51 protein-coding genes (2 of these 51 running past the window's edge) are annotated in these 56790 nt (G+C 71.6%); 30 read left to right on the top strand and 21 right to left on the bottom strand.

What is annotated here, in order from left to right; genetic code table 11:
- The 4 genes in view from AB0N81_RS10045 to AB0N81_RS10030 are tightly spaced (at most 5 nt apart) and all read left to right on the top strand, a layout consistent with a single transcriptional unit that may run on beyond the window.
- A protein-coding gene (locus AB0N81_RS10045) for an ABC transporter substrate-binding protein (protein WP_365357297.1) crosses the window boundary here: on the top strand, positions 1-750 show its 3' portion. Its footprint begins 264 nt before the window's first position; only the last 750 of its 1014 coding nucleotides appear in the window; its start codon lies beyond the left edge, outside the window; its stop codon occupies positions 748-750.
- Positions 751-755: 5 nt separating this feature from the next.
- On the top strand, positions 756-2084 hold the full coding sequence (locus AB0N81_RS10040) for a pyridoxal-phosphate dependent enzyme (RefSeq protein WP_365357296.1): 1329 nt from the start codon (positions 756-758) through the stop codon (positions 2082-2084).
- Positions 2081-3316 carry an ATP-grasp domain-containing protein gene (locus tag AB0N81_RS10035; RefSeq protein WP_365357295.1) on the top strand — a complete coding sequence of 412 codons (1236 nt, stop codon included), beginning with the start codon at positions 2081-2083 and terminating at the stop codon, positions 3314-3316. Before AB0N81_RS10040 ends, AB0N81_RS10035 begins: the two co-directional genes overlap by 4 nt.
- Positions 3313-4596: an MFS transporter gene (locus AB0N81_RS10030; RefSeq protein WP_365357294.1), complete on the top strand. Its 1284-nt coding sequence runs from the start codon at positions 3313-3315 to the stop codon at positions 4594-4596. Before AB0N81_RS10035 ends, AB0N81_RS10030 begins: the two co-directional genes overlap by 4 nt.
- 201 nt (positions 4597-4797) lie before the next feature.
- Here AB0N81_RS10030 and AB0N81_RS10025 read toward each other — a convergent pair whose 3' ends face one another.
- From AB0N81_RS10025 to AB0N81_RS10005, 5 genes are all read right to left on the bottom strand, one after another.
- Positions 4798-7089: an excinuclease ABC subunit UvrA gene (locus AB0N81_RS10025; protein ID WP_365357293.1), complete on the bottom strand. Its 2292-nt coding sequence runs from the start codon at positions 7087-7089 to the stop codon at positions 4798-4800.
- Between the two features lie 98 nt (positions 7090-7187).
- Positions 7188-8132, bottom strand: coding sequence for a Gfo/Idh/MocA family oxidoreductase (locus tag AB0N81_RS10020; RefSeq protein ID WP_365357292.1), 945 nt, complete (start codon positions 8130-8132; stop codon positions 7188-7190).
- Positions 8133-8230: 98 nt separating this feature from the next.
- Positions 8231-8632: a VOC family protein gene (locus AB0N81_RS10015; RefSeq protein ID WP_365357291.1), complete on the bottom strand. Its 402-nt coding sequence runs from the start codon at positions 8630-8632 to the stop codon at positions 8231-8233.
- A gap of 121 nt (positions 8633-8753) precedes the next feature.
- Positions 8754-9584, bottom strand: a complete 831-nt coding sequence (locus AB0N81_RS10010; RefSeq protein ID WP_365357290.1) for a VOC family protein — start codon at positions 9582-9584, stop codon at positions 8754-8756.
- 147 nt (positions 9585-9731) lie between these two features.
- Complete coding sequence (locus AB0N81_RS10005; RefSeq protein ID WP_365357289.1) at positions 9732-11252, bottom strand: MFS transporter; 1521 nt, start codon at positions 11250-11252, stop codon at positions 9732-9734.
- 63 nt (positions 11253-11315) lie between these two features.
- Here AB0N81_RS10005 and AB0N81_RS10000 point away from each other — a divergent pair, with 63 nt between their 5' ends.
- Positions 11316-12341: a transcriptional regulator gene (locus AB0N81_RS10000; protein ID WP_365357288.1), complete on the top strand. Its 1026-nt coding sequence runs from the start codon at positions 11316-11318 to the stop codon at positions 12339-12341.
- A gap of 918 nt (positions 12342-13259) precedes the next feature.
- Here AB0N81_RS10000 and AB0N81_RS09995 read toward each other — a convergent pair.
- Complete coding sequence (locus AB0N81_RS09995) at positions 13260-13937, bottom strand: TnsA-like heteromeric transposase endonuclease subunit (RefSeq protein WP_365357286.1); 678 nt, start codon at positions 13935-13937, stop codon at positions 13260-13262.
- 236 nt (positions 13938-14173) lie between these two features.
- On the opposite strand from AB0N81_RS09995, the gene AB0N81_RS09990 reads away from it, so the two are divergent.
- From AB0N81_RS09990 to AB0N81_RS09960, 7 genes are all read left to right on the top strand, one after another.
- Entirely contained in the window at positions 14174-15361 is a 1188-nt protein-coding gene (locus AB0N81_RS09990; RefSeq protein ID WP_365357284.1) for an acyl-CoA dehydrogenase family protein, read from the top strand.
- Between the two features lie 178 nt (positions 15362-15539).
- The gene (locus tag AB0N81_RS09985; RefSeq protein WP_365357282.1) at positions 15540-16385 is read left to right on the top strand and encodes a hypothetical protein; all 846 of its coding nucleotides are present in this window, start codon (positions 15540-15542) and stop codon (positions 16383-16385) included.
- Positions 16382-18712 carry a hypothetical protein gene (locus AB0N81_RS09980; protein ID WP_365357280.1) on the top strand — a complete coding sequence of 777 codons (2331 nt, stop codon included), beginning with the start codon at positions 16382-16384 and terminating at the stop codon, positions 18710-18712. The genes AB0N81_RS09985 and AB0N81_RS09980 overlap by 4 nt, the downstream gene beginning before the upstream one ends.
- The gene (locus AB0N81_RS09975) at positions 18709-20475 is read left to right on the top strand and encodes a hypothetical protein (protein ID WP_365357278.1); all 1767 of its coding nucleotides are present in this window, start codon (positions 18709-18711) and stop codon (positions 20473-20475) included. Before AB0N81_RS09980 ends, AB0N81_RS09975 begins: the two co-directional genes overlap by 4 nt.
- A 69-nt stretch (positions 20476-20544) precedes the next feature.
- Complete coding sequence (locus AB0N81_RS09970) at positions 20545-21225, top strand: hypothetical protein (protein ID WP_365357276.1); 681 nt, start codon at positions 20545-20547, stop codon at positions 21223-21225.
- Between the two features lie 142 nt (positions 21226-21367).
- Positions 21368-22384 (top strand): protein phosphatase 2C domain-containing protein, encoded by a 1017-nt coding sequence (locus tag AB0N81_RS09965; RefSeq protein WP_365357274.1) that lies wholly within the window; start codon positions 21368-21370, stop codon positions 22382-22384.
- Positions 22381-24060, top strand: a complete 1680-nt coding sequence (locus tag AB0N81_RS09960) for a hypothetical protein (RefSeq protein WP_365357272.1) — start codon at positions 22381-22383, stop codon at positions 24058-24060. Before AB0N81_RS09965 ends, AB0N81_RS09960 begins: the two co-directional genes overlap by 4 nt.
- 11 nt (positions 24061-24071) lie before the next feature.
- Here the strand turns inward: AB0N81_RS09960 and AB0N81_RS09955 are convergent, their stop codons facing one another.
- Complete coding sequence (locus tag AB0N81_RS09955; protein ID WP_365357270.1) at positions 24072-24770, bottom strand: Crp/Fnr family transcriptional regulator; 699 nt, start codon at positions 24768-24770, stop codon at positions 24072-24074.
- On the bottom strand, positions 24755-25243 hold the full coding sequence (locus AB0N81_RS09950) for a Pycsar system effector family protein (RefSeq protein ID WP_365357268.1): 489 nt from the start codon (positions 25241-25243) through the stop codon (positions 24755-24757). The genes AB0N81_RS09955 and AB0N81_RS09950 overlap by 16 nt, the downstream gene beginning before the upstream one ends.
- A gap of 242 nt (positions 25244-25485) precedes the next feature.
- Here AB0N81_RS09950 and AB0N81_RS09945 point away from each other — a divergent pair, with 242 nt between their 5' ends.
- The 3 genes from AB0N81_RS09945 to AB0N81_RS09935 all read left to right on the top strand — a co-directional run bounded on the left by AB0N81_RS09945 (position 25486) and on the right by AB0N81_RS09935 (position 28968).
- Positions 25486-26430, top strand: coding sequence for an oxygenase MpaB family protein (locus AB0N81_RS09945; protein WP_365357266.1), 945 nt, complete (start codon positions 25486-25488; stop codon positions 26428-26430).
- Positions 26412-28652 carry a serine/threonine-protein kinase gene (locus tag AB0N81_RS09940; RefSeq protein ID WP_365357264.1) on the top strand — a complete coding sequence of 747 codons (2241 nt, stop codon included), beginning with the start codon at positions 26412-26414 and terminating at the stop codon, positions 28650-28652. The genes AB0N81_RS09945 and AB0N81_RS09940 overlap by 19 nt, the downstream gene beginning before the upstream one ends.
- A gap of 67 nt (positions 28653-28719) precedes the next feature.
- The gene (locus AB0N81_RS09935; RefSeq protein ID WP_365357263.1) at positions 28720-28968 is read left to right on the top strand and encodes an SCO4226 family nickel-binding protein; all 249 of its coding nucleotides are present in this window, start codon (positions 28720-28722) and stop codon (positions 28966-28968) included.
- Between the two features lie 22 nt (positions 28969-28990).
- On the opposite strand, the gene AB0N81_RS09930 is transcribed toward AB0N81_RS09935, so the two are convergent.
- Genes AB0N81_RS09930 through AB0N81_RS09920 form a run of 3 tightly spaced genes read right to left on the bottom strand, consistent with a single transcriptional unit; the run spans position 28991 to position 31457 of the window.
- Positions 28991-29668 (bottom strand): response regulator transcription factor, encoded by a 678-nt coding sequence (locus AB0N81_RS09930; RefSeq protein WP_365357261.1) that lies wholly within the window; start codon positions 29666-29668, stop codon positions 28991-28993.
- The gene (locus tag AB0N81_RS09925) at positions 29665-30960 is read right to left on the bottom strand and encodes a sensor histidine kinase (RefSeq protein ID WP_365357259.1); all 1296 of its coding nucleotides are present in this window, start codon (positions 30958-30960) and stop codon (positions 29665-29667) included. Before AB0N81_RS09925 ends, AB0N81_RS09930 begins: the two co-directional genes overlap by 4 nt.
- Positions 30888-31457 carry a hypothetical protein gene (locus AB0N81_RS09920; protein WP_365357257.1) on the bottom strand — a complete coding sequence of 190 codons (570 nt, stop codon included), beginning with the start codon at positions 31455-31457 and terminating at the stop codon, positions 30888-30890. Before AB0N81_RS09920 ends, AB0N81_RS09925 begins: the two co-directional genes overlap by 73 nt.
- A 229-nt stretch (positions 31458-31686) precedes the next feature.
- On the opposite strand from AB0N81_RS09920, the gene AB0N81_RS09915 reads away from it, so the two are divergent.
- Entirely contained in the window at positions 31687-31953 is a 267-nt protein-coding gene (locus AB0N81_RS09915) for a hypothetical protein (RefSeq protein ID WP_365357255.1), read from the top strand.
- Between the two features lie 63 nt (positions 31954-32016).
- Positions 32017-33618 (top strand): NAD(P)/FAD-dependent oxidoreductase, encoded by a 1602-nt coding sequence (locus tag AB0N81_RS09910; protein WP_365357253.1) that lies wholly within the window; start codon positions 32017-32019, stop codon positions 33616-33618.
- Positions 33619-33621: 3 nt separating this feature from the next.
- On the opposite strand, the gene AB0N81_RS09905 is transcribed toward AB0N81_RS09910, so the two are convergent.
- Positions 33622-33975 carry a VOC family protein gene (locus tag AB0N81_RS09905; protein ID WP_365357252.1) on the bottom strand — a complete coding sequence of 118 codons (354 nt, stop codon included), beginning with the start codon at positions 33973-33975 and terminating at the stop codon, positions 33622-33624.
- Positions 33976-34040: 65 nt separating this feature from the next.
- The gene (locus AB0N81_RS09900) at positions 34041-34493 is read right to left on the bottom strand and encodes a VOC family protein (protein WP_365357250.1); all 453 of its coding nucleotides are present in this window, start codon (positions 34491-34493) and stop codon (positions 34041-34043) included.
- Between the two features lie 81 nt (positions 34494-34574).
- Between AB0N81_RS09900 and AB0N81_RS09895 the strand changes: the two genes are divergently transcribed.
- Genes AB0N81_RS09895 through AB0N81_RS09880 form a run of 4 tightly spaced genes read left to right on the top strand, consistent with a single transcriptional unit; the run spans position 34575 to position 39609 of the window.
- Positions 34575-35513 (top strand): MerR family transcriptional regulator, encoded by a 939-nt coding sequence (locus AB0N81_RS09895; protein ID WP_365357248.1) that lies wholly within the window; start codon positions 34575-34577, stop codon positions 35511-35513.
- Entirely contained in the window at positions 35510-36865 is a 1356-nt protein-coding gene (locus AB0N81_RS09890; protein ID WP_365357246.1) for an MFS transporter, read from the top strand. The genes AB0N81_RS09895 and AB0N81_RS09890 overlap by 4 nt, the downstream gene beginning before the upstream one ends.
- A 54-nt stretch (positions 36866-36919) precedes the next feature.
- A complete protein-coding gene (locus AB0N81_RS09885) occupies positions 36920-38047 on the top strand; it encodes a nitronate monooxygenase family protein (RefSeq protein ID WP_365357244.1) in 1128 nt (375 codons plus the stop codon).
- Positions 38044-39609: an acyl-CoA synthetase gene (locus AB0N81_RS09880; protein WP_365357242.1), complete on the top strand. Its 1566-nt coding sequence runs from the start codon at positions 38044-38046 to the stop codon at positions 39607-39609. Before AB0N81_RS09885 ends, AB0N81_RS09880 begins: the two co-directional genes overlap by 4 nt.
- An 18-nt stretch (positions 39610-39627) precedes the next feature.
- On the opposite strand, the gene AB0N81_RS09875 is transcribed toward AB0N81_RS09880, so the two are convergent.
- A complete protein-coding gene (locus tag AB0N81_RS09875) occupies positions 39628-40194 on the bottom strand; it encodes a hemerythrin domain-containing protein (protein ID WP_365357241.1) in 567 nt (188 codons plus the stop codon).
- Between the two features lie 203 nt (positions 40195-40397).
- On the opposite strand from AB0N81_RS09875, the gene AB0N81_RS09870 reads away from it, so the two are divergent.
- The gene (locus AB0N81_RS09870) at positions 40398-40616 is read left to right on the top strand and encodes a hypothetical protein (protein ID WP_365357239.1); all 219 of its coding nucleotides are present in this window, start codon (positions 40398-40400) and stop codon (positions 40614-40616) included.
- Positions 40617-40700: 84 nt separating this feature from the next.
- On the opposite strand, the gene AB0N81_RS09865 is transcribed toward AB0N81_RS09870, so the two are convergent.
- Positions 40701-43184, bottom strand: a complete 2484-nt coding sequence (locus AB0N81_RS09865; protein ID WP_365357237.1) for a penicillin acylase family protein — start codon at positions 43182-43184, stop codon at positions 40701-40703.
- Positions 43185-43302: 118 nt separating this feature from the next.
- Between AB0N81_RS09865 and AB0N81_RS09860 the strand changes: the two genes are divergently transcribed.
- Complete coding sequence (locus AB0N81_RS09860) at positions 43303-44805, top strand: acyl-CoA synthetase (protein ID WP_365357235.1); 1503 nt, start codon at positions 43303-43305, stop codon at positions 44803-44805.
- Positions 44806-44822: 17 nt separating this feature from the next.
- Here the strand turns inward: AB0N81_RS09860 and AB0N81_RS09855 are convergent, their stop codons facing one another.
- On the bottom strand, positions 44823-45173 hold the full coding sequence (locus AB0N81_RS09855) for a MarR family transcriptional regulator (protein ID WP_365357233.1): 351 nt from the start codon (positions 45171-45173) through the stop codon (positions 44823-44825).
- Between the two features lie 128 nt (positions 45174-45301).
- Here AB0N81_RS09855 and AB0N81_RS09850 point away from each other — a divergent pair, with 128 nt between their 5' ends.
- A complete protein-coding gene (locus AB0N81_RS09850) occupies positions 45302-46096 on the top strand; it encodes an ANTAR domain-containing protein (protein ID WP_365357231.1) in 795 nt (264 codons plus the stop codon).
- 47 nt (positions 46097-46143) lie between these two features.
- Here the strand turns inward: AB0N81_RS09850 and paaK are convergent, their stop codons facing one another.
- Positions 46144-47427 carry a phenylacetate--CoA ligase PaaK gene (gene paaK, locus AB0N81_RS09845; RefSeq protein ID WP_365357496.1) on the bottom strand — a complete coding sequence of 428 codons (1284 nt, stop codon included), beginning with the start codon at positions 47425-47427 and terminating at the stop codon, positions 46144-46146.
- 209 nt (positions 47428-47636) lie between these two features.
- Between paaK and AB0N81_RS09840 the strand changes: the two genes are divergently transcribed.
- Complete coding sequence (locus AB0N81_RS09840; protein WP_365357229.1) at positions 47637-48482, top strand: alpha/beta hydrolase; 846 nt, start codon at positions 47637-47639, stop codon at positions 48480-48482.
- Positions 48483-48665: 183 nt separating this feature from the next.
- Complete coding sequence (locus AB0N81_RS09835; RefSeq protein ID WP_365357228.1) at positions 48666-49181, top strand: chorismate mutase; 516 nt, start codon at positions 48666-48668, stop codon at positions 49179-49181.
- Here AB0N81_RS09835 and AB0N81_RS09830 read toward each other — a convergent pair.
- Positions 49164-49814 carry a hypothetical protein gene (locus AB0N81_RS09830; protein WP_365357226.1) on the bottom strand — a complete coding sequence of 217 codons (651 nt, stop codon included), beginning with the start codon at positions 49812-49814 and terminating at the stop codon, positions 49164-49166. The two genes, AB0N81_RS09835 and AB0N81_RS09830, sit on opposite strands and share 18 nt — an antisense overlap.
- A 136-nt stretch (positions 49815-49950) precedes the next feature.
- Here AB0N81_RS09830 and AB0N81_RS09825 point away from each other — a divergent pair, with 136 nt between their 5' ends.
- Positions 49951-51480, top strand: coding sequence for a PLP-dependent aminotransferase family protein (locus AB0N81_RS09825; RefSeq protein WP_365357225.1), 1530 nt, complete (start codon positions 49951-49953; stop codon positions 51478-51480).
- 24 nt (positions 51481-51504) lie between these two features.
- Here the strand turns inward: AB0N81_RS09825 and AB0N81_RS09820 are convergent, their stop codons facing one another.
- Entirely contained in the window at positions 51505-52560 is a 1056-nt protein-coding gene (locus AB0N81_RS09820) for a YncE family protein (RefSeq protein ID WP_365357223.1), read from the bottom strand.
- 151 nt (positions 52561-52711) lie between these two features.
- On the opposite strand from AB0N81_RS09820, the gene AB0N81_RS09815 reads away from it, so the two are divergent.
- Complete coding sequence (locus AB0N81_RS09815) at positions 52712-53614, top strand: LysR family transcriptional regulator (RefSeq protein WP_365357221.1); 903 nt, start codon at positions 52712-52714, stop codon at positions 53612-53614.
- Positions 53615-53623: 9 nt separating this feature from the next.
- On the opposite strand, the gene AB0N81_RS09810 is transcribed toward AB0N81_RS09815, so the two are convergent.
- Together AB0N81_RS09810 and AB0N81_RS09805 are read right to left on the bottom strand one after the other, a co-directional pair.
- On the bottom strand, positions 53624-54904 hold the full coding sequence (locus AB0N81_RS09810) for a SpoIIE family protein phosphatase (protein ID WP_365357219.1): 1281 nt from the start codon (positions 54902-54904) through the stop codon (positions 53624-53626).
- Positions 54904-55707 carry an alpha/beta hydrolase gene (locus tag AB0N81_RS09805; protein ID WP_365357218.1) on the bottom strand — a complete coding sequence of 268 codons (804 nt, stop codon included), beginning with the start codon at positions 55705-55707 and terminating at the stop codon, positions 54904-54906. The genes AB0N81_RS09810 and AB0N81_RS09805 overlap by 1 nt, the downstream gene beginning before the upstream one ends.
- A gap of 231 nt (positions 55708-55938) precedes the next feature.
- On the opposite strand from AB0N81_RS09805, the gene AB0N81_RS09800 reads away from it, so the two are divergent.
- Both AB0N81_RS09800 and AB0N81_RS09795 read left to right on the top strand, forming a co-directional pair.
- Positions 55939-56385: an ATP-binding protein gene (locus AB0N81_RS09800; RefSeq protein WP_365357216.1), complete on the top strand. Its 447-nt coding sequence runs from the start codon at positions 55939-55941 to the stop codon at positions 56383-56385.
- A gap of 48 nt (positions 56386-56433) precedes the next feature.
- Positions 56434-56790, top strand: partial view of a SigB/SigF/SigG family RNA polymerase sigma factor gene (locus AB0N81_RS09795; RefSeq protein ID WP_365357214.1) — the start only. The gene runs 513 nt beyond the window's last position; only the first 357 of its 870 coding nucleotides appear in the window; its start codon is at positions 56434-56436; its stop codon lies off the right edge, out of view.

The raw sequence follows: 56790 nt of genomic DNA, 5'->3' as shown, positions 1-56790 counted from the left end.
TCCATCAAGGGGTCGCCCTGGCGCGAGAAGTACTCCGAGGTCGACCGTCTCGGCACCGAGCGGATCACCCGGGAGCTCGTCGTCGACGCCGACGCCGACTGGGTGCTCGCCGGTTGGAACTCCGGATTCAGCGAGGAGCGCGGTATCACCCCGGCCCTGCTGGACAAGGTCGGTGTCGCCAGCTACCTGCACACCGAGACCTGCTGGGACTACGGCAAGAAGGGCGCCGCCGCCGACGTGTCACCGCTTCAGGCGCTCTACACGGACCTGGACAACCTGGGCCGGATCTTCGGTGTCGAGAAGCGGGCCGACAAGCTCGTCGCCGGGCTGAAGGACCGGGTCGCCGCGCTGAAGAAGACCTGGCCCGACACGGGCGACCCGGCCAAGGTGTTCGTCTACGACTCGGGCACCGACCAGCCGTTCACCGCGGGCAGGCACGCCGCGCCGGACAGCATCATCACCGCGGCCGGCGGAACCAACGTCTTCGGAGACCTCGACAAGGGGTGGACGACGGTGGGCTGGGAACCGGTCATCAAGGCCAGGCCCGAGGTCATCGTGATCGTCGACTACGCGGACCAGCCCGCGAAGAAGAAGATCGCCCACCTCAAGTCGCTGCCCGCCCTGAAGTCCGTACCGGCGGTGAAGAACAACCGCTTCCACGTGATGTCCTACGGCGACGTCGTCAGCGGCCCGCGCAACGTCACGGGCGCCGAGGACCTGGGCCGCTACCTGCGCTCGGTCGGGCGGTGACGACGATGGCGACCCCGACGCGTACAGCACCCGCCCACCCCGGCGCCGGCGCCGACACGGGCACCGACACGGGCACGGGCACGGCTACGGAAGCCGGAGCCGCTCGGCCCGACGAGCACACCACAGCACCCGCGCCGGTCCACGAGCACACCACCGAACCCGCGCCGGTCCACGACCACATCACCGACGCGATCAAGGCCCCCGACCTCCTGCGGCTCTCCGGGAACGTCGTGCTCGCCCGTTTCGAGACCCTCAAGGTCTACGCCGCCCTCGGCGCGGTCCGCACCCTGCTGGAGCGCGGGACGGTGAAACCCGGGCAGACCCTCGTCGACAGCTCCAGCGGCATCTACGCACTGGCCCTGGCCATGGCCTGCCACCGCTACGGACTGCACTGCCACATCGTGGCCTCCACCACCGTCGACGCCACGATGCGCGCCCAACTGGAGGTGCTCGGCGCCACCGTCGACCAGATGCCGCCCTCCAAAGACCTGCGACTCGACCAGGAGGGCAGGGTCCGCCGGGTCCGCGGGCTGCTGGCCGAGCGGCCCGGCATGCACTGGATGCGGCAGTACCACGACGCCGTCCACTACACCGGATACCGGGAGTTCGCCGCCCTCGTCGACCGCGCGCTGCCCGGCGTACCGCTGACCGTGGTGGGCGCCGTGGGCACGGGCTCCTCCAGCGGCGGTCTCGTCCAGGCGCTGCGCGGCCGCGGCCGCGATGTACGCCTGTTGGGCGTGCAGCCCTTCGGCAGCGTCACCTTCGGCAGCGAGGGGTTCAGCGACCCCGAGGCGATCATCGCCGGGATCGGCAGCTCGATCCCGTTCGACAACGTCCACCACGACCTCTACGACACCCTCCACTGGCTCGACTTCCGGCACGCCATGGCGGGCGCGGTCGGACTCCTGCGGGGACACGCCGTGTTCGCCGGTCTTTCCACCGGCGCCGCCCACCTCGTCGCGGACTGGGAGGCGGCCCGCGACCCCGACCGCACCCACCTGGTCATTGGCGCCGACACCGGCCACCGCTACACCGACCGCGTCTTCGCCCGCCACCGCGAGGCGCTCGACCCGCGCGCCCTGAAACCGCACGAGATCACCGACCTCGCCGATCTCGCCCCGCCCTGGTCGGCGATGGAGTGGAACCGACGGCGTTACGACGTACGCACCCCGTCAGCACCCGCCATACCCGTCCCACCTCACGCACCCGCCGTACCTGCTCAAGCACCGACCCCAGCGACCGCAGCAACCCCACCGACCGCACCGACCCCACCGACCCCACCGGGTTCATCGGGTCCGTCGGCGGCATCGGCCCAGGAGGACCGGACACCGTGACCATCGCCGCTCTGGAAGCACTCACCTTCGGCCTGGGACGCCTCGTCGAGGCGGCAGGGAACGCCGGGCACCGGCTGTGCCTGCTCACCGGTGACCGTGACGTCTACCGCCACGAACTCGCCCACCTGGACCCCGGCGCGCTCGACATCGTCGACATCGACACCACCGACACCGCGGCCTGCGCCGCCGCCCTGGCCGCCCTGCCCGACCTGCGGGGGCTCATCAACTCGACCGACACGTGGGGCGTTCCGGGCGCCGATCTCGCGGCCAAGTTCGGGCTGCCGGGACCGGACCCGAGCACCGTCCGGCTGCTCCGGGACAAGAGCCGGGTGCGCGCGCTCCTGCACGAGCGTGGCCTGAGCAGCAGCGGCGCCGTCGACGTTCCCGCGGCCGTCTCCGCGGCCGCCGAGATCCTCCGCGAGGTCGGTCTGCCCGCTGTCCTGAAGGATTCCGCCGGCACCTCGTCCCGCAATGTCTGGCCGGTACGTGACGAGCGCGGGCTCCGTGCGGCTCTGGCCGAGGCGTCCCGACGCGCCTTCAACGGGCGGCTGTTCGCCGAGCGCTTCTTCTCCGGCCCTGTCTACAGCGCGGAGACCCTCGGATGGGAGGGCGGGACGAAGCTGCTCGGCGTGCTCAGCCGCCAGATGTCGCCCGAGCCCTCCGTCCGTGAGGAGGCCGCGGCCTTCCCCGTCGCCTTCCCCCTCCCCGAACTCGCCCTGATCGAGGAGTGGGTGGGCCGCGTGCTGGCCGCAGCGGGTCACGACAACGGCTTCGCGCATGTGGAGTTCGTCCTCACCGCGGACGGCCCCGAGCTGGTGGAGATCAACAGCCGCATCGGCGGCGCGCTCGTCGGCGAGTCCCTGTGCCGCGCCCTGGACACCAACGTCTACGACGCCATGGTCGACATGGCGCTCGGCCGTCGCCCCGCACTGCTGGACGCTCCGGCCGCCGGGCACACCACGGGCCCGGCCACGGCGTTCGTGCTCGTCTACCCCGACCGCCCCGGCACGCTCACCGGCTGGACCGGCCTCGACGGCCTGTCCAACTTCCCCGGCGCACCGGAGTGGTATCCCACCGCTGTGCCCGGCCGGCCCGTGGAGCACCTGAGCGACCAGCGCGGCTGCACCGGGATCGTGCTGGCGGAGGCCGACACCGCCGAACTGGCCCTGCACCGCGCGCTCAGCGCCGCCGGGAGCATACGGCCGGTCGTCACCGCCGACGACCGGGAATGACGGGGGCGCCGTCGCGGAAGCCGCACGGGCGGCCGGGCTCCCGCCTCGCACGGTACGCCGAGCTCACCGGCCCGCAGTACTTCCTGCTGGCCGGGTCGTTCCTCATACCCTTGGGCAGCTTCGCCGTACTGCCCTTCATGTCGGTCCTGCTGCACGAGCGGCTGGGGATGGGGCTCGGCAGTGTCGGCGCGGTGCTCGCCGTCGCCTCGTTCGTGCAGTTCTCCGGCGGTGTCGTCGGCGCGGCCGTCGCGGAACGCATCGGGCTGCGGCGCACCATGCTGGTCGCCCTGATCGTCCGCACGGCGGGCTTCGCCGCCTTCCTGCCCGGGCTGAACCGCCCGGCCGCGGCGATCGCCGCGCTGTTCCTCGTCTCGTGCGGGGCCGCGCTCTACCTCCCCGCCAACAAGGCGTACCTGATCAACCGGGTGGGGGAGGACCAGCGTCCGCTGGTGCTCTCCGCGAGCAGCTCCGCCCTGAACGCCGGGATCGCACTGGGCCCGATCGCCGCGGCCCCGTTCATACTCACCTCCTCGGCGGGCCTCTTCACCGCCGTCACCGCGTTGTTCGCCGCGATCACGGCGGGCCACGCGCTCCTGCCGACGGAGGCGCACGAGGACGGGCCACGGGAGGGGGAAGGCGCCGAGCCGCACCACGCAGGCGCCGGGCCACCGCACTCGGATGCCGGGCCGCCGACGCTGCCCGCACCGCCCGCACCGTCCGCGCTGCCCTTCGTGATCACCGTGCTGAGCCTGTACGTCTTCATGTTCTTCCAGCACTACCTCGCGGTCTACGTCGTGGGTCGGACGTCGACGTTCTTCTACAGCCTCGTCCTCGCGCTGTACGCCCTGCTCCTGGTTGTCACCCAGCCGCTCCTGTCGGACTGGATCGCGGGCCTCTCCTATCCGCGCGCCCTGCGCGTCGGCTTCGCGGCGCTGGCCACGGGCATGGCCGCGCTCGCCATCGGACACCCCGCCGCCATTCTGGCCGGGTCCCTGCTCATCTGCCTCGGCGAGGTCGTCCTCTTCCTCAAGAACGACCTCGAAGCGCTGGCCAGGTCCTCCCGGTCGGCCGCCGTCGTCTTCGGCCGCCAGCGGATGGCGGCCGGAATCGGCGCGTTCGCCAGCGGCATCGCGGGAGGCGAGGGATACGCGCTGGCCGAACGCTCCGGTCACGCCAACCTCTTCTGGGTGGCGGTCGCGGCACAGTGCGTGCTGTTGCCCCCACTGCTGATCCGGGCCCTGAGCCGCCTGCGCCCGGCCGCGGTCCCCTCGCGGGGCTGAGTGTCCGGTGCGGCTGGAGCTTGCACCGCCGGGGGTCGGTGACCAGCGGGACAGAGAGTGTGTGTTCACGGGTTTGCGCAGTGGGGTCTTGCATCGTCCGTTGATGCGCGACGTCTGGTTCGGTTCGGTCAACCCTGTTCCATCCGCCCTGCTCCGCCTGACTGGGTGTGGTGACTATGCGTCAGGGCCAGGGGCGGTTTCTCAGTTCCTGGGGGAGGGGGCGAGGTCGTCGCGGAGTGCTTGGGCGGTGTGGGAGGTGGGGTGGTGCAGCAGTTGGTTGGGGGTGCCGGTGAAGACGAGTTGGCCGCCGTGGCGGCCTCCTTCCGGTCCCATGTCGATGATCCAGTCGGCTCGTTTGATGAGGTCGAGGTTGTGTTCGATGACGATGACGGTGTTGCCGTCGTCGACGAGCCGGTCGAGCAGGCGCTGAAGGATTTCGATGTCGGCCATGTGCAGGCCGGTGGTGGGTTCGTCCAGGACGTAGATGGTGCTGGTACGGCCGAGCTGGCCGGCGAGTTTGAGGCGCTGGAGTTCGCCGCCGGAGAGGGTGGAGACGGGCTGGCCGAGGGTGAGGTAGCCGAGGCCGACCTCAATCAGGGTTTCGAGGGGGCTGCGGATCTTCTTCTCGACGGGTGCGGTGAAGAAGTCCACGGCCTGCTGGGCTGTCATCGCCAGGACGTCAACGATGGTGCGGCCGTGCAGGGTATGGGCGAGGGCCTGGTCGTTGTAGCGGGTGCCCTGGCAGGTCTCGCAGGTGATGGTGACGGGGTCGGCGAAGGCCATGTCGGCGGTGATGGTGCCTTTGCCGCCGCAGGCGGGGCAGGCACCGGTGGAGTTGAAGCTGAACAGGCCGGGCCTGGCGCCGCTGGCCTGGGCGAAGGCGGTGCGGATGGCGTCCATGACCCCCACCCAGGTGACGGGCGTGGAGCGGGAGGAGGCCCCGATGCCCTGCTGGTCGATGAAGACCGCCTCGGGATGCTGGGCGCGCAGTACGTTGCTGATGAGGGTGGATTTGCCGGAGCCGGCCACGCCGGTGACGGCGGTCAGAACGCCGGTGGGGATCTCGACGCTGACGTTCTTGAGGTTGTGCAGATGCGCCTTGGCGATCTTCAGTTTGCCGCTGGGGGTGCGCACATCGGTCTTGAGCGGGACGGCGGCATCGAGGTGGCGGCCAGTGGGGGTCTTGGCGCGGCGCAGTTGAGCCGCGGTGCCCTCGAAGATGACCTGTCCGCCGTGGGTGCCGGCGCCGGGGCCCATGTCGATGATGTGGTCGGCGCGGGTGATCACGTCGCGGTCGTGCTCGACGATCAGGAGGGTGTTGCCCTGGTCGCGGAGCTGGGTGAGCAGGTCGTTGACGCGGTGGACGTCGCGGGGGTGCAGGCCGGTGGAGGGTTCGTCGAAGATGTAGGTCATGCCGGTGAGGCTGGAGCCGAGGTTGCGCACGATTTTCAGGCGTTGGGCCTCGCCGCCGGAGAGGGTGCCGGTCTCCCGGCCGAGGTGGAGGTAGCCCAGTCCGATCTGTTCGATGCGCTCCAGGGCGTGGACGGCGGTCTGGGCGAGCGGTGTGCCGAGCGGGTGGTCGACTTTGCCCAGGACGTCGATGAGGTCGGTGACTTCCATGGCCATGTGGTCGGCGATGCTGTGGCCGTTGATCTTCGTCTTCAGCGCGGCCGCGTTGAGGCGGGCGCCGTGGCAGGCGGGGCATTCGCCCTCGGTGGTGAACTCCTCCACCGCCTCGCGGGTGCGCCTGGAGAGCGTGGACAGGTCGCGGTTGAGGTAGAGGCGGTGGAAGCGGTCCAGGATGCCCTCGTCATCGACACTCTTGGCCGCTCCGTCTGCCAGGGTCTTTTGGCCGCGGCCGTGCAGGAGGATGTGCCACTCGGCCTTCGTGTACTTCTTCAGCTGCTTGCCGGTATCCAACGTCCCGGAGCGGGTGAGCAGGGACCACTGCACGCCGCCGACATTGAACAGCGGGAAACGCAGCGCCCCGCTGTCCAGGGACTGCTCCTGGTCGAAGAACCTCTCCAGGTCGGGCTGGATGGTGTAGCCCAGACCCTGGCAAGTGGGGCAGGCGCCGGTGGGGTCGTTGAAGGAATAGGCCGTCGACATGCCGGCGCTGGGCGACCCGGCGCGGGAGAACAGCAGCCGGATCAGGGAGGCGATGTCCGTGATGGTGCCCACCGTGGAGCGTGAGCCGCCGCCCAGCGGCTTCTGGTCGACCACGATCGCCGGGGAAAGGTCCTCAATGAGGTCGGCTTCGGGTTTCTCGTACTTCGGCAGCCGGTTGCGGACGAAGAAGGGGAACGTTTCGTTCAACTGCCGCTGCGACTCCACCGCGATGGTGTCGAAGACGATGGAGGATTTACCGGAGCCGGACACCCCGGTGAAGACGGTGATGACACCCTTGGGGACGCGCAGCGAAACATCCTGGAGGTTATGGACGCGGGCGCCGGTGATGACGATCTCGCCGTGCGCGGATGTCTTACGGGACATGACGGTGCTTTCTGGCTGGCTGGGGGCGTGCGGGCGGGGTGGCGCCCTGGGGCCCTGTTGCCACGCGGTCGGGACCGGGCGGCAACAGGGCTGGACGGTCAGGTGGCGGGGTTGACCTGCTGGTCGATCTGGCAGGTCAACTCCAGTGCGGCCAGGGCGCTGGCCGGGCTGATCTCGTTGTCGGCCTCACCGCGCAGCACGGCCAGCACATGGGCGATCATCGCCGTGTACTGGTCAGCGGCGGGTAGCTCCACCTCGTGGGCCCCCTCGTCGCTGTACGCGGTGAGAGTGCCGGTCGGCTTGCCGTCGTAGCCCATGGCCGAGACCCACTCAAGGACGCCGTGGGTGAAGGCGGCGGTGTAGCCGCTGCGGGCACCCCACGGCTTGGGCCGCAGTGCGGAGACCGAGCTGCGGGCGATCGCGCCGTCGAAGGCCAGGGTGGCCTCGACGGCGCCGGCGTCCGCGTCGCGTCCCACCGCGGTGACGTGGACCTGGTCCGGTGTGCCGAGGGCCCGGGTGATGAGGTCCAGGTCGCTGTGCATGGCCTCCATCGGCAGCGCCTTCAGCCCGAGCGAGGCGCCCGGCCACAAGAGAGCGACCGCGTTCCAGCAGGTCAGTTCCTCGAGTCGGCCGTAGGTACCCTCGCGTACGGCGTCGGTGAGGGCCTGGTTGGCGGGGATGAACCGTTCGAACATGTCCACGAACACGTGCCGGTCGCTCGACTCGGCGGCGGCCACGATCCTGCGGCCCTCCTCCAGGGAACCGGCCATGGGCAGTTCGGTCAGAACGTGCTTGCCGGCCTCCAGGGCGCGCAGCACCATCGGCGCATGCAGCGGGATGGGGAGACAGACATCGACCAAGTCGAAGGAGGGGTCGGTGAAGGCGGCGTCCAGGTCAGTGCCGGCGGCGAACCCGAACTGTCCGGCGGCCTGTGAGGTCTTGTCCGCGTCGCGGCCGAACATTACCACCTCGACATCGTCGCGGGCGGCGTAGACGGCGGCGTGCGCCTGGCCGAAGTTGGTTCCCAACAGGGCGATCTTCATGAGGGCTCGGTTCCTTTCAATGAGCGAGGACGGTGTGCCTTGGCCGGGCAGAGCAGTGCGCCTGTGCCTGCGGCGTGCGGCCCGGCCAACTCCTGCGGTCAGGAGGGTTGGGCCTGGCTGATGCACAGCGGCTGGCCGGAGGGGTCCAGCAGGACCGTCCAGTGGTCACCGGGCTGGAAGTCGGGCCTGGTCGCCCCGAGTTCCAGCAGCCGCTTCTCGGCGGCGGCCACATCGGGAAAGGCCAGGTCCATGTGGAAGGGCAGTTCCTGCTGGGGCCAGTCGGGCGCGGTGAAGGAGCTGGAGGTCCAGAAGATGTACATCGTGTTGCCGACGGTGACGGGGAAGGCGACCTCGTTGCCGTGCTCGTCGGGGTAGGGCTGCCCGACCTCGCCGCCCAGCGCGGCGGCGTAGAACTCGGCGAGCCGGCGGCCGTCGTCGGCCCAGATCGCGTACGAGATCACCGAGCCGCTGAGAGTGCCGGTGGAGGGGGTGGTGCTCATGGGGATGCATCCTTTCCGTGCTCCCGCGGCCGACGGGTGCCGAGGCCGCGGAGCGTGCAGTCGACGTCGGCGGACCGGGCGGCGCAGGGGGCGCCGGCCGCGGGCCGCTTCCCCGCAGGGGTCAGGCGTCGGCGGGCCGGGCGGGCGGGGAGAACAGCCCGAAGCGGTTGCCGCGCGGATCGAGGAGGCGGGAGTAGACCAGCCCGTCGGGGGTGGTCTCGGGCCCGTACTCGGCGCGGGCGCCCGCCTGCTGTGCTGCGGTGGTGGTGGCGGCGACGTCGGGGACCAGGAAGCAGGGCATCACGTAGTCGGCCCCGGCCCCCTCGGTGCTGTCGCCGCTGTGGTCCCACAGGCCGCCGGACGGCCACTCGGCTGAGGGGCCGAAGATGCTGAAGTACGGCTTGCCGCCGGCCGTCTCGTCCTTCTCGAACCGCCAGCCGAACGCCGCGGCGTAGAAGTCCGTGGTGGCCCGCGCGTCGGTGGTGCCGATCTCGAACCAGGCCATCGCACCCGGCTGCGGCGCATACGACGCCTGCTGCATGTGCTCCTCGGTCGCCGCCGCCCGCTCGGCGAGCTTCTCGGAGCCGCCGCGGGAGAACAGGGAGAAGATGTTGCCGCGCGGGTCGGCCAGCCGGGCGAAGACCGTCACTTCACCGACCGTGGTGGCCGGGACGATGACCTTCGCGCCGAGCGCGGTGAGCTTGTCGACATCGGCGTGGACGTCGGCGGACAGGACGGAGAGGTTCAGGGTCTCGCCGCCGGTGTCGCCCTGCTGGATGGCGCCCATCGGCCAGGCTGCGCCCGGGGCGAGGATACGGGTGTAGGTGCGGCCGTCGACCGAGGAGTCCGGGTCGACCTCGAAATTCCAGCCCAGCAGCGGGCCGTAGAAGCCGGTGACGGCGTCGGGATCAGTGGTGCCGATCTCGAACCAGACCACCTGGCCGGGAGACATGAAACCCATGATGAAAATGCCTTTCGCGGGTGCGGTACGGGGTCAAAAGGGAGCGGAACAGGCTGTGATGTCGAGCCTTGCCCCCTGTGGTGCGGGGTGGCCCTTGGTGCGGGCCGCTGGAGTGAGGCCGCGGTGCCGGCGGTCGTATCAGCCGACCGGGACCGGCCCGGCCGCCTGCTCCTGCTCCTGCTCCTGGGCAGCCGTGGCCGCGGCCGGGGCCTTGGTGCCGGCGGTGCGGGGCAGGGCGAACAGGACGGCGAACGCGGCGGTGAAGGCGGCGGCGACGTACCACAGGGAACCGGCGAAGGCGTGCGGCATCTGCTGCGCCTGGGCCGCGGGGCTGCCGGGTCCGAGCCGGCCGAAGAAGACGACCGAGGACAGGGCCACACCGACGGCCTGGCCGAGCTGCATGGTGGTGTTGGTCAGCCCGGAGGCGGAGCCGGCGTGCTCGTGGGGGACCTCGGAGAGGATCACGTCGGTCAGCGGAGCGATGATCATCCCCATGCCCAGGCCCATCGGGAGCAGCGGCAGCATCGTCTGCCACACGGCGATCTCCGTGCCGTAGTGGCCGGCCAGGCCGACGAACAGCACCATGCCCGCGGCGGCCAGCAGCCCGCCGGCCTGCAGCACCCGGCGTCCGAAGCGCGGCACCAGCCGCTGCATGGACAGCCCGGCGCCGGCCATCATGGCCGCCGACAGCGGCATCCCCGACAGCCCCGCCTTCAGCGGCGAAAAGCCCAGCCCCAGTTGCAGGTAGAGCGTCCAGGCCAGGAAGAACACTCCCGAGGCCAGGCCGAACAACAGCTGCACGCCCTGCCCGCCGGCGAAGCTGCGCCGCCAGAACAGCGACAGCACCACCAGTGGCGACCCGCCGCGCCGCGCCAGGCGCCGCTCCCAGGCCACGAACGCGCCAAGCACCGGTACGGAGGCGGCCATCGACCCATAGGTCCAGGTCGGCCAGCCCAGCTCCCGGCCCTGCGTCAGCGGCAGGACCAGCGCCAGCAGGCCCGCCGTGGCCAGCACCACCCCCACCAGGTCCAGGCGGGCGGCCCGCTCGGCCTTCGACTCGCCGATCAGCAGGGCCCCGGCGACCAGTCCGGCGATGCCCAGCGGCAGGTTGACCAGGAAGACCGGCCGCCAGCCGAGGCCGAACAGATCCCCCTCGATGAGCAGGGCGCCGACCAGGGGCCCGGCGAGGGTGCCCAGGGCCATGACCGAGCCGTAGATCCCGAAGACCTTGCCGCGCTCCCGCTCGGGGAAGGTCACATGGATGATCGACAGGACCTGCGGCACCATCAGCGCCGCCATCGCGCCCTGCGCGATCCGCCCGGCCAGCAAGAGCTCCGGGCTCCCGGCGAGACCGCACACCAGCGAGGTGAGCGTGAAGCCGACCACCCCCAGCAGGAAGACCTTCTTGCGGCCGAACAGATCCCCCAGCCGGCCGCCGGTGATCAGCCCCAGCGCGAACGCCAGCGCGTACCCGCCGGTGATCCACTGCACCTGCGCCGTCGACGCGCCGGTCGCGGCCTGGATGTCGGGCAAGGCGATATGGACCACGGTCACATCGACCGCGTCCATGAAGGAGGCGACCAGCACTACGATCAGCGCCGCCCACCTGCGCGGATCGACCGCGTTCGAGGAGGTTCGGAGGGGTTTGTTCTCGGACATGCCCTTCACGCTAGGAGGCTTTTAGGACACCTCACGTCCGTAAAGGGTGCCATTCTGGAAAACATGACGAGCGACCTTCCCGCACGGATGCTGCGCCTGCTGTCTCTGCTGCAGACGCGCCGCGAATGGTCCGGTACCGAACTCGCCGACCGCCTCGGCGTCACAGGCCGCACCATCCGCCGCGACATCGACCGCCTGCGCGAACTCGGCTACCCCGTCGAAGGCACCACCGGCCACTCCGGCGGCTACCGCCTGGCCTCCGGCACCGCCATGCCGCCCCTCCTGCTCGACGACGACGAAGCCACCGCCACCGCCGTCGCCCTGCGCACCGCCGTCGGCCACCTCACCGGCATGGAGGAAACCGCCCTGCGCGCCCTGGCCAAACTCGAACAGGTCCTGCCCCATCGGCTGCGCACTCAGGTCGCCGCCCTGCACCAGGCCACCACCACCATCGACTGGGGACAGCGCGGCCCGCGCACCGACCCCACGGTCCTGGCCCTGCTGGCCGCCGCTTGCCGCGACCACGAGACCGTCACCTTCGACTACACCACCCGCGGCGGCACGCAGGCCCCCCGTCGCGTCGAACCCCACCACCTCATCGCCTCCGGCGGCCTGTGGTACCTCCTCGCCCACGACACCGCCCAAGACGACTGGCGCATCTACCGCCTCGACCGCATGACCGCCCCGACCCCCACCCGCCACCACTTCCCCCCTCGCCCCGTCCCCGGCGAAGACCCCGCCGCCTACGTCGCCGGCAAAATCGCCACCGCCCCCGTTCGCTACCGGGCCATCGCCACGGTCCGGGAACCCGCCGAAACCATCCGCCGCCGCACCTGGGCCCTGGCCGACCGCATCCAGCCCCTCGACACCAACACCTGCACCATCGACTGCTCCAGCAACCACCTGCCCGGCATCGCCCACACCCTCACCGCCCTCGATACCGACTACACCCTCGACGCCGACCCACAGGTCACCGCCTACCTCCGCCAGGCAGCCGAACGACTTCACCACGCGGCCACGTACCAGGCAGGCGGACAGACGAGCCCACATGACAGGCCCACGACTCCGCGCGGCGATACGCATAAATGATTCAGACTCGCCTCCCCGGGCAACGGGAGGAAGCCCTTCAACAGCCTCGCCGGTGCGTCCGGTTCTGGTGAAGGCCCTCCGCCGCTGCCGCAGGTGTACGACCCCGTCTTGAAGCTTTGCGCCGCTGTGCGACTTCCTGCCTCATGAGGTCGTCGGTGCGTGTGCTGTTCCAGATGGGGCCTTCCCACTTCACATACTGATGTTCGCGGTCTCGGAGGAGGACCGGCTTGAGGCGTCCGTGGAAGAGGAGGGTGCGGCCCTGGTCCCGGCGGCCGCGGCTGAACCACATCGCGCTCTTCTCGTGCCGGGCCAGCCGGTTCGCCGCGAGGCCGGGGAGGGTGCCGCGTGTCCGGCCGGGCGTGTAGGTGGTCAGGGGCCGGCTGGGCGGCCGCCAGGAGTCGGCGAGCGCCCAGTGCGCCATGGCGTCGCCGCCGCGGTCGGGCGGGCTGTAGGGGTAGGTGACGAGACCTGCGGCCTCCGCGAGAAACCGGTCCTGCTCGGCCTCGGTGCCGCCGGCGAGCCGACGCCAGTAGGTCGAGGCGATCAGTGGTGCGAGGGCGACGGCCTCGGGACGGACCGCGGCGAACAGCCGCGAGGTGCTGTAGTCGATGTAGTCCTGCTTCTCCCGGTCGAAGGGACAGCGAAGTCCGGCGCCGCCATCAGATACGAGGCCGGCACCACGGATTCCGCCGCGCCGGCCGACCGCAGTCGCACGGCCGTCCCGGCCGGCGCGACCACCTGATGTTCGTCGCCGTCGAAGGTCAGCGAGTCGCCCGGCCGCAGCACCGGACTCTCACCCGCGGTGATCGGCTCACCCCCGGCGCGACCAGGGAGCCGCCGTGCAGGGGCCCCGAGACATCGACCGTCAGCTCGTGCGACCACAGCAGGTGGAACAACACCGGCAGCACCGCCAGCGACTCACCCGCCTCCGCCGCCCCGTCCGTCAGGGGCAGCGGCTCGGCGATCACCTCCCGCAGCCGCGAGGCGGCCGCGCGAACACCTCCCGCAGCCGCGAGGCGGCCGGCTCCACCCGGTGCCGGGGGTGCCGGTATCCCGACAGCCACCGCACGTTGCGGACCACGACCGGGTCCGGGGCGCCCAGCAGCCGGAACTCCCACCCACCTCGGTGCAGGCCGCCGCCGTCGCCTCGAACTTCACCACGTCCCGCGGGCCGTGGCGTTCCGCCGGGCGGCAGTCGACGACCACACCCGTCCCGTCGTCGCGACGGGCGAAGTAGTCCGGTGCGTGCGAGAGGGGCCGCCCGTTCGCCGCCGCCCAGAACAGCCAGAACGGCTGCGAGGAGATCCCCACCACCGCCGGGTCGAAGTCCGGCAGGATGACGTGGTCGCGCTCCAGCCAGGACTCGTACCCGACGTGCCCGCCCGTCGTCGCCGACCACCACCGGCCCGGCAGGTCGCGCTGCCGGCGGTACGACGCGAAGGCGCGTACCGGGGCAGCGTGCTCGAACGACACCGCCCACGCGTCCGCCAGCGGGCGCCGCAACTCCGTCCCGCCGGGAGCGATGTACGCGACCTCGAACCCGGCAGCCAGCGGCCCGGCGGAACCGCCCGGCAGAACCTCTAACGCCTGGACCACGACCGGCTGACCCCGCCCCTGTCCGCAAGGTAGCTCTTCAGTCCGCAAGATCCCCCGCAAAGTGAAGCTTCAATCCGCCCACTCCCATCCGTCCATTCCCTATTTCTGCAACGGGTTCTACTGTGTGCGCCGTCAGGTCCGGGACCGGGCGAGCCGTGTGACGGGCGCCGAGCGCGCCGAGCAGTGAGCCAGTGGAGCCAGTAGAGCCAGTAGAGCCAGTAGAGCCTGGAGGGGCCGTGCATCTCGAATACACGCCTGAGCAGCGGCAGTTGCGCACCGAGCTGCGTGCGTACTTCGCCGAGCTGGTACCGGACAACGCCTACGCGCGGTACGGCGAACCCGCCGCCCAGAAGCGGTTCTACCGGGAGACCGTTCGCCGCCTGGGCGCCGACGGATGGCTGGGGGTCGGCTGGCCGGAGGAGTACGGCGGCCGCGGGCTCACGCCCATGGAACAGTTCATCTTCTTCGACGAGGCGGCGCAGGCGGGCGTCCCGCTGCCGCTCATGGCCCTCAACACCGTGGGCCCGACGATCATGCAGTTCGGCACGGACGAGCAGAAGGCGTACTTCCTGCCCCGCATCCTCTCCGGCGAACTCGACTTCGCCATCGGCTACAGCGAGCCCGACGCCGGCACGGATCTCGCGGCGCTGAAGACCAAGGCGGTCAGGGAGGGCGACGAGTACGTCGTCACCGGCCAGAAGATCTGGACCACCAACGGCGACACCGCGGACTGGGTCTGGCTCGCCGTCCGCACCGCCACCCCCGAGGACGGTGTCCCGCTCCACAAGGGCATCACCATGCTCCTGGTCCCGACCAGTGACCCCGGCTACTCCTGCACCCTCATCAACACCCTCGCCTCGCACGACACCACCGCCAGCTACTACGAGAACGTCCGGGTTCCCGTCTCCCGACGGGTCGGCGAGGAGAACAAGGGCTGGCGACTGATCACCAACCAGCTCAACCACGAGCGCGTCACCCTCGCCGCCCACGGCACCATGGCCATCCGCGCCTTCCACAACGTGCAGCGCTGGGCCATGGACACCAAGCTGGCCGACGGCCGCCGCGTCATCGACCTCGCCTGGGTCCGCAGGCGGCTCGCCATGACCCACACCAAGCTCGACGCGATGAAGCTCCTCAACTGGCGGATGGTGAACGCCGTCCAGGAAGGCACCCTCACCCCGCAGGACGCCTCCGCCGTCAAGGTCTACGGCTCCGAGGCGCGCCGCGACGCCTACGCCTGGCTCATGGAGGTCGTCGGCGCGGCCGGGGCCCTCAAGGAGGGCTCGGCGGGCGCGGTCCTCCACGGCGAACTGGAACGCGGTTACCGCTCGGCGGTGATCTTCACATTCGGCGGCGGAAACAATGAGATCCAGCGCGAAATAATATCCTGGACAGGACTGGGAATGCCGCGGGTGCGCCGCTAGCGCGTGGGGCGGAAACAGGCGGTTGGTCTGCCTGAATCGTAGGGAATTCCCCAATCACCGAGGAACTGTCAAATTCCCTGCGCTGTGCGCCACTTGGCGTAGACAGTGCTGGCTGCAGGCCCTTGCATGGAGGCTCCGGGGGCGCTCGTGGCCCCTGCCCGAGTGCAGGAGGACTGCCATGGTGTCGTCGGATCCGCACAGCTATTGGATCGTGCTGCTGGACATCGAGGATTTCAGCCTGCGCCCGGAAGTTTCTCAGGCGACGCTGCACGAAGAATTGTACGAGGTCGTTGAATTCGCGCTCGCCAGAGCAGGGCTCAGCCTCGCGGAATGCCCGGTTCAGGACCGCGGGGACGGCATGCTGATCCTGGCGCCGATGGCGACCAGTCCCATCAGGCTGTTGCGAGAGCTGACGCGTGGCCTGGAGGACGCGCTGCGGGCGCACCAGGAGAAGTACAACGAGAAGCACCGCATGCGGCTGCGGGCCGGCCTCAACCAGGGCCTCGTGATCCGGCAGGGCGAGCGCTGGACCGGCACCGCGATCAACGACCTGGCCCGGCTGGTGGACGCCGACCCGGTCAAGGGCGTACTCGCGCGGGCACGACGGGCCCACCTGGTGCTGGTCCTCTCGGAGGGCGTCCACTCGGCGGTCGTGCTGGGCAACTACCCCGGCATCGACCAGGCGGCCTATCTGCCCGCCGACTTCGTCACCAAGCACGGTGAGCGGCGCCGGTGCTGGGTCACCGTCCCCGGCTACCCCGCGCCGCCAGGGCTCTCCGCGGATGTCGGGGAGCCGCCAGGTGGAGCGGAGGAAACGACGCCCGCGGGCACCGGCGCGAGTGCGGCGGAAGGCGGGGCCCGTACGGAGAGTCCCACCCATCGGCCCGCCACCACCTTTGGCAACGTGTCGGGCGGGCAGATCAACGTGGGCGACTACGGGACGAACATCGACAACGTCGGCCGTGACGTCATACAGGGCGACAAGTACGAGCACTACGAAGGCAACACCACGGACGAGTCATGAGCACGCCGTCCGGCACCACGCCGTCACCGTCCTCACTGTCCCCGCCCGGGCCCGCGGCCCCTTCGCCCGTCTCCTCACCCGCCCCGTCCGGTGACGCCGGGAGAGGCGCGTCCCCGTCGGGCGGAGGCGACGCGGACGCACCACGCCCCTCCGGCGGTGACGGAGCGCAGCAGCAGTCGCAGGCCCCGGGTGATGGCGGCGGCGCCAATGTCGGAGCGGGCGCGAATGCGGAGAAGGCCACCGCTCGTACCGGACAGGGCAGTCTGCGGGCCGGGCTCCTCCGTGAGGCGTGGACCCACATCGGCCGGGACTGGGTCCAGGGCCACAAGATCGTCATTCAGACCGCCGGGGAACGCGGCGTCGTGCTGCGGGCCATCTCCCCGGGCACAGTGGACACCGTCCGGTACGCGTTCCAGAAGCCGCCCCGCTGGGACGACATACAGGACGACGCCTTGCAGCGGCGTTCCGTCGTACTGCGGGGCGCCGGTGGCGCGGGCAAGACGGCGGCGGCCGTACGGCTCCTGATCTCCGCCCGCGTGAAGACCTGGTACCGGCTCGACTCCGTCGACGACCTGGCACGCCTGACGGAGCTGAAGCAGCTCGGCAGCGGCGCGGGTCTGCTGCTCGACCGGCCCGCCGACCTGGGCGAGCTGCGCGGCGCGCTGCTCGAGAGCCTGGAGCAACTGCTGTGCCTGGCGGACGCCCACCTGGTCCTGATCGCGGGGACCGAGGACGAACTGGGCCCCGGCGTCGACGAGTACGTGCAGCGCATCGTCCGGCCGGACGAGCTGCACGCCGTCCTGAGAGCCCATCTCGACCACCTGCTGGGCGAGGAGGGCGCCGAGCGGGTGCTCGCGGCGGCAGGGGCCGCCGAACTGGCCGACGAGCTGCTGAGCGACGGCGCCTGCCGTGACGCGGCCCGGCTCGCGCAGATGCTGGCGCACGAGCACGGCCCGGACGTCCGCGACCCGCAGCGAGAACTCGTCCTCGACCTGGACCGCGTCAGGACCAGGATGGACCAGACCGGCGGCGAAGGCCCCGAGGAGTGGTTCGAGGGGCTCGGCGACACCGTGCTCCGCACCCAGGCCGTCGCCCTGGCCGTGCTCGGCGGGCTGCCCCAGGAGGAGGTGGCGCTCGCCTCGACCACCCTCCTGGAGTGTTTCCGCAGCGAACGCGGCGTCCTCGCCCCCAGCGTCGAACAGGGGCCCGTGCCTCTGCGTCAGGACCCCTTCGCGCAGTCCCGCCGCGTGTTCGCCGAGAAGCTCCGCGCCCGTACCGTCAGGTCAGCGACCCAAGGCGGCTACGGCTGGCTGCCGTGCACCATCGCCGAGTACCGCAACGCCGACTACCCGGGCCGCATCATCCGGCACGTCTGGTCGGAGTACCGCATCCAGCAGGAACTGGTGGACTGGCTGGCCGATCTGATCGACTCGTCCTCGCTGCCGGTGCGCAGCTTCGCCGGGACCGCGCTCGGGCTGATCGCCACCGAGTCGTTCGAGTTCATCGCCACCCGGGTCTTCGACCACTGGGCCCGGCACGAGGACAGCGGCTGGGAGCGCAGAGAGGCCATCGCCTACGCCCTGGCGGTCTGCGCCCGCGACCCGGCTCTCCGGCCGGGCGTGCACAACCTCGTCAACGGCTGGTACGCGAGCGGGGACTGGCAGTTGCAGGCCGCCGCGGCGCGGGCCTACGGCCTGTGTCTGGGAGGCGCCGACCTCGGCACCGCCGTCGCCGCCCTCACCCGGCTCGGCAGGGTCGACCACATCCAGGTGGCCAACGCCATCGGTGACGGCTTCGTCGACCTGCTGGCGCAGGACGTGGCCGCGCACGCCCCGGTGGTGGTGCACGAGGTGGCCGAGATGGTGCACGAACCACAGAGCCGTGCCTGCGGACACCTGGTCTTCCTGATCCTCGTCGACGGCCTCGTCAACGAGGAGCAGGTGGTCGGCAGCACCCAGCCGCGCCGCCGTCCCACCTTCCTGGACCTGGCCGCGCGGGACCGGCAGGACGGCACACTGCGGCGGCGGCTCGGCTATCTCTGGGCCGAGGTGATCGGCGGCGAGTTCGGCGGTGCGGCCGAGACGGTGCTCCAGCGCTGGGCCGCCCAGGCCGAAACCGACCCGATGCTCCTGGACGACCTGGTCCGCATGCTGGTCGAGGACGTCGCCGCCCGCGGCCCCCGCGTGAGCCAGCTCCTCCAGCGCTACGCCACCCGCTGGACCGAACGCGACTGTTTCCGTCCCCTGCCCCGCTCCGCCGCGGTCCTCGGCAGCGCTCTGCGCGCGGGCCCGCCCGGACCTGCCGCCCAGCCAGGAGGTGCCCGGTGAACCAACCGGTGTCGTTGATCGCCAGCCAGTCGCCGGTGCCCCGCTTGGGGACGGGCCCGACCAAGGCGAGGGAGCCGCATCTGGCCGTCGTCTACGCCACCGCCACCGGCGAGGTGGTGTGCTTCGACGGCCGCCCGCTGAAGGCCGGGCAGCGGTTCCTCTCCAAGTACCGCACGCGGTACGAGGTCGACATGCGCCCGCAGACCCGCACCGCCGTGCTCGAGAACAACCCGCTGGTCTCCCGGGACGGGGTGCACGTCTTCGAGGTGACCGTCTGCTTCACCTTCCGCGTCGACGGGTGGACGGGCGCAGAGGACTGGGTGCGCTCCGGTCTGCAGGACCCGCTGCCTGTGGTGCACGGGTACCTGACCAGCCGGTTCCACGCGGCCGGCCACGGCTTCGGCATCGAGCAGGCCGTCGACCTCCAGAACCACCTCGGCCGGCTCTGCGCGGCACCGGCGGCCCTGCCACCGGGACTGGTGGTGGAGGGCTGCCGGGTCTCGGTCCGGCCCGACGCCAAGTCGCTGACCTACCTCGAAACGCTGATCGAGGCGGGCTGGACGGAGAGCATCGGCATCGCCGAGCACGTGCCGAACGTCGGCGCCGCCCACCGGTCGGGCGATCTCGCGGCGGTGCGGCAGACGTACGACATCGACGCCACCAAGCGTCACGACGCCGCGTTCTCCGGGATGCTCATGAACAGCGAGGGGCTCATCCGGCAGTACCTGAACACGCATCCCGACGACGCCGCAGGGGCGTTCGCCATGAGCCGTCAGCTGGAAGAGGCCCGCGCCGCCACCGCCAAACTGCAGAACCAGCGGGCGCTCGATCTGTTCACGGTGATGGCGGAGAAGGGCCTCATCCAGGCCGGCGACCTCGACCTGCTGCGCCACCAGCTGACCGGACAGGTCGGCCAGGCCACCGGCGGCCACGTCCCGCTCCCGCCCGCCGCCGAACCCCAACTGACCGGCGCACGCCCGTGGGACGCGCCGGACCAGCTCCCCGCCGCGCCGGCCCAGCAGGCCCCGGCACCCGCCCAGCAGACCCCGGCACAGGCGGCCCCACCGGCCGCATCCGCCACCTCGGCCGCGCCCGCCTCCTTCTCGGGCGCCGCGCTCATCTACCTCGTCATCGACGAGTCGCTGGACCGCGACTGCCTGGACGAACTCAACCGAGGTCTCGCCGCCCTGCACTCCGCGCTCTCCGGCACGCCCGCCGTCTCCGCCGCACTCCGGCTCTGTGTCCTCGGCATGGCCGCGGGAACGGAACTGCGGCTGCCGCTGGACACGGTGCTGCCCAGCACACGGACACCGGTCCTCCGCGAGCGCCAGGGACTGTCGTACGAGCACGCCTTCCGCACCCTCCAGGCGCTGCTGCGACAGGACGTCGCCCTGGTCAAGACCCAGCGCACCCAGGTCCTGCGGCCGATCGTCTTCCTCCTCACCGGGGGTGAACCCGACGAGGGCCCCGGCTGGGACACCGCCTACCGCGAGCTCGTCCGTCAGGAGGGCAACCCGGTGGCACCCCATCTGATCGCGCTCGGCCTCGGCCGGGCCGAGGCACGAGCGGTCCGGACCATGGCGACACGCCCCGAGTTCGGATTCATGGCCGCGCCGCACCAGGACGCGGCAGCCGCGGCGCACAGCTGCGCCGCGTTCCTGCGGGACACGATCGTCGCCTACGGGCAGCGCTTGAGCTCCGGCGACCCGCAGTTCTCGCTCGTCGCGCCGGACGGTTTCCGTGCGGCCGAGGACGCGCTCTGACGTACGGACGACTTCCGACGTACGGGCAACTGAAGACAGCAACCGTGAACGGGACAAGGACAAGAGACGATGATGGAAAGCAACCGGGGGCACTTGCTCCCCATCTACGTCCTCGCCGACGAATCGGGTTCGATGATCAACCACATCGACGACCTGAACGACGGACTGAGGTCTCTGCACCAGGCGCTGCTCGGCGAGCCGATGGCGGCGGCCAAGGTGCGCTTCTCCGTACTGGGCTTCTCGGACGACGTGATCGAGCGGGTCCATCTGGTGGACCTGCGCAGCGCGGCCGAGTTCCCGTACCTGAGCACGCGGGGCATGACGAGCTACGCGGCGGCCTTCGAGGACCTGATCCGTCGCATCCCGGTCGAGGTCCAGAGCCTCAAGGCCGATGGGTATCAGGTGCACCGGCCGGCCGTGTTCTTCCTCAGCGACGGCATGCCGAACGGCGGGGAGGACTGGCAGGGCCCGCACCGCAGGCTCACCGACCGCGACCGGACGCTGGGCGCGCCGAACATCATCGCGTGCGGGATAGCCACCGCGGACGCGAGGATCATCAGCGAGGTCGCCACCCAGCCGGAGTTCGGCTTCGTCGCCGAGAAGGGGGTCGACGTCGGGCCGGCCATCGCCAAGTTCTGTACCGCGCTCACCAAGAGCGTGATCGCCTCGGGCCGCTCGCTCGCGTCGGCCTCCCCGCAGCTGATGGTCGACAAGCCGGAAGGCTTCACCGTCGCGATCGATGTGATCTGACATGTCGTTGACCAGCAGGTGCCGCCGAGGCGAGAAGCGACAGAAACAGCCTGAGCGGGAAGAGTCACCGGAGCGGGGAAAGCCGCCGAAGGACCCGCAGGAGCAGGACCCCGCGCAGCAGCCGCCGGGGTCGGAGCCGGCCGTGAACCGTCCGGCGGATCACACCGGAGACGCGATGGACGACGCGACGGTCGACGGGGCGGACGACGCGGTGGACGACTCGGCCCCGCACCGCGAGGCCGTCCCGCCCGCTTCTCTCCCCGGCCCGGAACCGGCCCAGTGGGAGCCCTTGGTCGTGGGGGAACCGGCGTCGGCCGTGGACCCGAGGCCGCCCTCAGGCCTGTCCTACCGCCCGGACAGCGTGTGCGACGGCTGGTCGACGGCTGCCCTCCACCTGCGCCTGGCTTCTGTACGCGGCTACCAGCACCGTTTCGACGGCCGCCCTCGCGAGGACGACGCGGCGGCGGCCTGTGACCCGGACACCGGGACGGTGGTGTTCGCCGTCGCCGACGGAGTCTCCGGTGCGCGACAGCCCCACATCGGCTCACAGTTGGCGTGCCGCAGCGCGATCGAGCAGATGCTGGCACAGGTGCGGGGGAGCGGCGGGGGCTATGTCGCGAACTGGGAGAAGCTGCTGTCCACGGTCCACTGGCAGCTGGTCGAGCAGGCCCGCCGCATCCTGCGCAGCCCGGAGGCGGGACCACAGGAGACCGCCGATCTGCTGGCCACCACCTTGGTGGCGGGGACGGCGACACCCAACGAGAGCGGGGTCTTCATCCACGTGATCTCCGTCGGGGACTCGGGGGTCTGGCAGATCGAACAGGAGAACATCCACCGGCTGGCGGGCGGGAAGCAGACGGGGGCGGACGGGCTGGTCTCGTCGGCGGTGGCCCCCCTGCCCTTCCTGCCGAACGTGATCCGGCCGCTCCCCTTCCAGCTGGAGGCCGGCACGGTCCTGCTGGTGGGCACGGACGGCTTCGGCGACCCCCTGGGCAACGGAACGGGGCCCGTGGCCCGCCTGTTCCACACCCGTCTGCGCCGTCCCGTACCGCCGCTCGGCTTCGCGCACCTGCTGGACTTCTCACGGGAGACCTTCGACGACGACCGCACGCTGATCGCGCTGTGGCCGAGGAGCAAGGACGAGGGAGGCCGGTCATGACGGTCCCGGTCACCTACGCCCGGCCCGAGCAACTCGGCGACTACCGGGCGCACCATCTCGGCGCCGGCGGACAGGGTGTCGTGTACGGCGTGCCCGAGCCGCCGGGAAGGTTCAGCGGCGAGTTCCTCGCCTACAAGGAGTACCTGGCGACGGTCCGCAGTGACAGTGACGTGCTCTACGGCATGGTCGTCTTCCTCGAAGAGCTGGCCCGGTCCCACCGGCACGACCGCGCCTTCCTGCACCAACGGCTCACCTGGCCGCTCGCGATGATCTACACGGGCAGCCGCCCGACCCAGCTGCGGCCTTCGCTCAACCCCGGGATGCTGCTGGCCGGCTTCCTGATGCAGCGGCTGACCCCGGACTTCGAGCTCAGCAATCCGCAGCTGGGCGACGTGAAGCCGCAGGGCCTGGAGTTCCTGTTCAACGAGGATGCCTACACCGCGCGGATGGGGCTGAAGGCCGGGGACCGGAAGCGGGTCGGGCTCCTCGCCGATCTGGCGGCGACGCTCACCCGGCTGCACCGGCAGGGCGTGACCGTGGGCGATCTCTCCCCGAAGAACGTCCTGTTCAGGCTCGCCCCGACGCCCAGATGCCTGCTGATCGACTGTGACTCGATGCGGCTCAGGGGCAAGGACGTGCTGCCGCAGGTGGAGACGGACGGCTGGGAGGTGCCGGAGCCGGCCAAGGCCACGACTGCCTCGGACTCGTTCAAGTTCGGCCTGATCGCCACCAGGCTCTTCAACCGGGACCAGCACAGCACGGACCTCAGCGGCCTTCGGGGCATCTCGGCCGACCTGGCGGAACTCGCGGAGCGCAGCAGGAGCACGGTCCCTCAGGGACGGCCCGAACTGGCGGACTGGCTCACGGCGCTGGAAATGGCACGCGGCCGGATGAAGCAGACACGGGCACAGGGCGTCAACCAGTCGCCGCCGAAGACGCGCCCTCGGCCCGGACCGGCCCGGCCGCCCGGGGCACCGCAGCCCGCGCAGCCCACGCCTTTGCCGCCGTCGAAGATGCCCACAGCACAGCAGCCCCCCACCGGCCGGGCCGCCGTCACACCGACCCCCCTGCCGGAGCCGATTCCGTCCGCCTCGTGGGGCGGGTGTGTGGCCATGACGGTAGTGGTGCTTGTGGTGATCGTCGTGGTGGCCCTGCTGGTCGCCCTGAAGTCGCCGCAGCCCGACAGCGACCCGTCGGCGGCACTCGCCCCGTCGGCGGCGGTCGCGTCCGCGGGGCGGACGACGGCTGCGGGCCGGGCAGTGGCTCCGGGCGCGGCCGTCGACTACACGAAGGTCGCCGACCAGCCGGAAGCGGCGGAGGTGGCCGCCATGCTCGCCCGTTTCTACGGGGCCATCAACACACGGGACCACGACAAGGCCCTGACGTACTACGACCCCGGGTCGGGCGTCGTCGACTCCGCAGCCGGCCGCCGGAAGTGGACGCGGGCCATGAGCACCACGAAGGACAGCCGTATCGTCCTCGGCGCCCTGTCCGCCTCGGGCGCTCACACCCTCGCGACCGTCAGTTTCCGCAGCCACCAGGACGCCGGATACGGGCCTGCCTCGAATCCCGGCGACACCTGCGACGACTGGAAGGTGACCTACCAGCTGACCCGCACGAAGGGCTACCGCATCCACCGGGCGCCCGCACACAGCGCGAGTCACACACCCTGCTGATTCCGGGGCGCTCAGCCGCCGAAGGCCTGCGTCTTCAGCTGGTCGACCGAGCGGATCAGAAGCGACTGACGTCCCGTCACGATCCAGCCCTGGCCCCGCCATTGCTCCAGCACGCGGCTGACCGTCCGCCGGGAGCTGAGGACCAGGCCGGCCAGGTCGTCCTGGGACAGCGGCAGACCGATGCGCAGCCCTGAGCCGTCGGGTTCGGCGCGTCCGCAGCGTTCCGCCAGATCGAGGAGGAGGGCGGCGAGACGGGCGGGAACAGGCTCGTTGATCCCGGTGCGCTGGACGTCGGCCTCCCGTAGGCGCTGGGACAGCGTCTGTTCGAGCGCCGCGGCGACGACGTCGTTGGTGCGGGCGATCGCGTGGAAGCGAGCGGCGGCAAGGCGCAGCAGGTCGACCGGGGTGGCGGTGTGGATCGAGGCGGACCGGCGCCGTCCTTCCAACCCGGCCTGCTCGCCGAGGAGTTCACCGGGGCCGCGCAGGGCGAGCAGGGCGCGGTAGCCGGCGTGCGACCGGGCGATGACCTTGACCCAGCCGCCGAGGAGCACCACCAGGTGGTCGGAGTCCTCGCCCTGGGCCAGGAACTGCCGGTCCGCGGGCAGGGAGAGCCGGGCCGCCGCCCCGTGCAGCGCGGCACGTTCCGCGGGACCGAGTGCCTCCCAGAAGGTGGCCGGGTGAGGGGCCGTCATGGTCAGCCCAGCAGCCACGCGAGAACCACGGACGTCCAGCCCGTGACGGCGAGCGCGAGCGACTGCCGCACCCGCCGGTTCTTGGTCCACAGGATCTGGCTCATGATCACCAGCTGGTGGGTCAGGCTCTCCAGCGGGGAGGTGCGGCGCAGTTGCGCGGCGAGGCGATCCGGCTCCCAGGTCCGCAGGTCACCGAAGTAGAGGAAGTGGTTCTCCAGGTCGCGTCCCGCGCTGCTCCGCAGGCGCGGGCTGACCACGGACATGGAGGCGAGCGCCGAGAGACCGAGCAGCGCGGCACCCACCCAGAACAGCGTCACGGGGAGCACGCCGTCCAGTTCCCCCGGGCGATGGCCGGAATCGGGGAACGCGATGACCGCGGCCGCCGACTCCAGGGCGAGAGCGAAGCCGGCCTTCGCGTCCACCTTGCCCGTCCAGTCGACGAGGACCGCGTGTATCCGCCAGGCGGTCTCCACCGGATCCGTCTCTGTCATGGCGCCCCCCGGCTCCCGGGTCGTCGACCGCACAAGAGTGCAGGCCGCCAGTGTGGCACCGGGAGGCGCGACCGGCCCCGCCCCGGCACCGGGCATGAGTGCGTCCGCGTTCGCCGAACGGTCGGGGCGGCGGCTGGTGCCGGGCCCGCATCCTGACGACACTTGATGGTTCAGGAGACAGGACACAGAACCGGGGCCCGCGTGCGGGCGTCCCGCGTCACCCGTCAGGAGATGGTCGCACCATGCCCGAGCACATACCCCCGTCCACGCCCGATCCCGGGCTCTTCGGGCCGGCCTCGGTGACCTGGCAGGCGCACTCCGACCCCATGATGTGGATCGCCGGGATACGAGCCCTCTACCTCCAGGCCCTGCACCCGCGCGCCGTGCGCGGCGTTATGGAGAACTCCGACTTCCGCAGGGACGCCTGGGGCCGCCTCATGCGCACCGCCAACTTCGTCGGCACCACGACCTACGGCACGACCGAGGTCGCCGAGAAGGCGGGCGCCCGCGTGCGCAAGATCCACACGATGCTCCAGGCCACCGACCCGGACACGGGCGAACGCTACGGCGTCGACGAACCCGAACTCCTGCTCTGGGTGCACTGCGCGGAGATCGACTCCTACCTCCACGTCGTACGCCGCTCGGGGCTCCGCCTCACCGACGCGCTGGCCGACCGTTACGTCCACGAGCACCGGCAGAGCGCCCGGCTCGTGGGCCTCGACCCCGGCGACGTACCCGCGTCGACGGCCGAACTCGCCGCGTACTTCGAGAAGGTGCGGCCCCGGCTCGCCGCCGGACCCGACGCCCGCGCCGTCGACGACTTCCTGCAACGCCCGCCGACGCACGCCCTCCTCGTCCCCGCGCGCGATCTGCTGTGGCGGCGCGTGGCGAACCTGGCGTACGCCTCCCTGCCGCCGTACGCCCACGAGCTGTACGGCAGAGCCGCCCCGCCACCCGCGACGGTCACCCGCCGCCTAGTCCTCACCGGCACCGTCCTGCGCCGCATCCCCTCGCGTGTGCGCTGGCAACTCCCGCCCAAGCACATCCTGCGCGCCGTGGCCCGCCTGGGGCCCGGCAGCCGCCCCGCCCCGTACAAACTCGACAGACGGAACGCCATACTGGACGGGCCGGGGAGGGCGCAGCGAGGCAACGGGGGCGACAACACGAGATGGCGGACACCAGGCTGATCCAGAGCCGGTACCGGCTCCTGGATCTGATCGGGCGCGGCGGAATGGGCGAGGTGTGGCGGGCGCGCGACGAGTCGCTCGGCCGCCAGGTCGCCGTCAAGTGTCTCAAGCCGATGGGGCACCAGCACGATCAGTCCTTCACGCGCGTGCTGCGCGAGCGCTTCCGGCGCGAGGCGCGCGTCGCGGCCGCGCTCCAGCACCGCGGGGTCACCGTCGTCCACGACTTCGGCGAGTACGAGGGCGTGCTGTACCTCGTCATGGAACTCCTCGAAGGGCGCAACCTCAGTCAGCTCCTGGAGGACAACAAGCAGCACCCGCTGCCGGTCGCCGACGTCGTGGAGATCGCCGACCAGGTCGCCGCGGCCCTCGCGTACACCCATGAACAGGGCATCGTGCACCGGGACCTGAAGCCCGCGAACATCATGCGGCTCGGCGACGGCACGGTGAAGATATGCGACTTCGGCATCGCACGCCTCGGGGCCGACATCGGCTTCACCTCACGCCTGACCGGCACGGGCATCGCGATGGGCACACCGCACTACATGTCGCCCGAGCAGATCGGCGGCGACCCGGTCGACCACCGCAGCGACCTCTACTCCTTCGGCTGCGTGCTCTACGAGATCGCCACCGGCGCCCCGCCGTTCGACATGGAGGACGCGTGGGCCGTCCTGGTCGGGCACCGCGACACCGCGCCCGAACCGCCCCGCAGGCACCGCGGCGAACTGCCCGAGTACTTCGACCGCATCGTCCTCGACCTGCTCGCCAAGGAGCCGGGCGGCCGCCCGCACGACGCGCGGGAGCTCGCCCGCCGCATCGCGGCGGGCCGCACCTCCATCGGGTACGTCCCGACCGTCGCCACGCCTCCCGTGCGCCGCCGCCACGGCCATCTTCCGTCGCACGAACCGCGGCTGCCCTCCTGGACGCGCGGCATGACCACCGGGCACAAGGCGAGCGGCGCGTCCGTGCTGCGCACCACCCCGCCCGACGCCGCCGCGGGCCTGACCGGCGAGTGGATCCCGCGCATCGACGCGCGTCGCGCCGCGGCCCCCCGGCAGCCCGAACGGCCCACGCCCTCCGCGGAGTTGGTCGCCACCCTCACCAGCCGCCACAACGCGGGACTGAGCCTGGGGCGCCTCGGCCGCTGGGCCGAGGCGGGCGAGGTGCACCGCGCGGTCGCCGCCGAGCGCGAGCACGCCCTCGGCCCCGATCACCCCGACACGCTCGCCAGCCGGTACGAGGTCGGCTTCACGCTCAGCCGCACCGGCCGCCCCGCCGACGCCCTGCGCGAGTACGGCCGAGTCGCGCAGGGGCGGGAGCGCGCGTTCGGCCCCGATCACCCCGACACGCTCGCCGCACGCCAGGAGATGGCGTACGTACTGGGCCAGCTCGGACGGCACTTCGAGGCCCACCAGGCGTACACCTCGGTGCTCGCCGTCCGCGAGCGCACGGCGGGGTCCGATCACCCGGACACGCTGCGCTGCCGGCACAACCTCGCGTACAACCTGAGCCGCCTCGGCCGCCTGGAGGACTCCTACCAACTGGCCGAGCAGGTCGCGGCGGCCCGCGCGCGGGTGCTCGGCCCGTCCCACCCGGACACGCTCGTCACCCGGTACGAAGTGGCGTACGCGCTGGGTCAGTTGGGGCGCTGGCCCGAGGCCCTCCAGACGTACCGCGAGGTCGCCGACGCGCGCGTGCGGGCCCTCGGCGCCGACCACCCCGACACGCTCGCCGCCCGCTACGAGGTCGGCATCAGCCTCGGCAGGCTCGGCCGCAGCGCGGAGGCGCTGGAGCTGTACCGCGGTCTGATCGACGACCGTACGCGTGTGAACGGTCCCGCCGACCCCGAGACGCTGCGCGCCCGGCACGGGCTCGGCGTGAATCTGGGCCGGCTGGGCCGCTGGGAGGAGGCACTCGTGGAGGCCAGGGACGTGTGCGCCGTCCGCGAGCGCGTGCTGGGCGCCGACCACCCCGACACGCTGGTGAGCCGCCGCGAGGTCGCCGTCGGCCTCGGCTGGCTGGGCCGCTGGGCCGACGCGCTCACCGAGTACCGCAAGGTCGCGGCGGCCCGTGAACAGGTCCTCGGCGCCGACCACCCCGACGCCCTCGCCAGCCGGAACGACGAGGCCCACTGCCTGGAGCAGCTGGGCCGCGGCACGGAGGCCGTCGAGCTCTACCGCAGGGTGGCGGCGCTCCGGCAGCGGCGGGGGGCCGGAAGCCACTGACGGAGTCGACCGCACGGGCGCAGGGGCGCAGGATGGAGGTAGCGGAGAGAGAAGGAGGTGCGGCGCCATGTCCCAGTTCATGGACGTCCACCACGGGATGAACGGCATCACGGCGGACGATCTGAAGAAAGCCCACCAGGCGGACCTCGCCATCGAGAAGGAAGAAGGCGTCCACTTCGAGAAGGCATGGGCGGACCCGCAGTCCGGTACGGTCTACTGCCTCTCCGAGGCGCCGTCGGCGGAAGCGGTCCAGCGCATCCACGAACGCGCGGGCCACCCTGCGGACGAGGTCCATCCGGTCCCCCTGACGGTGTGAGCCCCAGGCGCCCCCGCATCCGTCAGGGCAGCGGCGGTGACGAACCCGGCGTGACCAGTCCGCTGTGGTAGGCCGCGGCGACCGCCTGGGCGCGGTCGCGCACGCCGAGCTTCAGGAGGATCCGCCCCAGGTGGGTCTTGACTGTCGCCTCGCCGATGAACAGGTGGGCGGCAACCTCGGCATTGGAGAAGCCGTGGGCGACGAGGACCAGGACCTCGCGCTCCCGGCCGGTGAGCGCTGCCAGCTCCTCGGGGGCCGGCCTGATCCGCTCCGGCCTGGCGGCGAACTCGGCCAGCATGCCGGAGGTCACCGCGGGGTCGAGCCAGCCGTCCCCTGCGGCGAGCGCCCGGACCGCGCTCACCAGCTCGTCGGGGGCCGCGTCCTTGAGGAGGAAGCCGGAGGCCCCGGCCCGCAGCGCCTGGTAGACGGCCTCACTGACGTTGTACGTCGTCAGCACGAGCACGCGCGCCTCACCGGGGAACGAGTCGGCGGTGATCTGCCGGGTCGCCTCGACGCCGTCCGTGCCGGGCATCCGCACGTCCATCACCACGACCTTCGGGCGCAGCTCGGCCGCGAGGGCCACGGCCTCGTCACCGTCCGCCGCCTCGCCCACCACCTCGATGCCGTCCTCGCCGGTGAGCAGTATGGCGAGCGCGGAACGCACCATCGCCTGATCGTCCGCGAGCAGTACTCGGATCATGACGCCATCTCCCGCCGGAAGTGTTCCTCTGTGGGCAGGGTGGCGGCCACATGGAAGCCACCCTCCCTGGTCGGGCCTGCGTGGAACGTGCCGCCGCAGACGGCGACCCGCTCTCGCAGCCCTGTCAGCCCGTGTCCGGTGGAGAGTTCGGAGCGGGCCGCCGCCGGTGTGCCCCGCCCGTCGTCGTCGACCTCGATGCTCAGCCGGCCGTCGGCGCCTCGCCAGTGGAGGCGTACGACCGTGGCCGCTCCGGGGCCCGCGTGCTTGGCCGCGTTCGTGAGGGCCTCCTGCACCAACCGGTAGGCGGTCAGGTCGACACCCCTGGTGAGTGTGGCGGGCACACCCGTCACCTCCAGGTGGGCGTCGAGGCCCGCCTGGCGCACCCCGTTCAGGAGCGGGTCCAGGTCGGCGAGGCCGAAGCCTGACCCCTCGGCCGCGAGCCGCTCACCGTCGGTCCGCAGCACGAGCAGCATGTGCCGCAGCTCGGCGACGGCGGTCTTGCCGCTCGACTCGATCTGGTCGAGGGCGTGCTCGACCCGGTCGGGGTCGGCCCGCAGCACATGCCGTGCGCCGCCCGCCTGCAACACCATGACGGTGACCGCGTTGGCGACGATGTCGTGCAACTCCCGTGCCGTACGCGCCCGTTCGGAGAGGATCGCCTCATGGGCGCGGGCCAGCGCGAGCCGGTCGCGGGCGGCCGCCGAGCGCCCCGCCCGCACCCAGCGGCCGACGCCCCACACCTCCAGATTGAGCAGCCCGTAGAAGCAGGCCACCCCGATCAGGGAGGTCAGCCGCTCCGCGGCGGGTACGTCGGCGAGCGCCGCCCGCACCGACAGCGCCACCGGTACCGTCACGCAGACCAGCGCGAGTACGGCGGGACGGGCGCCCTGAAGAGAGGCGACGGTGTACAGCGCGGCGAGCAGCGCCAGGGTCGGGCTGTAGTCGAACACCGCTACGGCGGTGAGCAGTTCACCGCCGAGGGCGTGTACCCAGACGTAGCCGAACACCGTGCGAGGAGTCCGGCGCCGCGCGGTGAGCGCCGCGCAGCCGAGGACGGCGTACCCGACCGTGACCAGTCGATCGGCGAGGCCGACGTTCGGGAGCGCGAAGTCCGAGAACAGGAACAGGTCGGGCAGCAGCAGGGCGGCGGCCAGTACCGAGTCCTGAACGGCGGGGGCCGCCCGGTACAGGCCGCCGAGGACGGCTCCGAGCCCGGTCATCACGGCCCGGTCGGCGGGTGCGGCCCGTCCTGGCGTGGCGGGTGCGGCGGGCGCGGGGGATGCGGAAAGCACGTGCGGATGACCCGGCAGGGACCGGCCGCGAACGCGTCGAGCTCTTCCTCGCTCACCTCGGCAGGGGCCGCCTGTCGTGGCCGGACGGGCACCGGCGCGTCGTAGCCGAGCGTGCGCATCGCCGCCCACAGGTCACCGTCCTCGGCGAGCAGCGCCTCGGTCAGCCGGCGCTGCGTGGCGGGCTCGGCGCGCACCACATAGCGCGACCGCCCCGCGAGCCTGACCACGCTCGCCGTCATGCCCGGCGCGGCTTCCCCGGAGCCGAGGTGTTCCACGTCGGACACGTCGATCCGCTCCACAGGACCGCTGCCGGCGGGCACCGGCGCGATCACGGCGACCAGGGCCCCCGGCGGCCGGACGAGGAGCGGCGGCGTATCAGGGACGAGGAGCGCGTCCCTGTCGACGAGGAGCGCCCGCGCGCCGATCGGTTCGAGAGTGACGTCCGCAGCTGTGACCAGCACGGTTGTCTCATCCATGGGGTCGTTCCAGTCGCTCATGGACCCATGAAACTTTCTCGCCCCCACGCAGAAACGTACCCCCTGGGTCGTACACCCGTAATCCACTCCGGAGTGGACGCGAAGGCACCCCCGATGCGCGCATTCTCATGGGTGTCGGAAACACGTCCGACGAGGAGAAGGACCAAGGAGACAGTCATGGGATACCAGGTCAAGTTCTACCAACTGCGGTGCATCGAGACCGAGGACAACGGGCGAGGACGAGCTGTGGGTGGACTTCCGCGGCCAGCGCGTCTGGGGCCGCGGCGACATCAACAACGGCGCGGTCATCAACGTCAACAACGGGCCGTTCACGATGGTCAACAGCGGCGCCGACGTCGTCTCCATGTGGGACAAGGACGACTTCGACCCGGACGACCACCTGGGCGACTTCCACATCAGTCCCGCCGTCTCGGGCCGCGGTGAGCAGGTCGCCGTGTTCCGCGGCGACGGCGCGCACTACACCCTCACCTATGAGGTGCGGCCGGACAATTGGTGAACCGTTCCCCATGGCACTGACCTGGAGCGACCGGAGGCCGCGGAGCTCGTGCTAGGAAGAGCCATGCCTGATCGCGATGCGTACGACGCCGTCATCGTCGGCGGTGGCCACAACGGTCTGGTGGCCGCCGCCTATCTCGCCCGCGCCGGACGGTCCGTGCTGCTCCTGGAGCGGCTCCCCGAAACCGGCGGCGCCGCCGTCTCCAGCCGCCCCTTCCCCGGGGTCGACGCGCGGCTCTCCCGCTACTCGTACCTGGTCAGTCTCCTCCCCAAGAAGATCGTCCGGGACCTCGACCTGAACTTCCGGGTGCGCACCCGCACCGTCTCCTCCTACACCCCCGCCGAGCGCGGCGGCCACCCCACCGGCCTGCTCGTCGGCGGCGGCGAGTCCCGCACCCGGCAGGCGTTCGAGCGCCTCACCGGCGGCCCGCGCGAGTACGAGGCGTGGCGCGACTTCTACGCGATGACCGGCGAGGTCGCCCGCCGCGTCTTCCCCACGCTCACCGAACCCCTGCCGAGCCGGGCCGCCCTGCGCGCCCGCGTGGACGACGACACGGCGTGGCGCACCCTCTTCGAAGAGCCGATCGGCACGGCCGTCGAGGAACGGTTCGCCGACGACCTGGTGCGCGGCGTCGTCCTCACCGACGCCCTCATCGGCACCTTCGCCGACGCCCACGACCCCTCCCTGCGCCAGAACCGCTGCTTCCTGTACCACGTCATCGGCGGCGGCACCGGCGACTGGAACGTGCCCGTCGGCGGCATGGGCGCCCTCACCGCGGCCATCGCCGACTCGGCGCGCATGTCGGGTGCCCGGCTGCGGACGGGATGCGAGGCGACACGGATCGCCACCGACGGACAGTGCGCCGAGGTCACGTACACCACGGAGGACGGCGAGCGGACGGCCGGCGCCCGCCACGTCCTGGTCAACGCGTCGCCGCAGGCCCTCGCCGCACTCCTCGGCGACGAGCCGCCCGCGCCCGCCGAGGGCGCCCAGCTCAAGGTCAACATGCTGCTGGAGCGGCTGCCGCGGCTGCGCGACACGTCGGTCGACCCGCGGGACGCCTTCGCGGGCACCTTCCACATCGCCGAGGGGTACGAGGAGTTGGCGGCCGCGTACGCCCAGGCCGCCTCCGGCACGCTGCCCGCCGCGCCGCCCTCCGAGATCTACTGCCACTCCCTCACCGACCCGACGATCCTCGCCCCCGACCTCGTCGAGAGCGGCCACCAGACCCTGACCCTCTTCGGGCTGCACACTCCGGCACGGCTCTTCGCCCGGGACAACGACGCCGTACGCGCCGAGCTCCTGGAAGCCACCCTCACCCAGCTCGACGCGCACCTCGCCGAGCCGATCGCCGACTGCCTGGCCCTCGACGCCGAAGGACGCCCCTGCATCGAGGCGAAGACCCCGCTCGACCTGGAGCGGGACCTTCGGCTCCCCGGCGGCAACATCTTCCACCGCGACCTCGCCTTCCCCTACGCGGAAGACGCAGAGGACGCCGAAGAGGTCGTCGGGGGCGGCGCAGGGCGGGAAAGTGCCGGGCGCTGGGGCGTGGCGACCCGGCACGCGAATGTCCTGCTGTGCGGCGCGGGCGCGGTGCGCGGCGGCGGCGTCAGCGGCATCCCCGGGCACAACGCCGCCATGGCGGTGCTCGACGGCGCGCGCTGAGCGCTACTCGGACGCCGGGAGCGGCGCGCCGCCGAACCCGATCTCGTTCCCGTCGGGATCGCGGTAGGTGGCCTTGCGGACACCGTTCGCGTACGTCTCCCGGCGGGCGGACCGCAGACCGCGGTCGGCGATCCGCGCGACACGGTCGTCGAAGTCGCCGACGAAGAGGGTGTGACGGGCGTGGCCGGCGTGCTCGGGGAGATGCTCGATGTACAGGTAGCGGTGTTCCGCGAGCTCCCAGACGGCTTCGACGTCGTTCGGGCAGAAGGTGGGAGGACCGCCGAGCAGGCGTTCGTACCACTGGAGCGCCGGCGCGTAGTCGCTGACGGGGACGCCGGAGAACAGTTCGAGGGCCATGCCGCCATCGTAGGAACCCCGGCTCCTCACCGCGTGCCGAGCGAAGGGAGGGCGCCCCTCACCGCTCACGGGTGACCGGTCTCGTCGATGGCCGGCATCGGCTCCCCGTCCGGATGCCACGCGCGGAGGAACGCCTCCTGGCGGCTGACGTCGACGAGCTCGATGCGGGCTCCGATGCTGTCCATGCGGTGGTAGACGAACGGGCGGCCGTGGGGACAGCCCGAGAAGTCGACGGGGAAGCCCTCCCGCTCCAGCCGTCGGGAGCCCTCCGGGACATTGCTCGACCAGAACCCGATGTGATCGAACCTGGCGTCCGTCGCATGCCAGGGGCTGCCGGGAGCCCCTTCTATGAGTTCGATGAAGGGCGCTCCACCGGTGGTGAAGACGATCCGGTAGTCCCAGGCCCCGAGCCGGTCGGACACGGGCTCGCTCCACTCGACACCGGCGGAGCGCCGGAAGTCCCGCATCGCCTGTTCGAGGTCGGGGACGGCGAAACACACGTGATAGAAGGCAGTCATCCGACCATGATCGGTTGTGGTGCGTCGTAGATCCAGGGGCGAGGTTGAGTCTCCAGTAGGGGGAGACGCGAGAGTGGGCGCATGAACGGCGACACCCTCTACTCGATCGGCGAGCTGGCCCGGCGGACCGGACTCACGGTCAAGACCATCCGGTTCTACTCGGACTCCGGCATCCTGCTGCCGACGGACCGCAGCCCGGCGGGCTACCGGCTGTACGGCATCGACGCCGTCGCCCGCCTGGACCTCATACGGACCCTGCGCGAACTGGGACTCGACCTGCCCACCATCCGCAAGGTCGTGGACCGGGAGGTCTCGCTCCCGGAGGTCGCCGCGGCGCACGCCGACGCACTGGACGTGCAGATCCAGACCCTGCGTCTGCGCAGGGCCGTGCTGACCACGGTGGCCAGACGAGGCTCGACGCCCGAGGAACTGGACCTCATGCACCGCCTGGCCAGGCTCTCCGAGGACGAACGCCGCCGTCTGATCGGCGACTTCCTCGACACCGTCTTCGACGGGCTGCACACGCACCCCGCCTTCACTGCGGTCATCCGCTCGATGACGCCCGAGCTGCCGGACGAACCCGACGTGGCGCAGGTCGAGGCGTGGGTGGAGCTGGCCGGGCTGCTCCAGGACTCCGGCTTCCGCACCAGCGTGCAGGGGATGGCCAGGGACCTCGCGGCCGACCGCGCGCCGGACGACGCCACCGGCCTGCCCCGCATCCTGGCCGAAGCCGTCCGCGCCCTGGTGGAACCGGCACTGAGGGACGGCATCGACCCCGAGGGGCCGCGGGCCGCCCCGGTCGTCGGTGCGCTCCGCGCCCACTACGCAGGCATCATCACCGAGGCCGACGACGACGTGCTGCGGCAGCGGCTCGCGCACCACCTCGACAGCATGAACGACCCGCGCAGGGACCGCTATCTGCGGCTGCTCGCCATCATCAACGGCTGGCCCGCCCCGGGCAGTCTGGCTCCCGCACTCGACTGGGCGGTCCGCGCCCTGCGTACCCGGAGCGGAGCATGACCGTTCGTCCCGCCCGCCAACTCGCGGGCGGTTACCGCGACTTGGTGCGCGTGCCCGGGTTCTGGCGGATCGCGGGACTCGGCATGGCGTCGAAACTGCCCGCCGGCATGACAGCCCTGAGCCTGTTGCTCCTGGTCGGCCGGGACCATGCGTACGGTACGGCGGGGCTGGCCGTGAGCTGTCTCGCGATCGGCCAGGGCGCGACCGGTCCGCTGCGCGGGCGGCTCGTGGACCGGCGTTCCCCGCGCGTGGTCCTGCTCTGCTGCCTCGCGGGTCATCTGACGGCCCTCGCCCTGCTGATCCTCACGGTGTACGCGCACGGCTCGGCCGCCACGATGCTGGTCCTGGCCGTGTGCGCGGGCGCCACGGCTCCTCCGGTCGCCGTCATGATGCGCACGGTCTGGCACCCGTTGACCGACAGCCGGACGCTCGCCACCGCGATGGCTCTCGACTCGGCCATGATGGGCACCGCGCTCATCACCGGCCCCGTGCTGGCCAGTTGGCTCAGCCTGTCCTTCTCGGCGGCCGTGCCGTTCGCCGTCATCGCCGCGCTGACCACGTGCGTGGTGGTCCTCCTTCTCAGGTCCCTCTCCGGACGCCCGGGGCGGGATGAGGCGGGGGCGGGTGTGACGGCGCGGGACGAGGCGGCGCGTGATGAGGCGGCGCGCGACGATACGGGGCAGGCCGGTTCGTCCCGCACTCAAGGGGACCGTCTGCGACCCCTCGCCTCCGCGCCCCTGCGGCGCCTCCTGGCCGCCAACGGCCTCTTCGTCGCCGCGGTCACCGCCGCCGACGTCGTCCTGCCGATCTACGCCAAGGAGCACGGCGCGGCACCGTACACCGGCCTCTACCTGGCGGCCCTGTCCATCGGCAGCGTCCTGGGCAGCCTGGCACTCGGCGCCGCCCCCTCCATGCTGTCCCGTGGACCCCGGGTCTCCCTGCTGCTCTGCGCCTTGGCCGTCGGGGCGGGCGCTCTGGCCGTGGCCGCGCGGTTCTCGCCGACGGCGGTGCTCGCGGTCTGCCCGGTGGCGGGCCTCGTCATCGGTGCGACGTTCGGCGCTCTGCGCACGCTCGGGGGAGACCTCGCGCCCGCGGGCCGAGTCACCGAGACCATGTCCTGGCTCGCGAGCCTCGACACGGCGGGCGCGGCGCTGGGTGCCGCGGCGGTCGCGCAGCTCGCGGGCGCGCGGGGGAGCGGGACGGCGCTCCTGCTGGTGCCGACGGCGGCCGTCCTGGCGGCGATCGTCGGCCGGCGCGCCCACGCGACGGCTCCCGCCACACCCGTCGGCCGCGCAGGAGCCCCTGTGCGGGACGCGGCCCCCGATCGGGCCCGGGAACCGCACCGAACCTGACACTGCATCAGGAAATCTCTTCCCTCGGCCGGTCCGCTGCGGCATCCTGCGCCCATGCAGACGGAGTTGAGCAAGAAACTGGGAGTCGAGCACGCCATCTTCGGCTTCACGCCCTTCCCGGCGGTGGCCGCGGCCATCAGCAGGGCGGGCGGGTTCGGGGTGCTCGGCGCGGTCCGCTACACGGAGCCCGACGAGCTGGCCAGAGACCTCGACTGGATGCAGGAGCACATCGACGGCAGGCCCTACGGACTCGACGTCGTCATGCCCGCCAAGAAGGTCGAGGCCCAGGGCGACCGGACGCTGACGGAGGCCGATGTCGAGGCGATGATCCCGGAAGGGCACCGGCAGTTCGTCAGGGACACCCTCGCCAAGCACGGCGTTCCCGAGCTCGCCGAGGGCGAGGCGTCCGGCTGGCGCATCACCGGCTGGATGGAACAGGTCGCCCGCAACCAACTCGACGTCGCCTTCGACTACCCCATCAGACTCCTCGCCAACGCGCTCGGCTCGCCGCCGGCCGACGTCATCCGGCGCGCCCACGACCACGACATCCTCGTCGCCGCTCTCGCGGGAAGCGCCCGGCACGCCCGCAAGCACGCGGAAGCGGGCATCGACATCGTCGTCGCCCAGGGGTACGAGGCGGGCGGTCACACCGGGGAGATCGCCTCCATGGTGCTCACCCCGGAGGCCGTCGAGGCGGTGGCGCCGCTGCCGGTGCTCGCAGCCGGGGGCATCGGCAGCGGGCAGCAGATCGCGGCCGCGCTCGCGCTCGGCGCGCAGGGTGTCTGGCTCGGCTCGCTGTGGCTCACCACGACGGAGGCCGACCTGCATTCGTCGGCGCTCACGCGCAAACTGCTCGCCGCCGGTTCCGGCGACACGGTCCGCTCCCGCGCTCTGACCGGGAAACCCGCCCGCCAGCTGCGGACGCGGTGGACCGACGCCTGGGACGACCCGGAAGGGCCGGGGCCGCTGCCGATGCCGCTCCAGGGGCTGCTCGTCGCCGAGGCCGTCTCGCGCATCCAGAAGTACGAGGTGCAGGAACTGCTCGGCACGCCGGTCGGGCAGATCGTCGGCCGGATGAACAGCGAACGCAGCGTCCAGGCCGTCTTCGACGATCTGACACGCGGCTTCGAGCGGGCCGTCGACCGTGTCATCCGCATCGCGGAGAGGGGAAGCCAGTCGTGAGCACATCCACCGAGAGCACGCCGCCGAACGGCTTCTGGGCGCAGGCCACCGGCGACCCGGGGCGCACCGTCCTCATCGCGCCGGACGGCGAGGAGTGGACGGCGGGCCGACTGCACGGCGCCGTCAACCAGTTGGTGCACGGACTGCGGGCCGCGGGCCTGGAACGCGGTGACGCGTTCGCCGTCGTGCTGCCCAACGGTGTGGAGTTCTTCACCGCGTATCTCGCCGCCTCCCAGGCCGGTTTCTATCTCGTGCCCGTCAACCACCATCTGGTCGGCCCCGAGATCGCCTGGATCGTCGCCGACTCGGGCGCCAAGGTGCTGATCGCGCACGAACGGTACGCGGCCGGCGCGGTCGCCGCCGCCGACGAGGCGAATCTCCCGGCGAGCCACCGCTACGCGGTCGGTGACGTACCCGGCTTCCGCCCCTACGGCCAACTCCTGGCAGGCCGGCCCGAGTCGGCGCCCGCCGACCGCACGCTCGGCTGGGTCATGAACTACACCTCGGGCACGACGGGCCGCCCCCGCGGCATCCGCCGCCCACTGTCCGGCAAGCTCCCCGAGGAGTCGTACCTCGGAGGCTTCCTCGGCATCTTCGGGATCAAGCCCTTCGAGGGAAACGTCCACCTCGTCTGCTCGCCGCTCTACCACACGGCCGTCCTCCAGTTCGCGGGCGCCGCCCTGCACATCGGCCACCCGCTGGTCCTGATGGACAAGTGGACGCCCGAGGAGATGCTCCGCCTCATCGACGCGCACAAGTGCACGCACACGCACATGGTGCCGACCCAGTTCCACCGCCTGCTCGCCCTGCCGGAAGCGACGCGGGCCGCGTACGACGTGTCCTCGATGCGGCACGCCATCCACGGCGCCGCGCCCTGCCCCGACCACGTGAAGCGCGCCATGATCGACTGGTGGGGCGAGTGCGTGGAGGAGTACTACGCGGCCAGCGAGGGCGGCGGCGCCTTCGCCACCGCGCAGGACTGGCTCAAAAAGCCGGGAACGGTCGGAAAAGCCTGGCCCATCAGCGAGTTGGCGGTCTTCGACGACGACGGCAACCTTCTCGGCCCCGGTGAACTCGGCACCGTCTACATGAAGATGTCCACCGGCGGCTTCTCGTACCACAAGGACGAGTCGAAGACGAGGAAGAACCGCATCGGCGACTTCTTCACCGTCGGCGACCTCGGCCTCCTCGACGAGGACGGCTACCTCTTCCTGCGCGACCGGAAGATCGACATGATCATCTCGGGTGGGGTCAACATCTATCCCGCCGAGATCGAATCGGCGCTGCTCACCCACCCCGCGGTCGCGGACGCCGCCGCCTTCGGCGTTCCGCACGACGACTGGGGCGAGGAGGTGAAGGCCGTCGTCGAGGTCGCCGAGGGCCGGACCGCCGACGACGCGCTCGCCGCCGAGATCCTCGCCCACTGCGAGCACCGCCTCGCGGGCTACAAGCGCCCCAGGACCGTCGACTTCATCGAGACGATGCCCCGCGACCCCAACGGCAAGCTGTACAAACGACGTCTGCGCGAGCCGTACTGGGAGGGCCGCGAGCGGCCGCTGTGACCGGAGAGGCCCACGGCTTCAACCACGGGACCCGTACAGCGACGGCAGCAGCTGCTCCTCCTCGTACGTGAAGTGGGCCTCCAAGTCGGCGGCGAGCCTGTCGAGTTCGGTGACGAGGTCGACGGCGGCGTCCGGAGCCGCGAGGAGGGCCTGCAGTTCGTCGAGGACCCGGGCCACCACCTTGTGTTCCTCCCGGAGCCTCGCCACGGCGGGGGACAGCTCAGGGAACTGGCGCTCCAGCAGCGTGAACGCGCCGTCCTCGTTGGTGTGGTGTTCGTGGAGCGCACCGCAGAGCGTGAGGCAGTGACGGGCCAGCTGCTGGCCCAGGGGCTGGAGCGGCCGGCTGGGGAGGCCGGCCGGGTGCCGCCCGGCCTCCGCGCGTACGGCGGCCAGCTCGCGCCGTAACTCGTCGTGCACGCGCACCAGATGGTCCACCGTGGCGCGGTGGCGCGCGGGGTCCGCGGCGGAGAGGCGGTGCAGCGCGACGACGGGGATGGTGCGCTCCGTGCCTTCCTGGTAGGCGGTGAAGGCCGGGGCGCGCTCGCACTGGGCGCGGTAGTGGTCGTCACGCTCCCGGCCGCGCAACACCTCGGCCGTCGCGCGAAGCGGTCCACGCCGCCCGCGTAGTCGCCGATCTCGACGGTGACCGTGGGTCTTCGCCTCCAACGCGGGCGCCCCGAAGCAGCCCACCTGGTACCACGACCTCCTCGCCGACCACGAGGAGCCGGGCGCCGCCCGTTCGTAGACGGTGGGGGTCGTGCGCGGGCTTGCCGCTGCGGATGCCGCGCATGGTCGGACGCGTGAAGCGGATCAAGGTCCCGGACGAGCTCAGGTCACGCGCCCTGGCGCCCCGTCACCTCTCGCCCCTGGCCTACCTGTTGTTCGGCGGACCCATGAGTGTCAGCGACATCGCGGACCGCATCGGCGTCGCCCCGCTGGCCCCCGCCGAGCGGAAGCTGTTCATCGACACGCTGACGGCGTACGAGGACGGGCTCACCGGGTACTGACCGCGTCGTGGGCGGCGCGAGGCCGGGCCCGCCGCGTACCGCGCGACAGGCCCGGCCTCGTCCGGCCGGACGGCCGAAGGGGGTTCAGCGGCGCTCGCGCACCCGCACCACCTCAAGGGACGGGTCGTCGAGGATGTCCTTCTCGCAGAAGCGGGACGTCACCCAGCGCTCCTTCGCGTACAGCTTCGTCTGGTCGCTGAAGTGCGGGGAGTTCGGGTTCGAGGACTGGGAGTACGACAGGAGGGTGCGGGCCTCGGGGCAGCGGCTCTTGCCCCAGCCGACCGCCTGGATGTGGCTCGAACCGTGTGCGACCTCCGTGTAGCCGCTCTTGGGGTCCCAGACGGGCTCAATCTTGTTCCAGACGCCGAGGGACTCCGTGCCGCCTGAGACCGGAATGCGCTCGCCGTCGCGTACGACGTACTGGTTCTCGCCCAGCGGCGCGTCGAGCGCGATGTCCGTCGCGGTCAGCTCGGTCACCGCGTCGGCAAGCGCGGCCTCGAAGCCGGGCTGCGCGGTGTCGAGGGTGTTCGGGGTGCGTACCGGATCGGCCGCCGAGAACGGAACCTTCCAGAGCTGCGCGTTCGGCACGGCCGCCGTCAGCTTGCGCCAGAAGCGGTCGAAGAGCAGCGCGCCCCGGCTCCCGGTGTCCATCGTGCGGTCCCAGCGGGCCAGCACCTCGCACGCCTCGCCGACGTCAACCACCGTGCCGTCGCTGCCCGTTGCGGAGCCGCCCGGCAGCGCGGAGCACGCCTTCGCCGTGTCGGCAGCCGCGAGATCCGCCGCGGGCACGCGGTTCGCGAACTGCTGGCGCTGTAGGTCACGGACCGTGAGGTGGCCCTTCTCGGCCATCGCCGCCACGTCCTCGATGGCGCCGCGGGTGCGCATCGAGCGCTGCGTGCCGATCGTGCCGAAGATGCGCTCGTAGCCGGTGATCGGCTTGTCCGCGTTGGTCAGCCAGGCGCTGTCGTTGGAGTTCTCCGCGTACGGGGCGTCCTTGAGGGTGGGCATCCTCGACGGGCCGAAGACGCCGGGCTGTACGGCGTCCTTGTCCGAGCCGAGCGCGCACGCGCCGCGCGAGCCGTCGAGGACGGCGACGCCCGACGCCGGGTAGGTGACCTTGCCGAGGGGCGTGCTGCAGCGCTGCGCGAGACCGTCGGTGATGCGGGGGAGCACCTGCGACTGGCTGAGCAGCGAGTGGCCGTGGCGGTCGGCGGCCACCGTGTTCACCCAGGGCAGCCCCTGGGTGTCGCGCAGCGACTTGAGGATGCCCGCGGTGGAGCGCGCCTTGCCGAAGCCGAGGTCGGTGTCGCCGGCGCGCAGGTTCACGGCGTTGGGGTCGTTCAGGGCGTACGCCGCGGTCGAGGACCAGGGCAGCGGGAGCTGGGCGCCGAGGCGGGTGACGACGGGGCCGTAACGCGTCCACCACTGGGTGCGGGTCACCGGGGCGCCGTCCTTGACCGGCACGGTGACCGTGCGCTTCACCATCTTCCGCGGCTTGCCGTCTACCAGGTAAGTGGTCGGGTCGGCCGGGTCCAGCGTGAGCTGGTGCAGGTTGAGGGGGACGCCGGTCGCCACCGTGTGGCTCCACGCCACGTCACCGTTGAAGCCGATGTTGACCACGCTCGTGCCGAGCAACGAGCTGCCGGACACGTTCAGTTCACCCGGGATGGTCTGCTGCGACTGCCAGAAGCGGCGGCCGCCCTGCCAGGGGTAGTGCGGGTTGCCGAGCAGCAGGCCCTTGCCGTTCGCGGTGGTCTCGCCGCTGAACGCGACGGCGTTGGAACCCATGTCGGCGTTCTGCGCGGAGAACAGCTCGCGGGCCGCCTCCGCCGTGCGCCGCGGATCGGGCGCGGCGTCCTCGGCCGTCGCGGCGCTCGGCTGGGAGGCTGCGCTCAGCTGGGAGGCTTGGCTCGGCGGGGCGGCTTGGCTCGGCGGCGCGGCTTGGCTCGGCGGGGCGGCGGCCGTGATGCCGTCGATCCCGCGCCCCTGCCCGCCGAGCACCTGCACGGCGAAGCCCTGCCTGGCCACGTCGAGCGCGGTGATCGGACGCACCCAGTCGGCCTTCGCGCAGGCCGGATCGGTGATGCGGTTCTGCTTCAGCCAGGCGTTGTAGCCCGCGGCGAAGCCCCGCATGAGCTCCTTGGTGCGGCGGCCCGGGCCGGCGGGCGCGGGCCGGTCGAGAAGCTTCTCCACGGTCCTGGCTTCGCGTACGCCGCGGAAGTACAGATCACTGCTGAGGTTCGTGGAGGCCGACGACAGCGCGGAACCGGGTGAGGCGTCGGGGCCGAAGTGCCGGGAGCGCTCGCCGCGGACGGTCAGATAGCCGTCGGCGAGCGTGCACACCTGGTCGGCGGCCTGTGCCCAACCGGTGCCGAAGCCGAGGTTCTTGTAGTCGTCGGCGAGGATGTGCGGAATGCCGTACTCGGTGTAACGGATGGTCGCGTGCAGGCCGCCGCCGGAGGGGCGGGCGTCCTGGGGCGCGGCCCCCGCGCCGGACGACGGCAGCAGGGCCACCGCCGCCACCAAGGTGATTCCCACGGCCGCCGAGCGTCTCGTGCGGATGCGCATCGTGCCTCCCAACTGGGGTTCGGGAAGGAGCGGTTGAGCGTACCAAGCGGTTGGTCATTTGCCTCGCCCCTTGGCTCTCGCCCTTGACCCGGACGGCCGGGGGACACAGGATCACGCCATGACGGGTGTACGCGACAACACGGTCGACGCGGTCCTCAGGCGCAGCGTGCGCCGCACACCCCGGCGCACGGCCCTGCGCTACGGCGAACGGTCCTGGACGTACGGGGAACTCGACGACGCCGTGTCGCGGGCGGCCACCGCACTGCGCGACCGGGGCCTGGCCCGCGGAGACCGCGTCGGCGCCTACGCCCACAACTCCGATGCCTACCTGATCGCCTTCCTGGCCTGCGCGCGGGCCGGCCTGGTCCATGTGCCGGTCAACCAGAATCTGACCGGCGACGACCTCGCCTACATCATCCGCCAGTCCGGCAGCTCCCTCGTGCTCGCCGACCCGGACATCGCCGGACACCTGCCCGCCGGTGTGCCCGTTCTGGCCCTGCGGGACGCGGACGACTCACTGCTCACGCGGCTCGCCGCGTCATCGGCGTACGACGGTGAAGGCCCCGGCGGCGAGGACCTGGTGCAGTTGCTGTACACCTCGGGCACCACCGCCCTGCCGAAAGGGGCGATGCTCACCCACCGCGCCCTCGTCCACGAATACGTCAGCGCGATCACCGCCCTGGACCTCAAGGGGAGCGATAAGCCCGTCCACTCGCTGCCGCTCTACCACTCCGCACAGATGCACGTCTTCCTGATGCCCTACCTCGCGGTCGGCGCGGAGAACACGATCCTCGACGGGCCGGACGCCGAGCGGATCTTCGACCTGGTCGAGGCGGGCCGCGCCGACAGCCTCTTCGCGCCGCCCACCGTGTGGATCGGCCTCTCGCGCCATCCGGACTTCGCGGTCCGCGACCTCGGCGCGCTGCGCAAGGCCTACTACGGCGCGTCGGTCATGCCGGTGCCGGTCCTGGAGCGGCTGCGCGCCCGGCTGCCCGGGCTCGGGTTCTACAACTGCTTCGGGCAGAGCGAGATCGGCCCGCTCGCCACCGTCCTCGGGCCCGACGAGCACGAGGGCCGGATGGAATCGTGCGGGCGGCCCGTCCTGTTCGTCGAGGCGCGCGTCGTCGACGACCACGGCAGAGAGGTGCCGGACGGCACCGAAGGGGAAGTCGTCTACCGCTCACCGCAGTTGTGCGAGGGGTACTGGGACAAGCCGGAGGAGACGGCCGAGGCGTTCCGTGGCGGCTGGTTCCACTCCGGGGACCTCGCGGTGCGGGACGCCGAGGGCTACTTCACCGTCGTCGACCGGGTGAAGGACGTCATCAATTCCGGGGGAGTTCTCGTCGCGTCGCGGCAGGTCGAGGATGTGCTGTACGAGCACCCCGGCGTCGCGGAGGCGGCAGTGATCGGACTGCCGGACGAGCGCTGGATCGAGGCGGTCACCGCGGTGGTCGTCCGCGGTGACATGGGGCTCACCGAAGCCGGACTCATCGCCCACGCACGCGAAAAGCTCGCCCACTTCAAGGCGCCCAAGAGGGTCCTCTTCGTGGACGAACTGCCGCGCAACGCCAGCGGGAAGATCCTCAAGCGAGAGCTGCGGAAACGCTTCGCCGCCGACTGAGTGGGGCCGGACCGGGGTCAGGTCCTGGCGTGGTGCCGTCCGTCGTCCTGGCCGGAACCGGTCCGGTCGGCCTCGTCCCTGACGAGCAGGGAGAGCAGGGAGGCGACAGCGAGACCGGACTCGGCAGGGTGGCGCAGCACCTTGCCGGGGTCGATCCGATACGTGTTGGTGCGTCCCTCCCGGGTGTGGGAGAGGTAACCATCCTGCTCGAGATCGGCAATGATCTTTTGGACCGCGCGCTCCGTGAGCCGGCAGTGTGCGGCGATGTCACGGATGCGGGCGTTGTGATCGTCGGCGATCGCCGCCAGCACGCGGGCGTGATTGGTGAGAAACGTCCATCCGGTATGTGGCTCGGGCACTCCATCCATGCGCCAACTCTAGTGTCTGGCATTCACGGTTTCAAAAACACGTACTCGATTTCAGGTATTAGTTGACGTGTGTGCCCCATGAGGGGCAGCCTAAGAGCGGCGGTAGGCGAAAACGTGGAGGAGAGGCCATGCCGGAGCCCGCATACTCACAGCGGCCCTTCGTTGAGCAGGGCGGCGAGCACGATCAGGGCGGCAGCGCACCGATGGCTTCCTCGCCGCGCGGGCCGACCGATGCCGCCCCGGCCGGTACCAGGCGCAGCCTGGCGCTCCGGGGAGAGCTCGACCTCGACACCGGCCAGTGGCTCAGGAACGACCTGTACCGGGCCCTCGGCCAGGTGTCCGACGGCCTCGACCTGGACCTGAGCGAGGTCGACTTCTGCGACTGCTCCGGCCTCAACCTCCTGCTCGGCCTGCGCCAGCACGCCGTGAAACAGGGCAAGACCGTCGTCATCCGTTCCAGCAGCCCCGCGGTGGAGCGCCTGCTGGACCTGACCGGCACCCGCGCCCTGCTCACGCCCCTCGACCGGCAGGAGGACGAGGACACGCCGTGCGCCGTCGTCCATGAGGCGAACCCGCCCGAGGGCACCGAGCAGGATCTGCACACCGTCGTGGCTCAGCTGCGCCGGGCCATGCAGACCAGGCCGACCATCGACCTGGCCCGCGGCATCCTCATGTCCACCTTCAATCTCAGCCCCGAGGCGGCCTGGGACGTCCTGGTCATCGCCTCCCAGAACACCAACACCAAGCTGTACGTGCTGGCGGGCGACGTGGTGGGCACCGTCCAGGGAGCGGCCCTGCCCGGCGCCGTGCGCAAACAGCTCGAGGCCGCGATCGTCAAGGTGAACGCCGCGCGGGCGGAACAACTCCCCGACCTGATCGTTCCGATCGGCAAGCCCGCTCTGCCTTCCGACGGCGTTCCTTGACCGGCCGGACCAAGGCCTGAACGCACGGACATCGGGACGGACCGGCCTCAGTGGCGCAGGTCCACGATCCGCTTGAACTTGCCCACCGACCGCTCCAGCGTCTCCGGGGCGACGATCTCCACGCCGACCGAGACACCGATGCCGTCCTTCACCGCCGCCGCGATCTCCCGCGCGGCCGCCTCGCGCCGCTCCGCCGGAGTGTCCGCGCGCGCCTCCGCCCGCACCGTCAGGGAGTCCATCCGACCCTCGCGCGTCAGCCGCAGCTGGAAGTGCGGCGCGATGCCCGCCGTGCGCAGCACGATCTCCTCGATCTGCGTGGGGAAGAGATTGACGCCGCGCAGGATCACCATGTCGTCGCTGCGGCCCGTCACCTTCTCCATCCGCCGGAAGACCCGCGCCGTGCCGGGCAGCAACCGCGTCAAGTCCCGCGTCCGGTAACGGATCACGGGCATGGCCTCCTTCGTGAGCGCCGTGAACACGAGCTCGCCGCGCTCGCCCTCCGGCAGCACCTCGCCGGTGATCGGGTCCACGACCTCCGGATAGAAGTGGTCCTCCCAGATGTGCAGACCGTCCTTGGTCTCCACGCACTCCTGCGCCACACCCGGGCCGATCACCTCGGAGAGGCCGTATATGTCGACGGCGTCGATCGCGAAGCGCTCCTCGATCTCGCGCCGCATCTCCTCCGTCCACGGCTCCGCACCGAAGATGCCCACCCGCAAGGACGTCGACCGGGGATCGACGCCCTGCCGCTCGAACTCCTCCAGGAGCGTGAGCATGTACGACGGGGTCACCATGATGATCTCGGGGCGGAAGTCCTGGATCAGCCGCACCTGACGTGCCGTCATACCGCCCGAGGCGGGAATCACCGTGCACCCGAGCCGTTCGGCGCCGTAGTGCGCGCCCAGACCTCCGGTGAACAGGCCGTACCCGTACGCCACATGGACCTTGTCACCGGGGCGGCCGCCCGCGGCACGGATCGAGCGCGCGACCACGTCCGCCCACATGGAGAGGTCCTGCTCCGTGTACCCGACGACTGTCGGAAGGCCCGTCGTGCCGCTCGACGCGTGCAGCCGGCGCACCTCGGACTGCTCCACCGCGAACATCCCGAACGGATAGTTGGCCCGCAGGTCGTCCTTGGTGGTGAAGGGGAAACGTGCCAGGTCGGCGAGCGAACGGCAGTCGTCGGGGCGCAGTCCGGCCTTGTCGAACGCGGCCCGGTGGAACGGGACGTTCTCGTACGCGTGCAGCAATGTGTCCTGGAGGCGTTCCAGTTGCAGGGCCCCGAGCTCGCGAGGGCCCAGCCGTTCCGCCGCGTCCAGCAACAGCGGCATACGCGTCATGGGATGCTCCCGTCCTGCGCGCGCGACCGATCATTCGGTCGTCGATCTTCCGTGGAGCTCAGTAATCCAGGCCCGGCGGTGGGCGTCAAGAGATCTCGCGCAGCTGCTTTGAGCTGCGGTGCAACGGGCATGGGCCACGGTCATGAGCCACGCACGTACAGCGTTGCCCGGGCGGGGCACGGGATGTGATGATCACTGCCATGCCGACATTCCATGCGTATGACGGGACAGAGCTCGCCTACCACGAGAAAGGGGACGGCGAACCGCTGCTGTGCGTGCCGGGCGGGCCCATGCGCGCCTCCGCCTACTTCGGCGACCTCGGCGGCCTCACCGCCCACCGCCGTCTGATCCTGCTCGACCTGCGCGGTACGGGCGACTCCGCCACACCGGACGATCCCGCGACGTACCGCTGCGACCGGCATGTCGACGACGTCGAGGCGCTGCGCGAGCACCTGGGGCTCGAACACGTCGACCTGCTCGGCCACTCGGCGTCCGGCAACATCGCCACGCTGTACGCGGCCCGCCACCCGAAGCGGATCCGCAGGCTCGTCCTGGTCGCCCCGGCCACCCACTCCCTCGGCCTCACGGTCACCGACCAGGACCACCGCGACGCGGCGGCGCTCCGGGCGGACGAACCCTGGTACCCGGCCGCGCAGGCCGCGCTGAAGGAACTCGCGGCCGGACGCGGCTCCGCCGAGGTGTGGGACGCCCTCGCTCCCCTCGCCTACGGGCGCTGGGACGCGATCGCGCAGGCGCACCGGGCGGCCAGCGCCACGGAGAAGAACGCGGAGGCGGCGGCCGCCTTCTACGGGGAGGGTGCCTTCGACCCGCCCGCCACGCGTGCCGCCCTGGCAGACCTGGCCGCGCCGGTCCTCGTCCTCGCGGGGGAGTGGGACGGGGGTCCGAACCCGGCCCGAGCCGAGGAGTTCGCCGGGTTCTTCCCGCACGGCGTCCGCCAAGTGCAGCCGCGCGGCGGGCACTTCCCGTGGCTGGACGACCCGGAGTGGTTCGTGCGGCGGGTCGAGGGCTTCCTCGCCCAGGACTGATCCGGACGGCCATGCCTGCACGGGCCCGCCAGACCTGGCAGAGAACCGACAGGACCGCCGCAACTCACCGACCCTCAGGGGGAACCGTCGTGCGCCACGTCACTCCCACCCGCCGTCTGCTCGCCGCCGGGGCCCCCGAGCCCCACCCCGGCCACCGCTTCGACGGCCACTGCTTCGACGGCCATGGCTTACGCGACCACCGCCTCCCCGGGCCCGTACGTCCGGCTCCGCCCACTCGCCGACCTGTCCGCGCAGCGCCTGGCCACGGCCGACCTCGTCGCCGCCGCCAAGTACGGCACGGACAGCCCCATCGACGACCCGGCCCGTGAGCGGCAGGTGCTGGACGCCGTGGCCGACCAGGCCAGGGAGATCGGCGCCGACCCGGCGGTCACCGTGCGGATCTTCCGCGACCAGATCGAGGCCAACAAGGTCGTCCAGCGGGGCCTGTTCCGGCGTTGGGACGCCGATCCGTCGCAGGCCCCGACGCACCGGCCCGACCTCGCCGAGGTCCGCAAGGAGATCAACCGCGTCAACGGTGAACTGGTACGGGGCATCGCCGCGTCCCCGGAGGCACGCACGGCGCCGTACTGCGGGGGAGTGCTGACCGCCGCGGCCGCCCAAGTGCGGCACGAGCACCGGCTCGACGCCCTGCACTCCGTCGCCCTCGGCCGGGCGCTGCGCTCAGTCTGCGCGGACTGACACCCGCCGCTCGTCACGCGGAGCGCGGTAGACGAACCACGGCATGAAGAACTGGGTGACAGTGCCGACCGCCACGGCATAGAGCACCGTGCCGACGCCCACCGTCCCGCCGAGCAGCCAGCCGACGGCGAGCACGGAGAGCTCGATGACGGTACGGACCCGCCGCAGCGAGCGGCCGGTCACCGCGGCCGCGCCGGTCATCAGCCCGTCCCGGGGGCCGGGCCCGAAGCGGGCACCCACGTAGACGGCCACGGACAGCCCGTTGAGAACCACCCCGGCGACGAGCAGACCGATCCGGACGGGCAGGTTGAGGTCCTCGGGGAGGATGAGCAGGCCGAGGTCGGAAGAGACGGCGAGAACAACGATGTTCGCGAAGGTGCCGAACGTCGGCCGTTGCCTCAGCGGTATCCACAGCAGCAGGACGAGCACGCCGAGCACCGCGCTGATCGTGCCGAAGCTGAGAGGCGTGCGCTGCTCCAGGCCCTCGTAGAGAACGCTCCACGGGTTCACGCCCAGCGAGGCCCTGACCAGGACCGAGAGGCTGAATCCGTACAGGGCGAGGCCGATGAGGAGCTGGGGCAGGCGTCTCGTCGGGTGTTCGAGGAAGGGGACGTACGAGATGTCCTGCCGCATGTGGGGTTGCCTCCGAGCTGAGTGAGCGTGTGCCTATGTGCGCGTGCCGCGAAGGACACTTGCGCGGCTTCGGGCCATTGCGGCCACTCTGTAGAGTGATTGGCCCGGAGAACACAGCCAATCCCAGGAGAATGGTGTGGTCGACGCGTACGCGGAGCGGCCCGTCGACGCCATGGCAGGCGGCGCGGCGGGCGACACGAACGATGGCACGGTCGGCGGCACCGACCGGACGGTGGGCAGCCGGTGGCTCGCCGCGATGCTGCCCGACCCGGCCGCCGCACGCCCCGCCTACCGCCACCTCGCCCAGGCGATCAGCGGGCTGATCCTGGACGGCCGCATCGCCCCGCACGTCCGGCTCCCCGCCGAACGCGAACTGGCAGCGGCCCTCGGCACCAGCAGAACCACCGTCACCGCCGTGTACGACCTGCTGCGCGAGAGCGGCTACGCACACAGCCGGCAGGGCGCAGGCACCTGGACGGCGCTGCCCGAAGGCCGTGCCCCCAGTGGTGTCCGGCGGCTCCTGGCGGCCGAGGACACCGCGATCGACCTGGCCAGAGCGGCCCCCGGGCTGCCGGGCCACGAACTCACCGACACCGTCCTGCGGATCGCCCCGCGGCTGGCGGCGCACGCGCACACCCCCGGCTACCACCCGTACGGCCTGCCGGAACTCCGGGCCGTCGTCGCCGAGCGCTTCACCCGGCGAGGGCTGGCCACCGTGCCCGAGCAGATCCTGGTGACCTCGGGTGCCCAGCACGCGCTGACCCTCGTCCTGGGACTCCTGTGCGGGCCCGGCGACCGCGTCCTGGCCGAGAACCCGTCCTACCCGAACGCCCTGGAGGCGATGCGCCGGGCCCGGCTGCGCACGGTGTCCGTGCCGGTGACCGAGGAGGGCTGGGACGTCGGCATCGTCGAGTCGGCCCTCCGCCAGGCGGCCCCCCGACTCGCCTACCTGATACCGGACTTCCACAACCCGACCGGGTGTCTCATGCCGGAGGGCGAGCGGGGCCGGGTGCTGCGCGCCGCCCAGCGGGCCGGGTGCTGGCTCGTCGTGGACGAGACCCTCTCCGAGCTCGCCCTCGACGTGCCCGCGCCACCGCCCCTCGCCTCGCACGCGGCGCCCGGCGGCGCGGGACAGCTCATCACCGTCGGCTCCATGAGCAAGACCCACTGGGCGGGCCTGCGCATCGGCTGGCTGCGTGCCCCCGCGCGGCTCGTCACCGAACTCGCGGGGCAGCGCGTCGCCACCGACATGGGAGGCTCTGTCCTCGACCAGCTGCTGGCCCTCGACCTCCTCGACCGGGCCGACGCACTGCTGACGCCCCGCCTGGCACAGCTGCGCGAGCAGCGCTCGGCGCTCACCGCCGCCCTGAACGAGCACCTGCCCGACTGGAGTTGGCGGCTGCCGCCCGGCGGCCTCTCGCTCTGGGTGGACCTGGGCGAACCCGTCGCCTCGGCGCTGGCAGAGCGGGCACTCGACCACGGTGTGCGGATCGAGAGCGGCTCCTTCTTCGCCACCGACCCCGGCGTCTTCGAGCAGCGGCTCCGCATTCCGTACACCGCCCCGCCCGACACCCTGCGCGAGGCGGTGCGGCGCATGGCCGCCACCCTGGCCGACGGGCTCGGGCCGGCCTCCGGCGCGGGGCGGCGGCCGAACTGGGTGGCGTGACGACACCGGCAGGAAGAGGGGATGTCAGGCCGGGCGCGGGATGTAGGCCAGCCCGTGGGCGCCGGGCTCACCGCGCTTGGCGATGTCCAGCCGGGTCAGGATCTCCAGCGTCTCCAGGTCGACCAGATCGACGGTGGACGAGACGACGCAGGCCACGTAGGCGATCCGGCCGTCGGGGGACGACGTGATGGTCAGCGGTCCGCTCCCCACCCCGACCTCGCCAAGCCGCTTGCGGGTGTCGGCGTGGAACACGGTGAGGCGGCCTGCGGCCTGCCGTCCGAGCTGGGACTCCGGGTCGGCCTCCATGTGCAGCTCGCCCGCGAGCAGCTTCCCCGTCGACGTCAGGTGCACCGGCAGGACGACGTCGTCCGTGGGCAGCAGGTCGACGACGGTCGCCGTACGGGCCTCGATGACCCGGATGCCGGGCGTCGGCCGCTCCCCGGCGGCGGAGGGGGAGAACATGGCGTACGGCGAGGCGACATAGACGTACGCGCCGTCGGCGGAGACGGCGAGGCCCTCACTGCCCGGCACCTCGACCTTCGCGGTAAGGGCTCCGCTGTCGAGGTCGACGACCGAGACGAACGGCGCCTCCTTGTTGGTGGCGTACCCCGTCCTGCCCGCCGGGTCGACGGCGAACCAGTGCGGGCCGGGCGCGTCCGTGTCGATCCTGCCCACGGGCCTGCGGGTCTCCGTGTCGAGTACCACGACGCCGCCCGGCCGGTCGTCCGAGCCCTCCACGCTGACGTAGAGGCGATGGCGCGCGGTGTCGAGCGCGAGGCCGTGCGGCCCGTGCTCCGGCGCGAGGTCGACGACCTCGACGACGCGGCGGGTGTCGGGGTCGATGACGGTCACTTCGGTGCGGCGGCCGCTGTTCGCGTGGTAGTAGCCCGAGTGGTACGCCGTGGTGCACCACAGGAGGCGGCTCGTCGGGTCGAAGCACAGCTCGTGCGGCTCGGCGGGCACGTCGACCGCGCCGAGGAATCGGTCGGACGCGGCGTCGAAGAACGAGACCGTCGGGCCGCTCTGACTGACCACGGCCAGTACGTCGCCTTCTCGACCGGCACGCGGGTTCTGCTGCATGGGGAACTCCTCGGAGGAGACGGAGGGATGCCGGACGCGATTGCGCCGACCCCTCCACTCTCGGCACGAGGGCGTTGCGTCACAATGCAAGGATCAGCATCCAGTCATTGACTCACACGTAAAAACGCAGTTCAGGAGTGCTCTGGTGGCCATGGACCTCAATCTTCTGCGCGTGCTGGACGCCCTGCTGCAGGAGAACAGCGTGACACGCGCCGCCGAACGGCTCGGCACGTCACCCGCCGCGGTCAGCCGGACGCTGGCACGTCTGCGCCGCGCGGTCGGCGACCCGCTGCTGGTGCGCGCAGGACAGGGCATGGTCCCCACACCGCGCGCACTGGAACTCCAAGGGGAGGTGAGCGCGTTGCTGCGCGGCTGCGACGACGTGCTGCGGCCCGGGGCCGGTTTCGACCCCGTCCACCTCCGCCGCACCTTCACCGTGCAGGCCGCCGACGTGCTCCTCGCGGGACTCGCCGGGACGCTGACCGACCGCGTCCACGCGGAGGCACCGCACGTCGACGTCGTCTTCCTGCCGGAGGCGGTGGAGGGCGGTCCCGCGCTGCGGCAGGGCTGGGTGGACGTCGAACTGGGCGTCCTCGCACACCTGGACCCGGAGATCCGGACCCGGCAGCTCACCCGGATGACGCTGGTCGGCGTCGCCCGGAGCGGCCACCCCCTCTTCTCCGGGCGGATCGACGCGCGCCGCTTCGCCGCGGCCGACCACATCGGCGTGTCCCGGCTCGGCAAGCGTCATGGCCCCATCGACAGCGCCTTGGCGGAACGCGGGCTGCGGCGCAGGACCGCGGTCGTGGTGCCCAGCCACACGAGCGCGATGCTGCTCGCCAGGGACACCGACCTCGTCGCGCTCACCCTGGACGACTGGCTGCCCGACGCCGTCTCCGCACTGGGACTGCGTACGTTCCCCATCCCCCTGGACCTGGCCCCCGTCGACCTCGGCATGGCCTGGCACCCGCGCAACTCGTCGGACCCGGGGCAGCGTTGGTTCCGCGACCACTTGGCTGCCGCGGTCCTGGGCCCGGAGCCGGAGAGCGTCTGACAGCGACCCTCAGTGGGGGCTTTCCGCCGTCGGGGTGGGCGAGGGCACGCCCAGTGCCAGGAGGGCGGTGTCGTCGTCGATCCCCTCGCCGAGGCCGGCCAGCAGACCGGTCAGCGCGGTGACGACGGCCTCGGCGGACGTGCCGGCGTGGGCGGCGGTGAAAGTGCGCAGCGCCTCGTCCCCGAAGAGGTCCGAGCGGTCGGGGCCTGTACGGGCCTCGGTGACGCCGTCGGTGTAGAGCAGGAGCGTGTCGCCGGGAGCGAGGGTGACGGTGGCGGAGGTGAAACGGGGCTCGGGCAGGGCGCCGACGAGGAGGCCGCCGGGGGTGTGCAGGAAATCAGCCGTGCCGTCGGACCGCAGCACGAGGGCCGGCGGGTGGCCGCCGGAGGCGAGCCGGACGGTGAGGTGGCCGTCGGCCGGGTCGGGCTCCAGGAAGCCGAAGATGACGGTGCAGAAGCGGGGGTCGTCGCCGGCGTACCGCTCGTGCAGGACCTGGTTGAGGGTGGACAGGGCGGCCACGGGGTCGGGGTCGTGCAGGGCGGCGGCGCGCAGGGTGTACCGGGTCAGCGAGGTGACCGCGGCGGCCTGGGGGCCCTTGCCGCACACGTCCCCCAGGAAGAACCCGAAGCGTTTGCCGTCCACGGGGAACACGTCGTAGAAGTCGCCGCCGAGCTGGTCGGGGGAGGCGGTGTGGTAGTACGTGGCCGTCTCCACCCCGGGAATCCCGGGCAGGGTCGTGGGCAGCAACGACTGTTGCAGGACGGCCAGGGCCTGCTGCAGCCGGGCCCGGTCGGCCCGGGCCTGCCGCGCGGACTCCTCGGCCGCTCTGCGGCTGCGCAGCAGCTCCGTCTCGTAGGAGCGGCGGTCGGTGGCGTCGAAGACGGTGATGCGGGTCAGCAGGGGGGTGCCGGTGCTGCCGTACTTGACGACGGCTGAGACCAGCACCGGCATGCGGGTGCCGTCGGCCTGCTTGATCTCCAGGGCCACCCCGCTGATCTCGCCCTGCATGCGCAGCAGCGGCGCGAAGTGGGTCTCGTGGTACAGCCTGCCGCCCACGGGGAGCAGGTCCGTGAATCGCAACCGGCCCATCACGGCATGCCGTTCGAGCCCCAGCCAGTTCAGCAGCGTGCCGTTGAGCTTCACGATGGTGCCGTCCATCAAGGTGGACAGGTACCCGCAGGGTGCGTTCTCGTACAGTTCCTCGGCGCTGTCCTCCAGGAGGGCGGCGAAGGCCGAGTCCGAGGTGGTCCCGCCGTCGTGGCCCTCGGGATTCGGCCCTGTCCGGCACATCACCGGAGACCTGCCAGGAACTCGGTGATCGCCGCGTTGGTGGCCTCGGGTGCGGACAGGTGCGGGCAGTGTCCCGTCGCGTCGAGCGTGACCAGCGCCGAACCGGGAACCGACTGATGGACGAACGCGCCGACCTCACGGGGAGCGATGGCGTCCTGGGTGCACTCCAGGATCAGCGTCGGCACGCACACGCTCTTGAGGTCGTCCCGGGCGTCCGACAGGAACGTGGTCCGGGCGAAGACCCGCGCCATGTCCGGGTCGGTCGCGCAGAAGCTGTTCTTGAGCTCCTCGCCGAGTTCGGGCCGCTCGGGGTTGCCCATGATGAGCGGGGCCATCGCCGCGGACCAGCCGAGGTAATTCGCCTCCAGGGATTCCAGGAGCTCCTCGATGTCCTCTTCGCTGAACCCGCCGCGGTAGCCGTCGTCATCGATGTACCGGGGGGAGGGGACGACCATCACAAGGGATCCGATGCGGTCGGGCGCCTGCCGGGCAGCGAGGACGCCGATCATTCCGCTGACCGAGTGACCCACGAACACCGCGTCGCGCAGGTCGAGCCGCTCGCACACCTCCACGACGTCCTGGGCGTAGCCGTCCAGTGAGCCGTAGCGCTCCGCCGAGAACGCGGACGGGTCGGATCGGCCCGCACCGACGTAATCGAACAGGACAACGCGGTAGTCCCGCTCCAGTGCGGGGACCGTCAGCCGCCACATGTTCTGGTCGCAGCCGAATCCGTGGGCCAGGACCACCGCCGGCCCCCGCGGGTTCCCTGTCACCGTGACGTTGTTCCTGCGGATGATGTCCATGGTCGTAATGAAACCAGTTCTACCGAGACGCGGTGTCGACAGGTGGGGCGGTCCCGGCGGTGAGACTGCGCTGACCTCGTACTATTTCACTGTTGTGAACGTGCCAAGTGCCCGTGTCACGGCGGAGGTGTGCGGGCCGTGCCGTCGGGCATGCGAACACGAAGGAACGGCACGAAGGAACGGTGGGACGCGGTCGTGTTTGCACGTGTGCAGGGAAAGGATCACAGCCCGATGAGTGCGCCGGAGACGCCCGGCACGGCGGGGACGACCTGCTCCCGGGCCCGGGCCGAGGTCCGCTCGGCGCTGGAGCAGGTGTGCCGTGCGCTGCAGCCCGCGCGGGCGCGCCGGCTGCGCGAGGACGCGCTGCTGGTGGTCAGCGAGTTGACGGCCAACGCGATCCGGCACGGCGGCGGGCTCACCCACCTCGGCGTCCGCGTCCACGACGGCGTCCTGCTGCTGAGCGTGAGCGACCGCAGCGAGACGGTGCCCTGCCGCGTACCTGCGGCTCCGGCCCGGCCCGGCGGCTTCGGCTGGCCGATGATCCAGCAGCTCAGCTCGAGCGTCACGGTCGAGGTGAACCGGGGAGGCAAGACGATCGTGGCGGCCCTGGACGTGTCCGAGCGGCTCGGCGAGACGTGTGGGACAGATCGCACGCGTGAGAGGCAATCGACGGGGTAACCGAGCCGCTGCGGGGGAAGCAGCCGAGCTGACAAGGAGCGGAACGCCATGATCACCGTGACGCAGGAGCAGACGCAGGACACGGCCACCAGCCTGGCCGGGGCGGGCCTCGTCGAGCGCGCGTACACGGACCCCTCCTCCGTCGCGCCGAAGGACGCACGGGAGGTCGGCAAGCGGTTCTTCCACCGCCTGACCGAACTTGAGGAGGGCACGCACGAATACCAGTACGTGCGCAACGCGCTGATCGAGATGAACCTCTCGCTGGTGCAGTACGCGGCGTCCCGGTTCCGGCACCGCGGCCCGCAGGAGATGGAAGACATCATCCAGGTCGGCACCATCGGTCTGATCAAGGCGATCGACCGGTTCGAGCTCACCCGCGAGGTCGAGTTCACGTCCTTCGCCGTG

It is taken from the genome of Streptomyces sp. NPDC093510 (assembly GCF_040683555.1).
Classification (GTDB): domain Bacteria; phylum Actinomycetota; class Actinomycetes; order Streptomycetales; family Streptomycetaceae; genus Streptomyces.
This window is presented reverse-complemented; position numbering and strand designations above follow the sequence as displayed.

Coding starts and splice junctions, on each gene's coding strand:
- AB0N81_RS09920 (WP_365357257.1), bottom strand. CDS start 31,457: ATGAGCGACTGGAACGACCCCATGGATGAGACAACCGTGCTGGTCACA.
- AB0N81_RS09905 (WP_365357252.1), bottom strand. CDS start 33,975: ATGGCCCTCGAACTGTTCTCCGGCGTCCCCGTCAGCGACTACGCGCCG.
- AB0N81_RS10040 (WP_365357296.1), top strand. CDS start 756: ATGGCGACCCCGACGCGTACAGCACCCGCCCACCCCGGCGCCGGCGCC.
- AB0N81_RS10000 (WP_365357288.1), top strand. CDS start 11,316: ATGACGAGCGACCTTCCCGCACGGATGCTGCGCCTGCTGTCTCTGCTG.
- AB0N81_RS09830 (WP_365357226.1), bottom strand. CDS start 49,814: ATGCGGCAGGACATCTCGTACGTCCCCTTCCTCGAACACCCGACGAGA.
- AB0N81_RS09855 (WP_365357233.1), bottom strand. CDS start 45,173: ATGGATGGAGTGCCCGAGCCACATACCGGATGGACGTTTCTCACCAAT.
- AB0N81_RS09960 (WP_365357272.1), top strand. CDS start 22,381: ATGACGGTCCCGGTCACCTACGCCCGGCCCGAGCAACTCGGCGACTAC.
- AB0N81_RS10025 (WP_365357293.1), bottom strand. CDS start 7,089: ATGTCCCGTAAGACATCCGCGCACGGCGAGATCGTCATCACCGGCGCC.
- AB0N81_RS09865 (WP_365357237.1), bottom strand. CDS start 43,184: ATGCGCATCCGCACGAGACGCTCGGCGGCCGTGGGAATCACCTTGGTG.
- AB0N81_RS09910 (WP_365357253.1), top strand. CDS start 32,017: ATGCCTGATCGCGATGCGTACGACGCCGTCATCGTCGGCGGTGGCCAC.
- AB0N81_RS09985 (WP_365357282.1), top strand. CDS start 15,540: ATGGTGTCGTCGGATCCGCACAGCTATTGGATCGTGCTGCTGGACATC.
- AB0N81_RS10010 (WP_365357290.1), bottom strand. CDS start 9,584: ATGTCTCCCGGCCAGGTGGTCTGGTTCGAGATCGGCACCACTGATCCC.
- AB0N81_RS09900 (WP_365357250.1), bottom strand. CDS start 34,493: ATGACTGCCTTCTATCACGTGTGTTTCGCCGTCCCCGACCTCGAACAG.
- AB0N81_RS09870 (WP_365357239.1), top strand. CDS start 40,398: ATGGTCGGACGCGTGAAGCGGATCAAGGTCCCGGACGAGCTCAGGTCA.
- AB0N81_RS09835 (WP_365357228.1), top strand. CDS start 48,666: ATGGCTTACGCGACCACCGCCTCCCCGGGCCCGTACGTCCGGCTCCGC.
- AB0N81_RS09820 (WP_365357223.1), bottom strand. CDS start 52,560: ATGCAGCAGAACCCGCGTGCCGGTCGAGAAGGCGACGTACTGGCCGTG.
- AB0N81_RS09930 (WP_365357261.1), bottom strand. CDS start 29,668: ATGATCCGAGTACTGCTCGCGGACGATCAGGCGATGGTGCGTTCCGCG.
- AB0N81_RS09860 (WP_365357235.1), top strand. CDS start 43,303: ATGACGGGTGTACGCGACAACACGGTCGACGCGGTCCTCAGGCGCAGC.
- AB0N81_RS09940 (WP_365357264.1), top strand. CDS start 26,412: ATGGCGGACACCAGGCTGATCCAGAGCCGGTACCGGCTCCTGGATCTG.
- AB0N81_RS09850 (WP_365357231.1), top strand. CDS start 45,302: ATGCCGGAGCCCGCATACTCACAGCGGCCCTTCGTTGAGCAGGGCGGC.
- AB0N81_RS09970 (WP_365357276.1), top strand. CDS start 20,545: ATGATGGAAAGCAACCGGGGGCACTTGCTCCCCATCTACGTCCTCGCC.
- AB0N81_RS09890 (WP_365357246.1), top strand. CDS start 35,510: ATGACCGTTCGTCCCGCCCGCCAACTCGCGGGCGGTTACCGCGACTTG.
- AB0N81_RS09895 (WP_365357248.1), top strand. CDS start 34,575: ATGAACGGCGACACCCTCTACTCGATCGGCGAGCTGGCCCGGCGGACC.
- AB0N81_RS09950 (WP_365357268.1), bottom strand. CDS start 25,243: ATGACAGAGACGGATCCGGTGGAGACCGCCTGGCGGATACACGCGGTC.
- AB0N81_RS10020 (WP_365357292.1), bottom strand. CDS start 8,132: ATGAAGATCGCCCTGTTGGGAACCAACTTCGGCCAGGCGCACGCCGCC.
- AB0N81_RS09945 (WP_365357266.1), top strand. CDS start 25,486: ATGCCCGAGCACATACCCCCGTCCACGCCCGATCCCGGGCTCTTCGGG.
- AB0N81_RS09980 (WP_365357280.1), top strand. CDS start 16,382: ATGAGCACGCCGTCCGGCACCACGCCGTCACCGTCCTCACTGTCCCCG.
- AB0N81_RS09885 (WP_365357244.1), top strand. CDS start 36,920: ATGCAGACGGAGTTGAGCAAGAAACTGGGAGTCGAGCACGCCATCTTC.
- AB0N81_RS09840 (WP_365357229.1), top strand. CDS start 47,637: ATGCCGACATTCCATGCGTATGACGGGACAGAGCTCGCCTACCACGAG.
- paaK (WP_365357496.1), bottom strand. CDS start 47,427: ATGCCGCTGTTGCTGGACGCGGCGGAACGGCTGGGCCCTCGCGAGCTC.
- AB0N81_RS09805 (WP_365357218.1), bottom strand. CDS start 55,707: ATGGACATCATCCGCAGGAACAACGTCACGGTGACAGGGAACCCGCGG.
- AB0N81_RS09815 (WP_365357221.1), top strand. CDS start 52,712: ATGGACCTCAATCTTCTGCGCGTGCTGGACGCCCTGCTGCAGGAGAAC.
- AB0N81_RS09800 (WP_365357216.1), top strand. CDS start 55,939: ATGAGTGCGCCGGAGACGCCCGGCACGGCGGGGACGACCTGCTCCCGG.
- AB0N81_RS10015 (WP_365357291.1), bottom strand. CDS start 8,632: ATGAGCACCACCCCCTCCACCGGCACTCTCAGCGGCTCGGTGATCTCG.
- AB0N81_RS10030 (WP_365357294.1), top strand. CDS start 3,313: ATGACGGGGGCGCCGTCGCGGAAGCCGCACGGGCGGCCGGGCTCCCGC.
- AB0N81_RS09935 (WP_365357263.1), top strand. CDS start 28,720: ATGTCCCAGTTCATGGACGTCCACCACGGGATGAACGGCATCACGGCG.
- AB0N81_RS09810 (WP_365357219.1), bottom strand. CDS start 54,904: ATGTGCCGGACAGGGCCGAATCCCGAGGGCCACGACGGCGGGACCACC.
- AB0N81_RS10005 (WP_365357289.1), bottom strand. CDS start 11,252: ATGTCCGAGAACAAACCCCTCCGAACCTCCTCGAACGCGGTCGATCCG.